A 48,118-nucleotide genomic window follows, 5' to 3' on the forward strand; every position below is an offset into this window, starting at 1 on the left:
CGCAGGTAGGGGTTTTGTCTTTGGGCGTCAAAATTTTTTCAAGCCTGCCTGTCGCTCAAGGAACCCCTCCCTGTTCGTCAGGAGCCCGCATTTTGATCGCCCGGCCATTCGAAGCCGTATCTCCAGCCTATGCCGCCCTCCATAAGATCACTAGAATAACCCCACGCACTTACTCAGAAGCGTCCTATGTCCAACCCCGTCGAGCCAGAAAAGCTGGCTGATCTGCCACTCGAAGACTTGGTCGCATGCCATGAATGCGATCTACTCTTGCGCAAACCTGTGATCCACCCCGGTGAAAAAGCGCTTTGCCCACGCTGCGGCTACGAGCTCTATGCGCACCGGCATAACGTGGTCAATCGCAGCCTGGCGTTGGTGCTGACGGCGCTCGCGCTGTTCATCCCAGCCAATTTCCTGCCAATCATGCAGTTGCATCTGCTAGGCCAGACATCGGACGACACCGTCTGGAGCGGCGTTCTGGGGTTGTACGATTCGGGCATGCAGGGGGTGGCCATCGTGGTTTTCCTGTGCAGCATGGCGATACCGCTGGCAAAACTGATGTGTCAGCTGGTCGTTTTGCTGGCGATTCGGCTTAACACCGGGCGCAGGCTAGGGTTGTTGCTGTACAGGACCTATCACCACTTGCGTGACTGGGGCATGCTCGAGGTCTACTTCATGGGCGTGCTCGTGGCTATCGTCAAATTGGTGGACCTGGCAGAACTTACCGTAGGGGTTGGGCTGTTCTGCTTCATCAGCCTGCTGTTGATTCAGGTCTGGCTGGAGGTCGTCATGTCACCGCACCAGGTCTGGAGTGCATTATCGGGGGAGGACCCGCATGCGGGCGATTGATGCAGGTATCGTTGTCTGCAACGAGTGTCATGAACTGAACAGGCAAGCCACAGGCGACGCATCCCAAACCTGCACGCGGTGCGGTGCCAGGGTGCATCCGCGTCGACCGAACAGCATCATGCGCACCTGGGCGCTGCTCATCGCTGCCTCCATTCTTTATATTCCGGCCAACGTGCTGCCGATCATGACCGTCAGCTCATTCGGTCAAGGCACGCCCGACACCATCATGTCGGGCGTCATTGCCCTGCTCAAGCACGGCATGGTACCGATTGCGGCCGTGGTATTTACGGCCAGTATCCTCGTGCCTACGTTCAAGCTGGTGGGGATCGGCCTGCTGTTGTATTCCGTGCAGCGCAGGCAGCCCCTGTCGGCGCGTCAACGGATCTGGATGTACCGTTTCATCGAATTCATAGGACGTTGGTCCATGCTCGACATATTCGTCATCGCCATTCTGGTGGCAGTGGTGAATTTCGGCAGGATAGCCAATGTCGAAGCCAATCTGGGCGCTGTCGCCTTCGCAACTGTGGTGATCCTGACAATGCTTGCTGCTTTGACTTTCGATCCCCGACTGATTTGGGATAACACGGAGTCGGATGACGACCATGAGTGACCTGCCAACGGCTAAAACCCGCCCTGCCTCCAATTGGTCGGCCATCTGGATCCTGCCCCTGATCGCGCTGATGATCGGAGGCTGGCTCGCATGGCAGGCCTACCGTGAGGCTGGCGTGCAGATCGAGGTGCGTTTCGAGTCGGGCGAAGGCATCGTCGCCAACAAGACCGAAGTCATCTACAAAGGCATGCCGGTCGGCAAGGTCAAGAGCCTGGTGCTGGATGCAGAGGGCGAGAATCAGGGTGTCATCGCTACCATCGAGATGAACCAGGCGGCCGAAGGGCATCTGAACAAGGGCACGCGTTTCTGGCTGGTCAAGCCGAGCGTCAGCCTGGCAGGCATATCCGGCCTCGAGACGTTGGTGTCTGGTAACTACATTGCCGTCAGCCCTGGAGAAGGGGAGCCCACCAAGCGGTTCACCGCGCTCAAGGTGGCACCGCCCCTGTCGGATTCCGAGCCTGGTTTGCACCTGACCCTCAAGGCCGAGCGCCTGGGGTCGCTCAATAAAGACAGCCCGATCTTCTACAAGCAAATCCAGGTCGGCCGCGTGAAGAGTTACCGGCTTTCCGAAGACCAGAGCACGGTCGAGGTGAAGATTTTCATTGAGCCGGCCTATGCGAGTCTGGTGCGCAAGCACACGCGCTTCTGGAACGCCAGCGGCGTCAGCATCGATGCCTCTCTGTCGGGGGTCAAGGTGCGCAGTGAGTCGCTGTCGAGTATCGTCGCCGGCGGCATCGCCTTTGCCACGCCAGAGCACCGCAAGGACAGCCCGCCCACTGACCCAAGCCTGCCATTTCGCCTGTACGAGGACTTCGATGCGGCCCAGGCCGGTATTCGGGTAAAGGTAAAGCTGAGCGACTACGAGGGCTTGCAGGCAGGCCGTACGCCCGTCATGTACAAAGGTATCCAGGTGGGCTCTCTCAAGACCCTGAAAATGGAAGACAACCTTTCCAGCGCCACCGCCGAGCTGACGCTGGACCCATTGACCGAAGACTACCTGGTTGATGGCACCCAGTTCTGGGTGGTCAAGCCTTCCATTTCCCTGGCGGGCATCACGGGCTTGGAAGCGCTGGTCAAGGGTAACTACATTGCCATCCGCCCTGGTGAGAAAGGCGCTCGCCCTGAGCGCGAGTTCGAAGCGCGCGCCAAGGCGCCGCCGTTGGACCTGAAGGCGCCGGGCCTGCACATGGTGCTGTTCGCAGATACCCTGGGCTCCCTGGAAGTAGGTAGCCCGGTAACCTTCAAGCAGGTGAAGGTAGGTAGCGTGCAAAGCTATCAGTTCGCCCGTGACAGCAACCGCATTCTGATCGGTGTGCACATCGAGAAAGAATACGAAAAACTGGTAAACGGCTCGACACGGTTCTGGAACGCCAGTGGTATCACCCTCACCGGTGGCCTGTCTGGCATCAAGATCAAGAGTGAGTCCCTGCAGACCTTGATGGCAGGCGGCATTGCCTTCGACACGCCACGGCCTAATGTGCCGCTAAAGCGCCATATCCCGCGTTTCCGCTTGCATGAGAGCCAGGAGGCAGCCAATCGTGCCGGTACCCTTATCACGATCCGCGTGGAGCGTGCCGATGGGCTCAAGCCAGGCACCGCCATCCGCTTCCGGGGGCTGGATGTGGGCAGTGTAGAAAGTGTGGACCTTACCAAGGACATGCAGGCAGTGCTGTTGAAGGCGCGTATTACCGAAGCGGCAGAGCGCATTGCCCGTGCCGGCACTCAGTTTTGGGTGGTCAAGCCATCCTTCGGCCTGGTGCGCACCGAAAACCTCGACACGCTGGTAGGCGGGCAGTACCTGGAGGTACAGCCTGCGGTCAAGGACAGGGGCCCTCAGCGTGACTTCATCGCACTGGCCGAAGCGCCCGAGGTTGCGGGGCCCGAAGTGGGTTTACCAGTGACCCTCAGCGCACCTCGGCTAGGCTCCATCAAGCCCGGTGTGCCCGTGACATTCCGCGAGGTGGCGGTGGGCAAGGTGACCGATGTCGAACTGGGGCAGAGTGCCGACAGGGTGTTGATCCACATTCTGATCGAGCCACGTTATGCCAGCCTGGTACGTAGCGGCAGCCGCTTCTGGAACAGCAGCGGCTTCGGCTTCGATTGGGGCTTGTTCAAGGGCGCCACTGTGCGCACGGAGTCGCTGGAAACACTGATCGATGGCGGTATCGCCTTCGCCACGCCCGAGGGTGAACGCATGGGCACCCCGGCTCGGCCAAGGCAAACCTTTCCGCTGTTCGAAAAAGCCGAAGACGAATGGCTGCAGTGGGCACCCAAGATCCAGATCGCCAAGTGATACAGGGCAGGGCCGCCATGCGGCCCTGCAACTTTTCAGAGCGTGCGTTGAGCCGCGAACCGGGAAACTCACAAAACGCAGGCATAAAAAAACCGACCCTGAGGTCGGTTTTTTGACTAGCGCGTCGCTTAGGCAGCTGCAGCTTCTTTCAGCGCCTTGATGTGGCCATTCAGACGGCCTTTGTGACGAGCAGCCTTGTTCTTGTGGATGATACCTTTGTCGGCCATACGGTCGATTACAGGTACAGCCAGAACGTAAGCGGCTTGCGCTTTTTCGGCGTCTTTTGCGTCAATGGCTTTAACTACATTCTTGATGTAGGTGCGGACCATGGAACGCAGGCTGGCGTTGTGGCTGCGACGCTTCTCAGCCTGTTTTGCACGTTTCTTGGCGGAAGGTGAGTTGGCCACCGTCGAGCTCCTCGAAAGACTTTAGGTAAATAGCAAACAAAATAGGCCGCGAATCATGCCGATCAGTCGGACGGATGTCAAGGCCACTTGCAAGGTTCCGCCGAGCGGTGCGCTAACAAGCGGGAAAGATTCCTTTCTGCTGCGCGACCTGTACACTCGGGAATTTTTGGCTCCCCTGCGAAGGCGCGGGAGTATCGCACATTCGGGCGCGCTCTGGCAGCGTCCTCTGTCATTGGCGTGAATCTTTTCGATGAACCTGCTCAAATCCCTGGCTGCGGTAAGCTCGATCACCATGATTTCGCGGGTGCTGGGCTTTGTCCGCGACACCATCCTGGCGCGTATTTTCGGCGCCGGCGTTGCCACCGATGCCTTCTTCATTGCATTCAAGCTACCCAACCTGCTGCGCCGCATCTTTGCCGAAGGGGCGTTCTCCCAGGCATTCGTGCCCATTCTTGCCGAATACAAAAGCCAGCAGGGCGAAGAGGCCACGCGTACTTTCGTGGCCTACGTCAGCGGCTTGCTGACGCTGGTACTGGCCGTTGTGACCGGCATCGGCATACTGGTCGCACCCTGGGTGGTGTGGGCCACGGCGCCTGGTTTCGTCGACAACGCCGAGAAATATCAGCTCACCACCGATCTGCTGCGGGTCACCTTTCCTTATATATTGCTGATCTCGCTGTCATCGCTGGTGGGCGCCATCCTCAACACCTGGAACCGCTTCAGCGTGCCGGCCTTCACGCCGACCTTGCTGAACGTGGCGATGATCGTGTTCGCCGTATTGCTCACGCCGTATTTCAATCCGCCGATCATGGCGCTGGCCTGGGGCGTGCTGGCCGGTGGCCTGGCGCAACTGCTCTACCAGCTTCCGGCCCTGAAAAGGATCGGCATGCTGGTGTTGCCGCGGCTTAACCTGAAAGATGCAGGCGTGTGGCGGGTGCTCAAGCAGATGCTCCCTGCCATCCTCGGCGTCTCGGTGAGCCAGATATCGCTGATCATCAATACTATTTTCGCCTCGTTCCTGGTGGCAGGTTCTGTCTCCTGGATGTATTACGCAGACCGGCTCATGGAACTGCCGTCCGGTGTCCTGGGCGTCGCTTTGGGCACCATCTTGCTACCGACCCTGGCCAAGACCTACGCCAACAAGGACCGGGAAGAGTACTCGCGCATCCTCGACTGGGGCCTGCGCTTGTGCTTTTTGCTGGTGCTGCCGTGTACGCTGGGGCTGGCGATCCTTGCCGAGCCGCTGACCGTGGCCCTGTTCCAGTACGGCAAATTCAGCGCGACCGATGCGGCCATGACCCAGCAGGCGCTGATCGCCTATTCCGTTGGTCTGCTGGCAATCATCATGGTCAAGGTGCTGGCGCCGGGCTTCTATGCGCAGCAGAATATTCGCACGCCAGTGAAGATTGCCGTCTTTACCCTGGTCTGCACACAACTGTTCAACCTTGTGCTCATCGGCCCGCTGGCGCATGCCGGACTGGCCCTGGCCATCAGCCTTGGCGCCTGCCTCAACGCCGGCTTGCTGTTCTGGAAACTGCGCACCCAGCAGCTGTTCCAGCCGCAACCGGGCTGGGCCGTGTTTCTGCTCAAGCTGGTATTGGCGGCAGGCCTGATGTCCGGTGTCCTGTTGGCCGGCATGCACTACCTGCCGGCCTGGGTCGAGGGAAACATGCTTGAACGACTGATGCGGTTGATGGCGCTGATCATGGCGGGCGTCGTCACCTACTTTGGTTGCCTGTACCTGTGCGGTTTCCGGCCTCGGCAGTTCGCCCGCAAAGCCTTGCACTGAGGCGGCGGGCGCGTCAGGCGTCGGTTTTTCGCAATCCACGCCGCCCTTGGGCGCTGCTGCCTGTCACCGGCGCCCGGGTGTGGTTATAATCGGCCACTTTATGAGCAAGAAGCGCGTTATGCAGCTGGTTCGAGGTCTTCACAACCTGCGCCCCGAACACCGGGGGTGTGTCGCCACCATTGGCAACTTCGACGGGGTACATCGTGGCCACCAGGCAATCCTGGCGCGCCTGCGCGAGCGCGGCCAGGCCCTGGGCCTGCCGACCTGCGTGGTAATCTTCGAACCGCAGCCGCGTGAGTACTTCACGCCCGACACCGCGCCGGCCCGCCTGGCCCGGCTGCGCGACAAGATCGCGTTGCTGGCCGGGGAGGGCATCGACCGCGTGTTGTGCCTGGCCTTCAACCAGCGCCTGGGTGAGCTCGACGCCGACGACTTCGTCAGGACCATCCTGGTCGATGGCTTGGGCGTGCAGCATCTTGAAGTGGGTGACGACTTCCGCTTTGGCTGTGACCGCAAAGGCGACTTCGCCTTCCTGGTCCAGGCAGGCGCGCAGTATGGTTTTACCGTAGAAGCCGCCAACACCGTGATCCAGGACGGCCTGCGGGTCAGCAGCACCGAGGTGCGCAAGGCGCTCGCGCAAGGCAACTTCGAGCTGGCCGAGCACCTGCTGGGCCGCCCGTACAGCATCACCGGCCGCGTGTTGCATGGCCAGAAGCTGGCCCGCCAGCTCGGCACACCCACCGCCAACATCCAACTCAAGCGCCGTCGTGTACCGCTGGCCGGGGTCTACCTGGCCAGTATCGAGATCGATGGCAAGGCCTGGGCGGGTGTCGGCAATATTGGCGTGCGTCCTACCGTTGCCGGTGACGGACGCCCGCACCTGGAAATCCATCTTCTGGACTATGCCGGTGACCTTTATGGCCGCCGCCTAACGGTGGTGTTCCACCACAAGCTGCGTGAAGAGCAGCGATTCGCCTCCCTGGAGGCGCTGAAGTCGGCGATCGATGCGGATATCGCCGCCGCACGTGCACATTGGCACGCTCAACCGCTAACCAAGAGCCTGAAATGACCGACTACAAAGCCACGCTAAACCTTCCGGACACCGCCTTCCCCATGAAGGCCGGCCTGCCTCAGCGCGAACCGCAGATTCTGCAGCGCTGGGACAGCATTGGCCTGTACCAGAAGCTGCGCGAGATTGGCAAGGATCGTCCCAAGTTCGTCCTGCACGACGGCCCGCCCTATGCCAACGGCAAGATCCACATCGGTCATGCGCTGAACAAGATCCTCAAGGACATGATCGTCCGTTCCAAGACCCTGGCCGGCTTCGATGCGCCGTACGTGCCGGGCTGGGACTGCCATGGGCTGCCGATCGAACACAAGGTCGAAGTCACCCATGGCAAGCACCTGACCGCCGACCGTACCCGCGAGCTGTGCCGCGAGTACGCTGCCGAGCAGATCGAAGGGCAGAAGACCGAGTTCATTCGCCTGGGCGTGCTGGGCGATTGGGACAACCCCTACAAGACCATGAACTTTGCCAACGAGGCCGGTGAAATCCGCGCCCTGGCCGAGATGGTCAAGCAGGGCTACGTGTTCAAGGGCCTCAAGCCGGTGAACTGGTGCTTCGATTGCGGCTCGGCACTGGCCGAGGCCGAAGTCGAGTACGCCGACAAGAAGTCGCAGACCATCGACGTGGCGTTCCCTGTCGCCGATGACGCCAAGCTGGCCGCAGCCTTCGGTTTGGCGGCACTCGAAAAGCCGGCCGCCATCGTGATCTGGACCACCACCCCGTGGACCATCCCTGCCAACCAGGCACTGAACGTTCACCCCGAATTCCAGTACGCTCTGGTCGATATCGGCGAGCGCCTGCTGGTCCTGGCCGAAGAGCTGGTCGAGTCCTGCCTCAAGCGCTTTGAGCTGGAAGGTTCGGTAATCGCCACTGCTCCAGGCTCGGCCCTTGAACTGGTCAACTTCCGTCACCCGTTCTACGACCGCCTCTCGCCGGTCTACCTGGCCGAATACGTCGAACTGGGCGCAGGCACTGGCGTGGTGCATTCCGCGCCGGCCTACGGTGAAGACGACTTCGTGACCTGCAAGCGCTACGGCATGGTCAACGATGACATCCTCACGCCCGTGCAGAGCAACGGGGTGTACGTCGAATCGCTGCCGTTCTTCGGCGGGCAGTTCATCTGGAAGGCCAACCCGGCCATCGTAGAGAAACTGGGCGAAGTCGGTGCGCTGATGCACACCGAGACCATCAGCCACAGCTACATGCACTGCTGGCGTCACAAGTCGCCGCTGATCTACCGTGCCACCGCACAGTGGTTCGTAGGCATGGACAAACAGCCACGCGACGGTGAACCGCTGCGCGAGCGTGCCCTCAAGGCCATCGAGGACACCAAGTTCGTCCCGGCGTGGGGCCAGGCACGCCTGCACTCGATGATCGCCAACCGGCCTGACTGGTGCATCTCGCGCCAGCGCAACTGGGGCGTGCCTATCCCGTTCTTCCTGAACAAGCAGACGGGTGAGCTGCACCCACGCACCGTCGAGTTGATGGAAGAGGTTGCCAAGCGCGTCGAGCAACAGGGCATCGAGGCCTGGTTCAAGCTCGACGCTGCCGAGTTGCTGGGCGCCGAAGCCGAGCAGTACGACAAGATCGCCGACACGCTGGACGTATGGTTCGACTCTGGCACCACGCACTGGCATGTACTGCGCGGCTCCCACGACATCGGCCATGCCACCGGCCCCCGCGCCGATTTGTACCTGGAAGGTTCCGACCAACACCGCGGCTGGTTCCACTCGTCGCTGTTGACCGGCTGCGCCATCGACGGCCACGCGCCGTACCGCGAGCTGCTGACCCACGGCTTCACCGTGGACGAGAACGGCCGCAAGATGTCCAAGTCGCTGGGCAACACCATCGAGCCCGAGAAGGTCAACAACACCCTGGGTGCCGATATCCTGCGCCTGTGGGTAGCTGCCACCGACTACTCCGGCGAAATGGCAGTGTCCGAGCAGATCCTGCAGCGCAGCGCCGATGCCTACCGGCGTATTCGCAACACCGCACGCTTCCTGCTCTCCAACCTGACCGGCTTCGACCCGGCCCGCGACCTGCTCGCGCCGCAGGACATGCTGGCCCTGGACCGTTGGGCGGTGGACCGCACCCTGTTGCTGCAACGCGAGCTGGAAGAGCACTACGGCGAGTACCGCTTCTGGAACGTCTACTCCAAGGTGCACAACTTCTGTGTGCAGGAGCTGGGTGGTTTCTACCTCGACATCATCAAGGATCGCCAGTACACCACCGGTGCCAACAGCGTCGCCCGTCGCTCCTGCCAGACCGCGCTGTACCACATCAGCGAGGCGCTGGTGCGCTGGATCGCGCCGATCCTGGCCTTCACCGCCGACGAAATCTGGCAGTACCTGCCGGGTGAGCGTAACGAGTCGGTCATGCTCAATGGCTGGTATGAGGGCCTGAGCGAGCTGCCGGAAGGCACCGAACTCGATCGCGCCTATTGGGATCGGGTCATGGCGGTCAAGGCTTCGGTCAACAAGGAACTGGAAAACCAGCGGACCGCCAAGGTCATCGGCGGCAACCTGCAGGCCGAAGTCACCTTGTATGCGGACGAGGGCCTGAGCGCCGACCTGAACAAGCTGGGCGACGAGCTGCGCTTCGTGCTCATCACCTCGGCTGCCAGCGTTGTGCCGTTCGCGCAGGCGCCTGCCGAGGCGGTGGCGACCGAAGTGGAAGGCCTCAAGCTGAAAGTGGTCAAGTCCGGCTACACCAAGTGCGGCCGTTGCTGGCACTTCCGTGCAGACGTCGGCAGCCATCCGGAGCACCCGGAAATCTGCGGTCGCTGTGTGGAAAACCTGACCGGCTCCGGCGAGGTGCGCCACTATGCCTAACCTTGCAGCGGGGCGCTTCGGGCGCCTGGCATGGCTGTGGCTGAGCTTGCTGGTCCTGGTCGTCGACCAGGCCACCAAGCTGTACTTCAACAACGCCCTGACCATGTACCAGCAGATTGTCGTCATCCCCGACTACTTCAGCTGGACCCTGGCCTACAACACTGGCGCTGCGTTCAGTTTCCTGGCCGATGGCGCCGGCTGGCAGCGTTGGTTGTTCGCCCTGATCGCCGTGGTGGTCAGCGCAGTGCTGGTGGTGTGGCTCAAGCGCCTCGGTCGTCATGAAACCTGGCTGGCCGTAGCGCTGGCCCTGGTACTGGGCGGTGCCATCGGCAACCTCTACGATCGCATCGTGCTGGGCCATGTGGTCGATTTCATCCTGGTGCACTGGCAGAACCGCCACTACTTCCCGGCCTTCAACGTGGCCGACAGCGCCATCACCGTCGGCGCAATCATGTTGGCGCTGGATATGTTCAAGAGCAAGAAATCCGAGGAGCCGGTCCATGACTGACATTCGTATCGGCCAGAACACCGAAGTCACCCTGCATTTCGCCCTGCACCTGGAAAACGGTGACACGGTCGACAGCACGTTCGACAAGGCACCTGCCACCTTCAAGGTGGGCGACGGCAACCTGCTGCCGGGCTTCGAGGCCGCGCTGTTCGGTTTCAAGGCTGGCGACAAGCGTACCGTGGAGGTTGCCCCGGAGAACGCCTTCGGCCAGCCCAACCCACAGAATGTGCAGGTTATGCCGAGGTCCCAGTTCGAAGGCATGGAGCTGTCCGATGGCTTGCTGATCATTTTCAAGGACGCCGCCAACGCCGAACTGCCGGGCGTGGTGAAGGCCTTCGACGACGATCAGGTGACCATCGACTTCAATCACCCACTGGCTGGCAAGACCCTGACCTTCGAGGTGGAGATCCTCGAGGTGAAGGCCCTGTAGGCCTGGAGCCGATCATGCAAATCAAACTCGCCAACCCGCGCGGCTTCTGCGCGGGGGTCGACCGGGCAATCGAAATCGTCAACCGCGCGCTGGAAGTGTTCGGCCCGCCCATCTATGTGCGTCACGAAGTGGTGCACAACAAGTTCGTCGTCGAAGACCTGCGCAGCCGTGGCGCCATTTTCGTCGAGGAACTCGATCAGGTACCGGACGATGTCATCGTCATCTTCAGCGCCCATGGGGTTTCCCAAGCCGTGCGTCATGAAGCCGGTGGGCGCGGCCTGAAGGTGTTCGATGCCACCTGCCCATTGGTTACCAAGGTGCACATCGAAGTGGCCAAGTACAGCCGCGATGGCCGTGAGTGCATCCTGATTGGCCATGCCGGGCACCCGGAAGTCGAAGGCACCATGGGGCAGTATGACGCCAGCAACGGCGGGGCCATCTACCTGGTAGAAGACGAGAACGATGTGGCCAATCTGCAGGTGAAAGACCCTGACCACTTGGCATTCGTGACGCAAACTACCCTGTCGATGGACGACACCAGCCGCGTGATCGACGCGCTGCGTGCGCGCTTTCCCAACATCGGCGGGCCGCGCAAGGACGACATCTGCTACGCCACGCAAAACCGCCAGGACGCCGTGAAACAACTGGCCGACGAGTGTGATGTGGTCCTGGTGGTCGGCAGCCCCAACAGTTCCAACTCCAACCGCCTGCGTGAACTTGCCGAGCGCATGGGCACCCCGGCCCATCTGATCGACGGTGCTGAAGACCTGCAGCGGGCCTGGTTCGACCAGGTTGGCCGCATCGGCATCACCGCGGGCGCGTCCGCGCCGGAAGTGCTGGTGCGCGGCGTCATCGAACAGCTCAAGGCATGGGGCGCTACGGGCGCCGAAGAGCTGGACGGGCGTGAAGAGAACGTCACCTTCTCGATGCCCAAAGAGCTGCGTGTGCGCTCATTGATCTGATCGCCTGCGCGGGCCTGAGCGTTTATCCATAAACGCTCAGGCCCCAGCACCTGTGCACCTTCGACTATCGCGGATTTCATTCGATACCCGGACCCTGCCGCTGGACGCCAGCACCACTTGATGCTGGCTGGTGCCGGCCGAGCGCGTGCACACCTCGAAAGTCGCCGCCAGCCAGTTGCCGGCAGGGTTGACTGGCAGGCCCATGGCCGTGAACGTCATCGTCGTACCCAGGTTCGCGGCGATCTGCAGAGGCCGGCGCAGGCGTTGCTCACGCAGCACCCGCGAATCCTGCACCAGCATCACTCGCCATCCGTTGCCCCACGCATCGTCGAGCGCCTGCACCCGCACATCCTCACCCAACAGCATGGCGTGCCCGCGTGCGCTACGCAGCGTTTGCGCCAAGTCCCGCGTGACGGCAGCACGGTGTAGGTCATCGCTGAGCTTGACGTAGGCAGGCGCCCCAAGCTGCGTCAGGACAGCGAGCACCGCCAGCGCCGACACCGTTTGTATCAGTGTTACTCCCTGTTGCTTCACCGTGCATTTCTCCTTGGACGTGCTTGGCTTTAGCTTCACGCACGCGGGGTCACCCTTCCAGTGGCAGGCGTACATCGACAACGCATGAAAAGTCGCAGGAGCTGCAGGGATGCAGGTAACGCAACGGGGCATGACGCTCTTGGAAACGCTGTTGGCCATGGTGGTGATTGCCGTGGGCATGTTTGCCGCAGCGGCGCTGCACATGCAGGCTTTGCAGGCCACGCATTACGCTCGGCAGCAGGTGCAGGCGGTGCTGGCATCTGCCAGTGCACATGAGCAGGCGCTGCCATGAGGCTTCGGCAAAACGGGGTCGGATTGCTCGAACTGCTGTTGGCGCTGGCACTCGGGTTGATGCTGTTGGCCGGCGCCAGCCAGTTGTTCACCTCTGCTTACCGGGCGTGGCAGTTGCAAGGGGCTGCGCTGCGCATGCAGGAAGATGCACGGCTGGCCCTATTGCGCATGGCCCAGGACGTCCGCATGGCTGGCATGTTCGGCTGCCTGCGCTTAGAGCCCGCTGACCTGCCGGACGGCGACACCCTTGCCGCCTTTAGCCGACCACTGGAGGTCGAGGAATCAAGCCTTACGGTGGTAGTGGCCGACCTTCCGGGCCATTCGCTCAAGCCCCAATGGACCCTGCTCACTGACTGCGTCGGATACGCCAAAGTACATCGTGGACATGTCCGCGCCGCCGCGCCGCTGATGGCCATCCCCATCACCCGGCATCGTTACGCCGTCAGGGACGATACCCTGTACTTCACCCGTGGCAGCAGCACCCAGCCCCTGCTTGAGCATGTGCGCCGTCTGCACGTGGTGGCTGCGGACGATGGCCAGCGCATCGACCTGCACTTGAATCTGTTCGACCCTTTGTGGGCGCTGGAGCAGCAGTACGTTGTCAGTGTGGCCCGCCGCAACGGGGGCGAGCCATGACACGTGAGCGGGGGGTGGTGCTGCTGTTGGCGTTGGTGCTGAGCCTTTTGTTGGGGGTGCTGAGCACTTCGGCGCTACGTGCAGCCGCCGTTGAAACGCAAATGGTAGGCCTGTTCAAAGAAGGTCAGCTGGCCTTCGAGCAGGCCGAAGCCACATTGGCGGTTGGCAAGCAATCGATCGTGCAGGCGCCGCCACCGCCGTGTGAAGTGTGTCTGCCGCCTGAGCAGCCTCATCGCCTGGCCGGGGCCTGGCAGGCCGGGCCGGAAGGCTTTTTTCAGGTGCAGAACCTGGGCACTACGCAACGCGCCGTGGCTATCCCGATGGGGCAGCCGGTGACCGTGTTCCGGGTCACCGCGGTCAGCCAGCGAAGTCATCCGCGGCAGGCAGTGGAAGCGGTGTATGCCAACGATGGCGGTGAGCTTGTCCGCATGGCGTGGCGACAAAGATTCAGAGGAGACTGACATGCAGCAAGGCATTAGCCTGATCGAGCTGTTGATTGTGCTGGCCGTCACCGGCATTCTGGCAGCCATTGCCTACCCCCGTTACAACGACCACCTGCGGCAGGCAGCGCGCCACGAGGTGGTCGCCCTGTTGCAAGATGCCGCATTGCGCCTGGAACGCCATCGCTTGCTTACTGGCCGGTATGCCGAAGGCGACCCGAGTCTGCCTGCGGGCAACCGCTACTACAGCCTGCAAGCGCTGCGCGAGGACCAGACCTTCACCCTGCGTGCCCGACGCTTGCCCACAGGGCTCATGGCCGAAGACCGCTGTGGCGATTTCGAGCTTGATCAAGCTGGGGTAGGGCGCAACCACGGCGCCAGCGACAGCGCGCGCTGCTGGGGAGGCTGAACGGTCACAGGTGCCCGGTGCATCGCGGTTTTTTACTTCAGGTGTTGAATCGACAGATGAGCAAGCAAGTAGTGGTGGTCGGTGGCGGGGTCATTGGCCTGCTGACGGCATTCAACCTGGCGGCGAGCGTTGACCAGGTGGTGATATGCGACCAGGGCGAGGTAGGTCGCGAGTCATCCTGGGCCGGGGGCGGTATCGTCTCACCCCTGTATCCGTGGCGCTACAGCCCGGCAGTGACCGCCCTGGCACATTGGTCGCAGGACTTCTATCCACAGCTGGGCGAGCGCTTGTTCGCCAGCACGGGCCTGGACCCTGAAGTGCATATCACCGGGCTTTACTGGCTCGACCTGGATGATCAAGCCCAGGCCTTGGCTTGGGCGGGCCGTGAGCAGCGCCCGCTGAGCGCCGTGGACATTTCGGCGGTGTACGACGCAGTCCCTGTGCTGGGGCCAGGCTTTGAGCGGGCCCTCTACATGGAAGGCGTGGCCAATGTGCGCAACCCACGCCTGGTCAAATCGCTGAAGGCAGCGTTGCTGGCATTACCCAATGTGAGTGTGCGTGAGCACTGCCAGATCACGGGTTTTGTGCAGCAGGACGGTCGTATCGTTGGGGTGAGCACCGCTGAAGGCGAGCTGGCCGCCGACGAAGTCGTACTCAGTGCCGGCGCCTGGAGCGGCGAACTGCTACGCCACCTGGGCCTTGAGCTTCCGGTCGAGCCGGTGAAAGGGCAGATGATCCTGTTCAAATGCGCTGAAGATTTTCTGCCAAGCATGGTGCTTGCCAAAGGCCGTTATGCCATTCCGCGCCGGGATGGGCACATTCTGGTAGGCAGCACGCTGGAGCATGCCGGCTACGACAAGACCCCCACCGATCAGGCGCTGGCAAGCCTCAAGGCATCGGCGGTGGATCTGCTGCCCGGCCTGGATGGCGCGCCCGTGGTGGCCCACTGGGCCGGGCTACGGCCAGGTTCGCCTGAAGGCGTTCCGTTTATCGGGCCGGTGCCAGGTTTTGATGGGTTATGGCTGAACTGCGGCCATTATCGAAACGGGCTGGTGCTGGCGCCAGCCTCGTGCCAACTGCTGGCCGATTTGCTCAATGGCGCCGAGCCCATCATCGACCCGGCACCCTACGCCCCCCATGGGCGTCTGGGCTAACCGCCCGATCAACCCTGACGGCCAGGCCCCTGCTGCAAGTGCGCCTGGCTGCAATACCAGGTGTTGCCCTGCGCCAGTGCCTGGTCGGTGGGCAGGTGCACGCCGCAATGCGCGCAGCGAACCATTTTCAGAGGCGCGTCGAGCTTGGCCTCTTGACGCGGTTGCTGGCTGAGTTTGAATTTGCGCCACAGCCAGAACGCGGCGGCGATCAGGACGATCCAGAAAAGTAGGCGAACCATGGTGTTCAGCTTGTCGAATGAAAGAGGATAACAGTCTAGGGTGCAGGCAATAAAAAAGGGAGGTCCAAGACCTCCCTTTCATGCAACGCCCGAATCAGTCGAACAGACCGAAGGTCATGTAGCTGAACCAGGAGCGGTTGCTATCGGCTTCCTTGGGCCCTGGTGGCTCGATCGGGTCGCCGTTTTCGTCCTTGGGCAGCAGCTCCTTGGGCATTTCGTCACGCGCATCCTGGAACTGCTTGATCACGTCCTGGTTGGCGCGGGTCTGGCCCGGTGGCAGCGGGGTGTCTGTTTCGATCAGGCCCAGCGTAGCCTTGGACAGCCAGCCGCGACCGTCAGACTCGGTCTGCTTGGGCTGGAACTCGCCATCGGCCAGGCTCGGGTGGTCCGGGTAGTTGAGCTTCAGGGTCTCAAGGCTAGTGGCAGCCAGGTCGTCCAGGTGCATCTTCTGGTACGCCTCGACCATCACCGCCAGGCCGTCGCCAACCGAAGGCGTTTCCTGGAAGTTCTCCACCACGTAGCGGCCACGGTTGGCGGCAGCCACGTATGCCTGACGGCTGAGGTAGTAGTCGGCCACGTGGATTTCATAGGAGGCCAGCAGGTTGCGCAGGTAGATCATGCGCTGCTTGGCGTCCGGGGCGTAACGGCTGTTGGGGAAACGGCTGGTGAGCTGCGCGAACTCGTTGTACGAGTCGCGTGCCGCGCCCGGGTCGCGTTTGGTCATGTCCAGCGGCAGGAAGCGCGCCAGCAGGCCACGGTCCTGGTCGAAGGAGGTCAGGCCCTTGAGGTAGTAGGCGTAGTCGACGTTCGGGTGCTGCGGGTGCAGGCGGATGAAGCGCTCGGCAGCCGACTTGGCAGCCTCCGGCTCCGAGTTCTTGTAGTTGGCGTAGATCAGCTCCAGCTGCGCCTGGTCGGCATAGCGGCCGAACGGGTAACGCGATTCCAGGGCCTTGAGCTTGTTCACGGCGCTGGTGTAGCTGGAATTGTCCAGGTCAGCCTGGGCCTGCTGATACAGCTCGGCCTCGCTGAGGTTCTCGTCGATGACTTCCTTATTAGAGGAACAGGCCGCGGTGAGCCCGAGGATGGCGATCAGCAGCAGGTGTTTCACTTGCATGGCAGCTTGCGTCCCTTTGACGGCCGCTGTCTTGGGCGGGGCCGTCCTGTTATGATGAGCGCCCCGGCCAACCCCGGGACAAAAGAAGCCGTATTTAACCACAAGCTCGCAGCTGAAACCAAAGGCTGTGCGCCCACTGAATCGAGCATGTCCGAGATCATTCAACTTAGCGCAGAGGTCCCGTCCGAACTGGGCGGTCAACGCCTCGACCAGGTCGCCGCCCAATTGTTCGACGAGTATTCGCGCTCGCGGCTGACGGCATGGATCAAAGATGGCCGTCTGACGGTCGACGGTGCTGTCCTGCGCCCGCGTGACACCGTGCATGGCGGTGCCGTGCTAGCCCTGGAAGCCGAGCAGGAAGCCCAGGGCGAATGGGAGGCCGAGGACATTGCGCTGGACATCGTCTATGAAGACGACCAGATCCTGGTCATCAACAAGCCTGCGGGCCTGGTGGTGCACCCGGCTGCCGGCCATGCCAGCGGTACCTTGCTCAACGCCTTGCTGCATCACGTGCCCGACATCATCAACGTGCCACGTGCCGGCATCGTCCACCGCCTGGACAAGGACACCACCGGCCTGATGGTCGTGGCCAAGACCTTGCAGGCGCAAACCCACCTGGTGGACCAGTTGCAGAAGCGCTCGGTCAGCCGTATCTACGAATGCATCGTGGTGGGCGTGGTCACCGCCGGCGGCAAGATCGACGCCCCCATCGGTCGCCACGGCGGCATGCGCCAGCGCATGGCTGTCACAGACGGTGGCAAGCCAGCGGTCAGCCACTACCGTGTGCTCAAGCGTTTCCGGTCGCACACTCACGTGCGGGTCAAGCTCGAGACCGGCCGTACCCACCAGATTCGCGTGCACATGGCCCATGTCGGCTTCCCCCTGGTCGGTGACCAGACCTACGGCGGGCGCTTCCGTATCCCGCCTGCGGCAAGCCCGACCATGGTCGAAGCGGTCAAGACCTTCCCGCGTCAGGCCCTGCACGCACGCTTCCTGGCACTGGTGCACCCGGCGACGGGCGAGCGCATGGAATGGGAATCGCCACTGCCCGATGATTTCGTCTGGCTGCTGTCGCTGCTCAACCAGGACCGCGAGAGTTTCATCGGATGAGTGGCTTGACGCAGTCGCTGCTGACACCGGACTGGCCTGCGCCAGCCTCGGTTCGCGCCTGCGTCACCACCCGCCAGGGCGGCGTCAGCCTGCCGCCTTTCGATACCTTCAACCTGGGTGACCATGTGGGGGACGACCCTGCGGCCGTTGCCCAGAACCGTCTGCGCCTGAGCGGCGAGTTCGACATCCAGCCCGCCTGGCTCAAGCAGGTGCACGGCTTGGCCGTCGCCGATGCCGACCCCTCCCGCGTGGTCGAAGCCGATGCCAGCTGGACCGACCGGGCAGGCATCGCCTGCACGGTGATGACCGCCGATTGCCTGCCTGTACTGTTCTGTGACCAGGCCGGTACGCAGGTGGCGGCGGCCCATGCAGGCTGGCGCGGGCTTGCCGGGGGCGTGCTGGAAGCCACCCTGGATCGCTTGGACGTACCACCGGCTCAGGTGCTGGTATGGCTGGGCCCGGCGATTGGGCCCCAAGCATTCGAAGTGGGCCTGGAAGTGCGTGATGCCTTCACTGCGGTGCACCCGGAGGCCGCGCAGGCATTCGTCGACGGTGAGCGACCCGGCAAGCTGATGGCCGATATCTACGCCCTGGCCCGTATTCGCCTGGCAGCCCGTGGGGTCACGGCTGTTTACGGTGGCGGCTTATGCACGGTGAGCGACGAGCGGTTCTTCTCCTATCGGCGTACCCCGCAAGGTGGGCGTTTCGCTTCCTTGGTGTGGCTGGCGCCGCGTTAGCGAGCAATGGGCTGCACCTGCCCTTACACCGGTGCAAATCCAACAGCTTGACCTCCGTCCACCCCGCTACGCTTGAATCTTCCAGAATCAGCCTTATCTATAAGACATCTCAGGCAGGTTTCTTCATAAACAGGCGCTGTCCATCGCTCCGACCTGCCCTTTACAGGAAGGTACATCATGCGAATAGACCGTTTGACCAGCAAGCTGCAGCTTGCAATATCCGATGCGCAATCCCTGGCCGTTGGCATGGATCACCCCGCCATCGAGCCTGTCCACTTGCTCCAGGCCTTGCTCGAACAGCAGGGTGGCTCTATCAAGCCACTGCTGATGCAGGTCGGCTTCGACATCAATAGCCTGCGTAAGGCGATGGTCAAGGAACTTGACCAACTGCCGAAAATCCAGAACCCAACGGGCGATGTGAACATGTCGCAGGATCTGGCACGCCTGCTCAACCAGGCAGACCGCCTGGCCCAGCAAAAGGGTGACCAGTTCATTTCCAGCGAGCTGGTCGTGCTGGCGGCCATGGACGAGAACAGCAAGCTGGGCAAGTTGCTGCTCAGCCAGGGCGTGAGCAAGAAAGCCTTGGAGAACGCCATCAACAACCTGCGCGGTGGTGCGGCCGTGAACGATGCCAACGCCGAGGAATCGCGTCAGGCACTGGACAAGTACACCGTCGACCTGACCAAGCGTGCCGAAGAAGGCAAGCTTGACCCTGTGATCGGCCGTGACGACGAAATCCGCCGCACCGTCCAGGTGCTGCAACGCCGTACCAAGAACAACCCCGTGCTGATCGGTGAGCCCGGCGTGGGCAAGACCGCCATTGCCGAAGGCCTCGCCCAGCGCATCATCAACGGTGAAGTGCCAGATGGCCTGAAAGGCAAGCGTTTGCTCGCCCTGGACATGGGGGCCCTGATTGCCGGCGCCAAGTACCGGGGTGAATTCGAAGAGCGCCTCAAAGGCCTGCTCAACGAACTGTCGAAGCAGGAAGGGCAGGTGATCCTGTTCATCGACGAACTGCACACCATGGTCGGCGCCGGTAAAGGCGAGGGTGCCATGGATGCGGGCAACATGCTCAAGCCGGCCCTGGCCCGTGGTGAACTGCATTGCGTAGGCGCCACCACCTTGAACGAGTACCGCCAGTTCATCGAGAAGGATGCGGCCCTGGAGCGTCGCTTCCAGAAGGTGCTGGTGGAGGAGCCTAGCGAAGAGGACACCATCGCTATTCTGCGTGGCCTGAAAGAACGCTATGAAGTGCACCACAAGGTGGCCATCACCGACGGCGCCATCATCGCGGCGGCCAAGCTCAGCCACCGCTACATCACCGATCGCCAGTTGCCTGACAAGGCCATCGACCTGATCGACGAGGCAGCCAGCCGTATTCGGATGGAGATCGACTCCAAGCCTGAGGTGCTCGACCGTCTCGACCGTCGTCTGATCCAGCTTAAGGTCGAGTCCCAGGCGCTCAAGAAAGAAGAGGATGAGGCTGCCAAGAAGCGCTTGGAGAAGCTGACCGAGGAAATCGAGCGCCTTGAGCGTGAATATTCCGACCTCGAGGAGATCTGGGCGTCGGAAAAAGCCGAGGTGCAGGGTTCGGCCCAGATTCAGCAAAAGATCGAGCAAGCGCGTCAGGAGCTCGAGGCCGCCCGCCGCAAAGGCGACCTGAGCCGCATGGCTGAGCTGCAGTACGGGGTAATCCCGGACCTGGAGCGCAGCCTGCAGATGGTCGACCAGCACGGCAAGACCGATAACCAATTGCTGCGCAACAAGGTGACCGAGGAAGAAATCGCCGAAGTGGTTTCCAAGTGGACGGGCATCCCTGTGTCCAAGATGCTGGAAGGCGAGCGCGAGAAGCTGCTGAAAATGGAAGCGCTGCTGCACCAGCGTGTGATTGGCCAGAGCGAGGCCGTTACCGCCGTGGCCAACGCGGTGCGCCGGTCCCGGGCAGGCTTGTCCGATCCTAACCGGCCCAGCGGCTCGTTCATGTTCCTCGGCCCGACTGGCGTGGGCAAGACCGAGCTGTGCAAGGCGCTGGCCGAATTCCTGTTCGATACCGAGGAGGCCATGGTGCGTATCGACATGTCCGAGTTCATGGAGAAACACTCCGTGGCGCGGCTGATCGGTGCACCACCAGGCTATGTGGGGTACGAGGAGGGCGGTTACCTGACCGAGGCCGTGCGCCGCAAGCCGTACTCGGTGGTGCTGCTCGACGAGGTAGAGAAGGCTCACCCCGACGTGTTCAACGTGTTGTTGCAGGTACTGGAAGACGGACGCCTGACCGATAGCCACGGCCGCACCGTGGACTTCCGCAATACGGTCATCGTGATGACGTCCAACCTCGGCTCGGCACAGATCCAGGAGTTGGTGGGCGACCGCGAGGCACAGCGTGCTGCCGTGATGGATGCGGTGGGGGCGCACTTCCGTCCCGAATTCATCAACCGGATCGACGAAGTGGTGGTGTTCGAACCGCTGGGCCGCGAGCAGATCGCCGGCATTACCGAGATCCAGCTGGGACGGCTGCGCAGCCGCCTGATGGAGCGCGAGCTTTCGCTGAGCTTGAGCCCGCAAGCCCTGGACAAGCTGATCGCCGTGGGTTATGACCCGGTGTATGGCGCGCGGCCGCTCAAGCGTGCGATTCAGCGCTGGATCGAAAACCCGCTGGCGCAGTTGATCCTGTCGGGCAAGTTCGTGCCAGGTACGGCGATCACTGCCACGGTGGAAGGCGACGAGATCGTCTTTGCGTGACGTTAAGTTGTTAGGGCCGTCTCGCGGCCCATCGCGGCTGGTCCGGCGCCCCGGCAGTGTCGCTCCAAATCCTAATGTGCGGTCAGGGTAGGAGCGGCCTCGTGCCGCGATGGGCCGCAAAGCGGCCCCGACAACCCTTATGCTGTCATCGACGAGCCCAGCCAACCCCCGTAAATCCGGGCCTTTGCGCTAATCCAAGATAACTTGCTGAAATTTTTGAAATTTATGCTTGCATGATCAATCGAGTGGCCCTAATATACGCCGCGTTGTCAGGCACTAAGCGAATCACCAGCAACATCGGTGACCGCAAAACAACTTAGAAATCAGTAAGTTGAATGAAAAAAAGTGGTTGACAAGCAAAACGAAGAATGTAGAATAGCCGGCCTCAGCAGCGATAACGCGAAAGCGGATAGCCAAAGAGACCGAAGTTAACACAAGCTTCGAAGATGTAAGGTTGTACCGAAGTTCAGTTCCGCGATAGCTCAGTCGGTAGAGCAAATGACTGTTAATCATTGGGTCCCTGGTTCGAGTCCAGGTCGCGGAGCCAATCTCGGGGTGTAGCGCAGTCCGGTAGCGCGCCTGCTTTGGGAGCAGGATGTCAGGAGTTCGAATCCCCTCACCCCGACCATTTTCCGGGTCGTTAGCTCAGTTGGTAGAGCAGTTGGCTTTTAACCAATTGGTCGTAGGTTCGAATCCTACACGACCCACCATGTAAGAAGGGCATCTCGAATGAGATGCCCTTTTTCTTTTGCCTCGGTTTTTCTAAGCCTGTGTTTTCCCGCAAATCCGCTATTCTGGCCCGTGTCTTTCGCAGTCTGGGGACCTATTGGCATGGGAGCCAACACATCAAGTGTCGTGGTCGTGGGTGGAGGCATCATGGGTGCTTCCATTGCGTGGCACCTTGCAAGGCTCGGTGCTCGGGTCACTGTTCTGGAGCAAGGGTCTCGAGCCGCCAGTGGCGTTACCCGTTGGTCATATGGCTGGGTAGGCACTGCCAGCGCCAGTGCATCGGACAACCCGGCGGCATTTTCCTCCACATTGCAGGCCATCGCCGACTTCAATCGGCTGGCGCTTGACCTCGGGCCTTTGCCGATTGCCGCCCGTGGCGCCATGGTGTGGTTGGACAATAATGCGCAAACGGCCGCTCTCATCGACCAGCAACGTTCTGCCGGCGTAAACCTTCAACCACTGGACGCCCAGCAGATAAGCGCCCTTGAGCCGTGCATGATCACGCCACCCGCACTGGCCGCTTGGGCGCCGGACGATTTTGCCGTGGAACCTGTTGCCTTGGCGAAAATGCTGTTGAGCGGCGCCGAGCAAGCCGGGGCAGAGGTTCTATACGGCCGGCGGGTCGATGCCATAGAGACGCACAACGGACGCGTGACGGCCGCCAGGTGCGCAACGCAAACCTACGCCGCCGATACCGTGGTGCTGGCCAATGCCGGTGCCGCAATCGGCCTTGCAGCAGGTGTCGGTCTGCCCTTGCCCTTGCTTACCCGGCCAGCTGTACTGATGCGCTTCGCGGCGCCAGCCGGTGTAGTGCGGCACCTGGTCTACGGTAATGGCTTGGAGTTACGCCCGGCATTGGAAGGGGGCGTGGCCTGCGCCGAAGAAGCGCCTGCCGAGGGTGAGGCAGGGTTGCCAGCCTTGGTCGAGCGCACCACAAAAGCCATCCGGCAGATGTTCATCGGCGCCACGGCGCTTTCGCTGCGCGCGGTCAGTATCGGGCACCGACCGATGACCCCGGAAGGCAAGCCTGTGATGGGTTACCTTCCTGGCGTCGAGGGGGTGTACGCCTTGGTGGCACATCCTGGAATCGTGCTAGCGCCCCACCTCGGCCGTCTGGCAGCCGAGGAAATCGTTCGAACGCGACGCTAGCCGGGCGCCTGCGAGAGCACCCGGCCAGCAGCCAGGTCAGTGCAACTTCAGCCGTGGTTCAGTGCCGCGACCAATCTTGCTGCCCAGCATCATCAGGGCCGTGCGGAAAAAACCGTACAACGCCATCTGGTGCATACGATACAGCGACACGTAGAACATCCTTGCCAGCCAGCCTTCGAGCTTCACACTGCCCATCAAGTTACCCATCAGGTTACCCACGGCCGAGAAGCGCGAGAGCGACACCAGCGAGCCATAATCCTTGTACTGGTAGGTCGGCAGCGGCTTGTTCTCAAGGCGCGCCTTGATGCTCTGCGCCAGCATCGACGCCTGCTGGTGGGCCGCCTGCGCCCGGGGCGGTACGTTGCGATCGCTGTCGGGCTGCGGGCAGGCGGCGCAGTCACCGAAGGCGAAAATAGCGTCATCACGGGTGGTTTGCAGGGTGGGCCGTACGACCAGTTGGTTGATGCGGTTGGTCTCCAGGCCATCGATCTCCTTCAGGAAACCCGGCGCCCGGATGCCCGCTGCCCAGACCTTCAGGCTGGCCTGGATCACTTCGCCGTCCTTGGTCTTGAGACCTTCGGCGGTCACTTCGCTGACGGCCGCGTTGGTCATTACCTTCACCCCCAGCTTCTCAAGGGTCTGATGCACGGGCACGCTGATGCGCTCCGGCAGTGCCGGCAGCACGCGCGGGCCTGCCTCGATCAAGGTGATGTGCATATCTTTCGGTTGGATGCGGTCCAGGCCGTAGGCCGCCAGTTCATGGGCCGCGTGATGCAGCTCGGCAGCCAGCTCCACGCCCGTGGCACCTGCACCGACGATGGCTACGCTGATCTTTTCACTGGCCACATCGCCTGCGTGGGCGCGCAGGTAATGGTTGAGCAGTTGCTGGTGGAAGCGCTCTGCCTGCTTGCGCGTGTCCAGGAACAGGCAATGCTGCGCCGCACCCAAGGTGCCGAAGTCGTTGGTATTCGAGCCCACGGCGATGACCAGGGTGTCGTAGGCAAGGGTACGCGCGGGCAGCAGCTCGCGGCCGTCTTCATCCAGCGTCGCAGCCAACTGGATCCGCTTGCTCTCACGCTCCAGGCCGCTCATGCGCCCCAGTTGGAAATTGAAGTGATTCCACTTGGCTTGCGCCACGTAGTTCAGTTCGTCTTCGGAGGAGTTCAAGGAGCCGGCGGCCACCTCGTGCAGCAGCGGTTTCCAGATATGGGTAAGGTTGGTGTCCACCAGGGTGATGTCAGCCTGCTTGCGCTTGCCCAGGGTCTTGCCCAGGCGGGTCGCCAGTTCCAGGCCGCCGGCGCCGCCGCCGACAATCACGATGCGATGAGTCATGGGGATATCTCATAAGGTTTACGGAATTCTTGGCCCAACGGGCCGGCCGCACGGGGTATGAGGGGAGGGCGAGCGCAAGGCAGCTCATAGCTCCGGTCCACTCAACGGGTGCCAGACCCAAGACAGCGGGGTGGCGAGATGCTCGACCCCAGTGTATGCAGGGCTTGCAGGTCATCATCGACACTGGCTGACACGCAGGGTTCAGGCAGTAGGTCATGCTGGGCCTCTACGGATAGACGTTCGTGCAGGGGCAAACGCTACAGTGGTCGCTCATGCGGCTGTGACAAATGATAATGCTTTCTATCCGCGCCGCCGAGTGTACGTCATCGCAAACGATCGCTGCACTGGATCAAAGACTGATCCCCACATCGAAGACGATGCTGCGCCCCAGGTTGCCGCGAAGAAAGTCCGGGGCATCCGGGTGAGCGAACAACACCCGGGCAAAGGTTGGCCCGACCAACGACAGCGAGCGCCAGCCCTGGCGCAAATACTCGGTGGGCGGTGGGAAGTGGGTGTTGAGGTCCAGCACCTCGCGCTTGAGGCTGGCGAAGGCAATGATGTCCAACTCGTTCAGGTCTAGCCCGCGTTCACGGTAATTGTGCGCTTTCTTGCGCAGGGTAGGTGCCAGCCTGCCCAGCAACTCGGTGGCACTGATGCGGCGAGGGCGCGCTTCGCGTCGCACCAGTTGCGCCAGTGAAAAGGCGCTGCGCCTGCGTTGCAGCTCTTCTCGCCATTCATCGTTAAGCCGGCGACCCTCGTCCAGCACGAAGAACACCTCGAAGGCCGCATCGCGGAACAATACGTCAGGCGGCTCCTGGCCGGCGGGCGTGAAGTCGTCGTTGCGATACGCGATGTTCAGGCCTTGCAGCAGGCGCTGGCAGACCCAACGCTCACGCTCCCATTTGCGGGCATTGGACAGAAACGCATTGGCTTGTTCGGCCTGGATGGTCAGCAGGCGCAGGTAATCGGAATCATCCATGAAGCAAGCTTAGCTGTAATTTGATGACGATCCGGTGTTGATCGCGCCTTGAATCAATGAATTGCATGCTTGTGGTGTAGGGACACGCTGACACTTGGGGCAATACGTGTAGACTCGCCTTTGTCCATGCATTGATTGAGGTTATTCCTACATGATCAGCGCGCAGGTGCTGTCGGGAACAACGCTGACCGTTGGCTGGCTCGGCTACGTGCCGCTGCTCGCCTGGGCCGCCAGTCAGGCCCGCTGGGTCGAGCTGGTCACCGACCGACGGCGCCAGCACTTGCTGTTCGGCACCGTGGTCGGGTTGTTCGTGCTGTGGTTGGTTCGGCGCGATTTTGACACGGGCGTGTCCTACCACTTCATCGGCATGACCGCCGTCACCCTGCTGCTGGACTGGCCGCTGGCAGTTCTGGGTGGCTTCATGGCGCAAGTGGGCCTGCTGCTGCTCGGGCGTCAGGAGTTGACTGCGTTAGGGGTCAACGGCCTGCTGTTGGTCGGCCTGCCGGTCCTGGTCACCGAAGTCTGTGCCATCGCGGTGGAACGCGCGCAGCCGCGAAACCTTTTCGTGTACATCTCCTGCTCAGGGTTTTTCCCGGCGGCACTGACGGTGGTCGTCTGCCTTAGTGCCGCGCTGGGATTGCTCTGGCTCGATGGGTTATTCGCCATGCCGGAGTGGCTGAGTGATTTCGTGGGCTACCTGTGGCTGATGATGTTTCCCGAAGCGTTCATCAACGGAACCGTCATCAGCGCACTGGTGGTCTTCTGCCCCGAATGGCTGGAGACGTTCAACCGTACTCGATACCTGCAGGCTCCCTGGAAGGAAGGCGGTGGCTGACAGCTATGCCTCGCTGAACAGCGTCTACCTGGTGGGTTTCTGAAATGTTCAGTGACGAGGCTCCAGGTCCCCCGAATACAATTCGTCTTCCGAGTCCTCGGCCCCGGGAATCTTGTGCTCCTCGGACGCCCAGGCGCCCAGGTCGATCAGTTTGCAGCGGTCGGAGCAGAACGGCCGAAAGGTGTTTTTCTCGTTCCATTCCACAGGTGCGCCACAGGTCGGGCAATCGACGGTCAATGGCTGGCTCATGGCTGGCCTCCTCGTAAAGTCAGATAAAAGTGGTGCAGTCGGTCGATCTGCGCATGCAAGTGGCCTAGGTCGCCGTCATTGACCACCACGTCATCGGCATGGCGCAGGCGTTCTTCACGCGGCAGCTGGGCCTGAAGAATGGCCTGCACCTGCTCGGCGCTGGTGTGGTCGCGGGCTAGGGTGCGTGCTACCTGCAGTGTTTGCGGGGCGTCGATGACCAGTACGCGCTGGGTTTTCTTAGACTGCCCCGACTCGATCAGCAGGGGCGAGACATACACCGCATAGGGCGATTGCCCTTTGGCCAGGTAACTGAAAATTTCCTGGCCGATCAGCGGGTGCAGCAATTGCTCCAGCCATTTGCGCTGCGCCGGGTCGGTGAAGATCAACTGGCGCAGCGCGGCACGGTCAAGCTGCCCATCCGCCTGCAGCACGGCAGGGCCGAAGTGCTCGACGATGCTCGCCAAGGCTGGGCGGCCGGGCTCGACCACCCATCGCGCTGCCTGATCGGCATCGACCAGGTGCACGCCAAGCTCGACGAATCGCTCGGCTGCGGCGCTCTTGCCGCTGCCGAGGCCGCCGGTAAGGCCGAGAATCCAGGGTGTTGTGGCCGCTGTGGTCATTGGAATCCAAGCAGTTGCATGTAGGAGGTGGGTATTTCATCACCCCAGAGCACGGCAATCCACCCCGCAATAGCCAGATAAGGCCCAAAGGGCATTGCCGCCCCCATGGCATGCCGGCGCAGCCCGATCAGGCACAACCCTATGAATGCGCCCGCCACCGAGGACAGCAAGAGGGTCAGGGGCAGCACCTGCCAGCCACCCCAGGCACCGATGAGCGCCATCAATTTGAAGTCACCATACCCAAGGCCTTCCTTGCCGGTCAGCAACTTGAATGCCCAGTAGACGGTCCAGAGGCTCAGATAACCCAGCACAGCGCCCCACAGCGCATCGCCAAGTGGCGCGAACACATTGCCGGCATTGACGATCAGCCCCAGCCACACTGCCGGCAACACCAGTACGTCGGGCAACAGCTGGTGATCCGCATCGATCAGGCTCAGCGTCAGCAGGCACCAGGTCAGCAGCAGCGCAAAAAGCGCTTGCTCCGACGGGCCGAAGCGCCAGGCAATGGCCATCGACAACAGGGTACTGGCCACCTCGACCAAGGGATAGCGCATGCTGATCCGGCCCTTGCACCCCTGACAACGGCCATTGAGTGCCAGGTAACTGAGCACAGGGATGTTCTCCCACGCCCGGATGACGTGCTTGCACAGAGGGCAATGGGAGCCGGGTAACCATAAATCGAACCGCGCAGATGAGGTTGGGGGTAGCTCCAGTATCTCTTGCGCAGTGCGTCGCCATTGCCGCTTGAGCATGATTGGCAAACGATGCGCTACAACATTGATGAAGCTGCCTGCCAGCAAACCGAGCAGCGCGGCCCAGGCGATGAAGTGCGCAGGCTCCATGCCCTGCAGTGTCCATACCGTCATATCAGATCAGGCTACCCAGTTGGAAAATCGGCAGGTACATCGCCACCACCAGCCCACCGACCAGCACTCCCAGCACCAGCACGATGGCCGGTTCCAGCAGACTGGCCAGCTGGTCCAGGGCCTGGCTGACCTGGTCCTCATAATGGATCGCAGCCTTGTCCAGCATCTGGTCCAAGGTACCGCTGGCCTCGCCGATTGCCGTCATTTGCACCAGCAGGGGCGGGAACAAGTGCTCCTCAGCCATCGCCTGATTGAGGGCCCGACCGTTCGCCAGTGCCTGACGCAAACGCATCACCGCCTGCTCGTGAAGCTCACTCCCACACCCCCTGGCCACCGTGCCCAGCGCGTCCAGCAACGGCACCCCAGCCGCATAACTGGTCGCCAGGCTGCGGGCGAACCGCGCCAGCGCAGCCTGCCCCAACAACGCTCCGAACACCGGCATGCTTAGCAGTTGCTGCGCGCACCACAGGCGCGCCGGTGCATGCTGGCGATACAGCTGGCGCCCACCGACGCCCAGCAGTACCCCCGCCAGCGCCACCCAGGGCGCCACCTGCCCGAACCCCGCCGACAGGTCTATCACCCACTGGGTGAGGGCTGGCAATGCCGTACCCATGCCGACGAACATCGATTCGAACTGCGGAATCACTTCCAGCAACAAGATGGTCGAAACCCCCAACCCCGTGAGCAACAGCAGGATGGGATAGGCCATCGCCTTTCGCACCTTCTTCTCAAGCGTGCGCCGCTGCTCCAGCATGCACGCCAACTGTTCGAGCTGCCGATCCAGCGTCCCCGACTGCTCACCCACCCGTACCAGGTTGCAGTACAGCCCATCGAACCAGCGAGGATGGCGTTGCAAGGCATCCGCCAATCCCAACCCCGCGCCCAGATCTTTTTTCAACGCTAGCAATACCGCCGCCTGCCCCTCAGAGCAGCCGCTACGGCTCATCACTTCGAACGCCTGCAACAACGGCACACCCGCTCGCAGCAAGGTCGCCAGCTGCCGACTGAAACCCGCCGTGTCCGGCCTGACCTGCCAACGCGGCCAGGTCAGTGCCAGCCCACCCGCTGGCCGCACCCGCGCCACCGTGATGCCTTGGCGAATCAGCGCAGCCTGTACATAGGCCGGGCTGCGCCCCGTGGTCTGGCCGCTGACGGGGGCGCCGCTGGCGTCCGTGCCCTGCCAGGTATAGAGATGCGTAGATGACGTCATGCACATGTCCTTTTTCGTCCCTGTGACAAGCCTGGAAACAGCTTGCCCCATCCATGGAAAGGCGCGCCTTTCCGATGGTCACTAGAGTAGTGCAGCGAAGGCAAAGCCCAAGCGGGTAGGGGTGACAAAAGGTGTCTGTTCAGGCCTACTGCGCCGCTGCCGGTCGAGGCAAGCCTGACCTCACTGAGTCTGCGTATCGAAAAGGAAATTGTTCATGAAAGGGCAACGCGGCATCACCCTGATCGAACTGATGATCGTCGTCGCGATCATCGGCATTCTGGCGACCATCGCCTTACCGATGTACACCAACCATCAAGCCCGCTCCAAGGCCGCCGCCGGCCTGCTGGAGATCAGCGCCCTGAAAACAGCGATGGACCTGCGCTTGAACGAAGGCCGCGACGTCACCGACGTCGCCAGCCTCGGCGGCCAGCCCAGCACCGCCCATTGCGCGATCACCGCCACCGGCAAGGCCAGCGACGCCAGTGGCCGCATCGTCTGCACCCTGGTCGACGCCCCCGCGACCGTGCTGGGCAAGGCCCTGACCCTGACCCGCTCAGCCACCGGTTGGGCCTGCACCACCGACATCGAAACCGACCTCGCCCCCAACGGCTGCGCCACGCCGTAAGGATGACGCAATAAACGAATGGAAACAGAGGTTTGCGTAACGGGTGCAGCAGTGGTACGTTGCGCTACACGCCGGTGTAGCTCAGTCGGTAGAGCAGCGCACTCGTAACGCGAAGGTCGCAGGTTCGATTCCTGTCTCCGGCACCACATCCAGCTCCACTGCATTCCGCTGAATGCTTTGGAAGCCCTCTAAACCGGCCTTCTGGCCGGTTTTTCGTTTCCACGACCCTCCGTCGGGAACCAACTAAGTCCCCAATAACCGGGGGTATTTTTGGGGTACAGCGTCTTTCCTGAATGGAGAACGTACCCCTATGCCACGCCTAGCCACTCCGCTCAGCGACCTCAAATGCCGCACGGCCAAACCGCGTGATCGTGCTTACAAACTGTTCGACGGCCGGGGTATGTACCTGTACGCCGCGCCCAGTAGCTCGAAGACTTGGCGGCTGCGGTATTTCAAATCCAGCGGCAAGGAAGGCACGCTGATCGCTGTAAGAAGCCAGCCCGGCGAAAACTGGACGCTCACGTCCAACAACCGTTCGTCTGTTTCCGCACCAGCATCACTTGGCCTATAGCGATGTCTCGCTAGCTGGCATCAATAGGAGCCCGCCTTGTGCGGGTTTTTTTGTTGTGCGTAGTTCCAAAATCGCCAGGTCGTGCCTAGTACTAAATCCGCGTTACTTGTAGGAATCGTCTCGTTAGCTGCTCGGGCCGCATTTGCCCCCTTCTTAGCTGTTAGGTTCTCTCGATCCTACAATTCGCAAGGGACTCTAAATGCGCGTCAGTCTGGATGGGCTTGGCCAAGCAGTAGATGGTGATATGACCACCACAGGTGCGATTTGCATCGCCACCGGGGAAGATTACCTCGACGGGGGGCGAATGGTCCTCAGGCTGGGGGATCCCACCACACCTTGTCCACTGTGCGGGCTGGAAGGAAAGGTCGTCGAAGGGGTATGGCACTTCATCTCGGATGGCCAGCCAGTCGCGATGGATGGTGCGTTAGTTGATTGCGGTTGCCCAGAAGGTAGCAACCGGGTGGTGGCGCCTTTAGGGGAGATGCCCTCGCCGCGGCTACCGGTTGCCGTCCGCACTAGCGTCAAGCCCGCTGGCCCTGGGAGCTCTAGCGCTTTAGCAGGGGCCTCGCCCGCCATGGTTGGCGGGTTGCCTGGGCAAATGCAGCCGGGATTCTATGTGGTGCCCCGGAGCATGTCGTTCCCGCAGATTCTGTTGGAGCTGGCTAGACATGATTCGACCTTGCCCATTTCGTACCTTCAACGCCTGAACCCGACTTTCGAGCAGGGGTTCAAGGCAGGGGAAATCTTCGTCATCGGCGATCCGGATAACGGTTATGCCTGCACCCAGGAGGAGGGCCAACTCATGGCAGCCGCTGAGCACGCGCGACGTTCCTTGGCTGTACTCGATTTTGCCGAGTCAGATTTCATGATGGAGTATCAGGCTGAAATTGCCGGACTGCTTAGTGACGCCAGTCTCGCCATGGGGGTGGGCAAGGACATGATGGATCACGGCCTCCGGCAGCTTCGCAGCACACTTGGCAATATCGAGCGTTTGCATCAGCAAGAATTTCTGCGCCATGGCCATCTGAATAGCCCATCGTTTTTCGCCGAGCGACGACTGTTATTGGAGCAGCTAAATGGTCAGCTGAAGGCGACTTTTCTTAATAAACATCTGAATCTAGGGGCTTACGAGAAGCTGAAGAAAAGCTTGAATATTTCCACCAAGAGCCTTGTGCATCATTGGTCGAAAGCCGGTGGGCCAGGGCATATTCCTGGGTACGCCACATACTTGGACAAAGTGGCAAAACTTAGTAAGTACCTCAGGTATGGCGGGTATGTCGGAATTGGCTTAGGTGGGACATCGTCCTATCTGAAAGTCCAGGAGGCCTGCCGTGCAGGGGAAACAGAAGCCTGCAAAAAAATTCGTTTGTCTGAGGCAGGAGTTTTCACTGGGGGTTTAGCGGGAGGAATCCTGGGTGGATACATTGCTGGGATCACTGCGCTCGCTGTATGTGGGGTGTTCTCTGCGGGTACCGCAGGTCTCGGGGCACCGATCTGTGGCATTGCGCTGGTCGGGAGCGGATCTTTTGCTGGGAGCACCGCCGGTGCGCAGGGCGGTGAGCACATGGGCGAGCTGATCTACGAATCACATTATGACTGAGTTCGAGAATTGGCCCGTGTGGCTGAAGTGGATAATGCTGGCGTGTCCGTTCGTGATCGGGTTGGCCGGTTGTGCAATCAGTGCATTCATCGCGTGTACAAGAAATTTCACTGTTGCAATCTCGGCTATCCAAAGTCATCCCGGCCTGGAACAGATGAAACTGTTTTTGGGCACGCGGTGCTTTCGCGCTCGGTGGCTGCTGATAACGTTTCTTTGTGGAATACTCATTTGGCCTGGCATACACATGCGCAGGGGGCATCTGGACATTGAAGAATTCGAAAACTTTCCTGCAAAAATTAAGTTGGCTCTACAAATATCCTCGTGGCTGACGGCCTTCGGCTTCGCTTGGATGTGGGTGACCTACGCATTCACCAAGGCATGAACGTTGATGCCACGGCGATCGTCGCTCTCACTGGACCCTTCGCAATTTCAGATTCGATTCCACTGTAGGCCATAAATAGCTGACTTGTTGATAGATACCCTGATGAGGTCCGTCTATAAATCCACCAAATGCCAGTTCCGTGAAAGCCGGCCCTGATTCATCTGCACCCGCGCTTTGCAAAGAAGCGCCAGCGGTTCCGCATAGCTTCGATCCAAAGCGGTCATCGGCAAGACCATCGGTTTACTCAATTTTCGAAGACAGCCGTGACCTTGAGAAGACCCGCTACGGGGCGACCGGTCCCACCACGTCGCCCGCTGTGCGGCTAAAACCGGTTCTCCAGTGCTCACTCGATATGGAGGAATCGCACAGTGGCGGTGTGGGACATAAATAATGTCCTGTTTTGACAAGAGCCTGTCTTACCTGAAGGGTTGATCACGCCCTCCACCATGAATAATTCACATAACGGCTCGCTTCGCGCCACAGGCCAGTCGTTGCGGTTTCGCGAGTAAGCAGCCTCGTCTTACAACTCCAATGCTGCGGCGCCCCTTGCACCGGCAATCCGGTAGCACTCCTATAAAACGCAAGCGCATTACACCCAGAGGCTGGCAGTTGCTGCCAATGTTCCGAGAGCACCTGCGTTGGTTTCCTGGCCGCGTGCTACAGAAGTCGTTGAGATTTCGCAGGAAGCACCGGGCGTTCGCTCAGTCTGGCTCCGAGATCCCCTGCCCGTGCTTGGCTCGCTGGATAGCTTTGTAGCTGGGCAGTATGTGGCTGTTCATCCCCTGACAGGGGATGCAACATGGCGCCGCTACACCGTTTCAGGCATTGAGGGTGATCGATTACGGATCACGGTGAAACAGGGGAGTGGTGCCGGCTCCCAGGCTATACATGCTTTAGAAGTAGGGCAGCATCTACATCTGACAGGCCCCTCAGGCTCAGATACCTTACAGCGGGAATAGGTGTAACCCCGACGATCACCAAGCTGAAAGCGCTCGCGGACGCGAACTACCCGCATCCTGTACGTGTTGTGCACACCGTGAGAAACAGCGATGACCTGGCCCTGTGGAATGAGGTCAGTACGCTGGTGGGGCGGTTGAGCAAAGGTACTGTCGCTTTGCATGTGACTCAGGGGAAGAATGAAATAGAATGCGCGATCCAACGCCGGCCGGACATCACCGCGTTGGTCACCGATGCTGCCAACACTGGGGCTGCAATCCATGTGTGCGGGCCTGAAGGTTTTCAAAGCCAGATACAGAACAGTGTGATTCAAGGCAGACGCTGTCGATCGGCTGCACATGGACACCTTCGCAACCCCCGATACGCCGGTTGAGATGCGCAAAATTCCTGAATGCGGTCCATTCACCGTCACTTTTAGCAGAACAGGCCTCTCGGCAGTCTGGCATCCTTCGGACGGCTTCCTCCTCAGCTTCGCAGAAGCCAAAGGGCTCGTACTACCGGCCCATTGCCGTGCCGGGTTATGTCAAACCTGCGGGTGCGCGGTGTTGGAAGGGAAAATTCAGAGTCTCTCTGACTCCCTAATAGTCAATGACTGCTATGCCTACTTATGCGCAGCCATACCTGGAAGTGACATCCTATTGGGCTGTTGAAGGCTAAAACTGTCGGATCGATTCGGTAGGTTGAACAAGGGCCTGGATTTCGTATTTCTGTGCGGATTCTGGGTTGGTTGAACGGCTAAGTCTTTTCGAATTTCACGTAGGCGCGCACCCCTGGATAGGCTGGTTGAGGAATCACACTGCCTGGGTCGATATCTCCCAATCCAGAGAAAAAGCTTGAGATGGGCTTTGGCGGATGTGTGGCAGATTGCGGCGCCTTCCATCCTCAAGCATTCAACCCAGGTGCCGGCTCACACAGCTTAGGGTTGGGCCGCACTTTCAAGGGGCAGTTCAGTCCGGTCGACCACGGCAGATTTGATCAAATCAACCACTTCCAGCACCTCTGTTACCAACGGCCCGGCATCAGACAAAAATGCCATGCTGCTGGCAACATTGTCCTGATACAGGCAGGAGTACCATTGGAACGCGTTCCAATTCCTCCACGTCAACGATGGGAGTGAAATGCCTTGCGCGGATAATTCACCCCCGCTCGTCAGCTTCCCGCCCCTGATCAGCACCACGCCGTAATGCAGCGCCTCGGACGCAACCTCAACTCTAAGCAGCACGCCATCGACGCCAATGTCGAAAAACTCCCCCACGTGCTTCAATCTCGAAGCCTTGGGATAGAACCATTTGCGGCAATGCTTCTCGCTGCAGTCATGCCCAGAAAAGCCAGGCGGCGCTGACGCCGGTTTGCACTGGGCCGACAACCCATCTCGCACTGCATTGAAGAAATTAAATAATACCGTTCCCTTCGCATGGGGCAGTGCCTGGGCAATGGCTTCGGCAGCCTGCAAGTTGTCGCCGGCAATAAGCAGTTCGATCAGTGCATTTCGTGTGGTATGCGTCATAGTTTGCCCGGTGATTTTCTGGACCAGATGCTTGTACTGGATCAGTGCGTGCTGAAGCGTCGGCGTTGCGGTCGAGATGCTGATGCACTGCTCAAGCCAGCCGAGGATATGCTCCTGGTAGGACAGCTGGCGGTAGCTCACGCCGCAATGACTGTTTGCGTGCGCTTGCGTGCCTTTCTTCGTCAGGTACCACAACTGCCACGGTTTTCGGGAGATCTTGCCAATCTCGTCATAGCGCTTGAGTTGCTGGTTACCGTCGGGAGCGTCGATCTTGTTTTCTATCAGGATGAGGTGGTCCCGCAAGTGGATAACCACGTCGACACGACCGTACCCTGCAAAAAACTGCTCCTTGCTCACCTTGGCGTCGCTGATGCTGCCTTCGTATTCGAAACCCATTGTCGCCAGGAAGCGTTCGAGAAAGCATTCACCTTGGCCGTGGCGGCCCTTGGGGTTCAAGAGCTCTGCAATCATCGCAGAATGGGTATTGACCTCGGCCCGCTCGATTCGGGTGATGGAGAAGATATTGAAAAGCTCACCGCTTGCTGCGAGCTTGGCTTCTGTCTCCCTCACCAGGCTGCCTGCCTGATTCAACAACAGTTGCGCGTTGTCCATGCTCATTATTTGTCCAGAATCAGATTCAGTATTGTCCCGTGGTTCGGGGTCGAGTGAGAGGTAAACGGCGTTCTGTAGCGATCAGGTATTTACACATCACCCGGCAAATCGGGTCTTGCTAGCGCAATGCACTTTTCAACCCCCGCCTAAGCAGGCCTCACCGTGCCAATCACGTAAAAGTCCAATCTCGCCCCAACACCACCTCACAAAACGCCCCCTCAAGCGTCGCATTGTGATGCGCCACAATCTGCTCAGCCCGCATCTGCGCGGTATCCGTACAACTATGCCCATCCGCAACCAGCACCGCCTCGAACCCAAGATCCCGAGCGGCCCTGCAGGTGCTATCCACACAGTACTGGGTCTTCATCCCGGTAATCACCACCCCGGTCGCCCCTAGCGCCCGCAAATCGTCAGCCAGGCCTGTCCGCGTAAACGCATTGGGCCGGTGCTTCTCGAACACCACCTCGCCACCCGCAAGCCGCAGCTCCGGCGCAAGTTGCGTCAATGCACTGTCCGGCGCAATCGGCGAGTCAGCGGGCCCTACATGGCGGGCGAGAAAGATCGGCGCACCAGCACTGCGCGCCTTGTCCATCAGTTCATTGATGTTTTCCAACAGGGCTTCGCAACGCCATGGCGTTTCCTGGCCATGCACCAAGCCAACTTGAACATCCAGAATCATTAGTGCGTACATTCGTGCGTTTCCTTGCATGAGGCCAGCGAAGCAAGGGCACAAAAAAGGCCCTGTCCATCACTGGCGGGCCTTTGAAGTCTGTTCGCTATGTGCTCACGACACCTCGCACGCTCCACCAGAGGCGGTCGTGGTGGTGGTTGTCGGGGTCGAGCGGTAGGTGATCATTGCCCGACACTAGCAATACTGAACTGTGCTTACAAGCGTAGTGCTGCCACGCACCTTATCTTTCCATGGCTCCTAATTTAGCGATCTGGATCTAAAGCTTACTCAGCACCATGAATCAGCGTTTCAATCTGGCCAGATGCCATAATCTCTTGCGAGTAATTCTCAACACCGTTAGCATCGCCGCTTCTTCTGTGCCCGGCATACGCCAATGTCTGACGAGCAGCAAGCCCGCAGCCTGTCGCTGCTCTATCAGCGCCACCGCAACGAGTTGCTGGCGTTCCTCACCCGCAAGGTGCGTTGCCGTGAAACCGCTCGCGACCTCACGCAGGACACGTTTGTACGTCTGCTACACAGTGAACACGGCCATGTAGGCAATTTACGGGCCTTTCTATACCGTATCGCTACCAACCTGAGTATCGACCATGCTCGCCGCACCCAAGTACGCGGCGTCAACGACGAGCAGGCGTTGGAGCAGTTGCTGACGGATGCCACGCCTGAGCGCAGCGCGGTCGCAGGCAATACACTGGCCCACTTGGAGCGCCTGATTGATGGCCTGCCGTCGCCAACACGGGAGGTCTTTCTGCTGGCTCGTGTCGAGCAATTGGGGTACAAGCAAATTGCCCGGCGGCTGGGGCTCAATGAGCGGGCAGTTGAACGGCACCTCAATAAAGCCCTCCAGCAGTGCGCAGCGGCCGCCCTGGACGCGCGTATGCAGATCGAATCGTCATGACTGGCTCCCAAAAACACGATGCCACCACCCAGCAGCAGGCGCTGGACTGGTTTACTCGTCTGCGCGCTGCAGACGTCACGGTCCAGGAGCGCGCCACCTTCGAAACATGGCTTCAACTACCGCGGAACGCGCATGCCTACGCCCAGGTGGAGCACATGTGGCAGTGCCTTGAGCTGCCAGCACGGCGCGTACGCAAGGCACGGCGAACCGTAATGGCAAAGGGGTTGCGCCTGGGCGCAGCGGCCTGCCTGTTGCTCGCACTGGGTACGCTCATCCTGGCACGGCCCGGGCTGGTGAATCTTGGCGCTGACATTGCCACCGCCACAGGTGAGCGACGCGAAATCCAGCTTGGCGACGGCTCCCGTCTCATGCTCGACAGCGCCAGCGACGTGGATGTGGATATGGCTGGGGCTACACGCAGCGTCCGCTTGCGCCATGGGCGCATGTTCGCCGATGTAGTCCACGATGGCCGACCCTTCGTGGTTCATGTGGGTAAAGCCAGGATCCAGGTGCTGGGAACACGGTTCTCCGTCAGCCGCGCGGGAGACGAAGATGAGGTGATATTGCTGAGCGGCCACGTACAGGTGTCCACGCCGACCCAGCAGCGACACCTGACGCCCGGTCAGCGCGTGACGCTGCGCGGGGCTGAGGTCACTGGCCCGGAGACGGTAGACGCCGAACGTCTGCTGGCCTGGCGCACTGGGCAACTCAGGGTTCGTGATGTGTCGTTGCAACAGGTTCTGCAGCAACTGGCGGCCTACCAGGGGAAACAGCTTGTGCTGGTGAACGAAAAAGCTGGGCAGCGTCGGGTGAGCGGAAGCTTCAACCTGGATGAGCCTGGCACGGCACTCGATGCCTTGATCGCCAGCCAGCATCTGCAGATCAGTGAGCTATTGGGCCACTGGTTGATTATTCGATAGGTTCCCTCGTGCGGGGAATGCGAGGCGTGCTGCGTCACACCCATACATAAGAAAAATTTGCATTCGCATTTCTTGGGGAAGACACATGCACCGCTTACGCACAATGCTGTTCAAACGCAGTACGCTGGCCACGGCGCTCCTGGCGCCAAGCCTGTTGCCATCGATGTTCTCGCTGCCCGTACAAGCGCAGGAGCACCCAATGGAACGGGCCCAGGTGCAGCAGCATACTTTCGATATTCCTGCCCAGCAGCTGGCTGACGCCCTAGACGCGTTCAGCGCGCAGAGTGGCTATCAAGTGATCTACACCGCCGAGCAGGTAAACGGCCAAACATCGGCTGGCGTGCGGGGCAGTTTCGGTGTTCGTGAAGCCCTGAACGTGTTGCTGAGCAGCAGCAAAGCGCAGGTCAGCCAGCCCAATGGCAACAGCTTTGTGATCACTGTGCCGATGCAGGTCGGTGGTAGCATACAGCTCGATACGCTTAGCATCTCTGGCAAGGCGCCTGGCTCGACTACAGAGGGGTCGGGGTTGTACACCACCTATTCTTCGAGTAGCTCCACACGCCTGAACCTCACCCCGAAGCAGACGCCGCAGTCGCTGACGGTGATGACGCGCCAACGGCTCGATGACCAGAAGCTCACCACGCTCAACGAGGTGTTGGAGCAGACCCCAGGCATCACTGCCTCGCACACCAGCATCGGGGCTGAAAACAACACCTACTGGTCACGCGGATTCCAGATCAACAACTTCGAGATCGATGGCGTACCGACGTCGTCGCGCATCGACAATTCGACGCACTACACGGCCATGTACGACCGGGTCGAGATCGTGCGCGGCGCCACAGGGCTGATCAGTGGCTCCGGTACCCCCTCGGCGACCATCAACCTCATTCGCAAGCGGCCTACTTTCGAGCCTCAGACCAGCGTCCGCGCCGAGGCTGGCAGTTGGGACCGTTACGGTGTCGGCCTTGATGTTTCCGGGCCATTGACCGAGTCGGGTAATGTGCGCGGCCGCCTGGTACTGGACTACAAAGACCAGAAGTACTGGGTTGACCGCATGTCGTCTGACGCCGCGCTGATATATGGCATCGCCGAAGTTGACCTGGCGCCTTCGACCCTGCTCACGCTGGGGTTCAGTCATGCCAATACGCATACCAACTCACCGCTTCGTGCGGGCTTTCCCGCTTATTTCAGCAACGGCAACAAGACTGACTTCCCTCGCTCGACGAACAGCTCGCCCGACTGGGCGTATTACGATCGCAAAGTGACCAACCTGTTCGGCTCGGTAGAACATACCTTCGATAACGGCTGGAGCGCCAAGATGGAGCTCAGCCATACGCAGAATACCTTCGACCAGCTCACCAACTACCTTAACGGCGCGATCGATCAGCAGACCGGAGAGGGCGCCTACCTCTACCCCAATCGCTGGACCGGCACACCTCGACAAGACACCGTGGACGCCTATGTCACTGGGCCGTTCAGCCTGCTGGGGCGCGAGCATGAACTGATCGTGGGCACGACGCTGTCGCGTTATCGAGAGCACACCCCCGAGCGTGGCGGCTGGTACGGGCCGTGGACTGGCTACGACGGTACCCTGGGCAGTTTCTTCACCTGGGACGGCAGCGGGCCTCGTCCCGACACCACCCCGGTGGGCAAAAGCCTGATCGACGAAGACCAATACGCCGCCTACCTCACCACGCGTCTGCACGTAACGGACAATACCCATATCATTCTGGGTAGCCGCGTCACCGACTGGAAACGGTCCAACGACAGAGTCGACGAAGACGGCCTCAGGACCAGTGACAGCCAGAATCGGCATGGCGTGTTCCTGCCATATGCAGGGCTGGTTTATGACCTGAACGATACCTGGTCCCTGTACGGCAGTTACACCAAGATTTTTAACCCTCAGCAGTACGGCATGAAAGGCGATAACGACAAGGCGCTAGACCCTCAGGAAGGGGTTGGCTACGAGGTGGGGATCAAAGGTAGCTTCAACGACGATCGGCTCAACGCCAGCCTGGCGTTGTTCAAGATCGAGCAGGACAACCTGGCGGTCTATGTGCGCGATCCGGATATCTATCGGCTCGAGCAGGGCACCACGACCAAGGGCGTCGAGTTGGCGCTTGATGGCGAGCTTGCTGATGGTTGGCAAGTCATGGCCGGCTATGCCTATAGCATCAGTACCAACCAGGACGATCAGCGCATCGTCACCAACATTCCCCGCCACAGTCTCAAGACATTCACCACCTATCGCCTCCCTGGGGCCCTGGACCACGTGGCGGTAGGGGGGGGCATCAATTGGCAGAGTAAATACGGTCAGGACTTGCGCACCTTCACTCAAGGCAGTTTTGCCGTAGTCAACCTCATGGCTCGGTACGATGTAAGCAAGGACCTTAGCCTCAAGCTGAACCTCAACAACGTCTTCGACCGGTCCTACTATGGATATGCCGACAGCTGGGTGGTGTATGGCGAGCCACGTAATTTCGTGACCAGTGTTGAATACCGTTTTTGATCAGCGCTCAGCGGGCTGCGCGCAATTGGCACGCAGCTTCGAGACTTCTTTACAACCCCGGCCTCCTGTACAAAATGGCGGGTTGAAAAGGAGTCCCCATGAAACGCGTCATGATCGTTGGTCAGCCGGGCGCCGGCAAGAGCACGCTGGCTCGCCAGCTGGGCGAGCGAACCGGCTTGCCGGTCGTGCATATCGATACCATTCACTGGCTACCCGGCTGGGTCGAACGCAGCCGGGACGAAAAGACCCGCCTGTGCCATGAAGTGGAGGCGCGCGAACGGTGGATTTTCGAGGGCGGGCATTCGGCGACCTGGGACAACCGTCTTGCCAGGGCCGAAATGCTTATCTGGATTGACCGTTCCCTGACGGTCCGATTGTGGCGTGTGCTGGTCAGGACCCTGACCCAGTTGGGCCGCACACGCCCGGACCTGCCAGGCGACTGCCCCGAATCGCTGCGCAATTTGCCTGGCTTCATCCGGTTCATCTGGTCCACGCGGCATTCTTCACAGGACAAGATCAAGCACCTGATGGCGACGGCGCCTTCGGGGTGCCGGGTCGTGCACCTGCGCTCCAACCGGCAGACGCGTCAGTTTCTGGCGTCGATCGATTCGCAGCCCTGAGGTATGTGACGCTTGTCGGCCACGGCGTTAGCGGCGTTTGGCCTGGTCCAGCAGCAGGGGTGCATCCTGGTCACCGAACATCCCTTCGACGCACGCCTTGAACTGGCCGAGCGTGAAGGGCTTGGGCAGCAAGCGCGAATGAGGCTGCTGCTCGGCAAGGCTGGCCGGCGCCTCGATCAACCCTGAAATGAACAGCACCCGCACTGCCGGCACAAGCGCCCGCACCCCTTGGGCGATGTTGTCTCCCGTCAGGCCGCCGGGCAGGACCAGGTCGGTCACCACAAGCTTCAGGTCTTGGGACTGTTCGATCAGGTGCAGCGCGTCGGCAGGATGGGTGACTTCGATCACCTCGAAACCGAGCTCCTGCAACGCTTCGCCGACCAGCTCCCGGATCGCGCCCTCGTCCTCGATCACCAGTGCACTGCCGCGGTTGTCGGTACGGGCTGCCAGGGTGGCGTGCGTGATTGCTGTGACGCTGGACGGGGCCGGCTCAAGGTGGACGGGCAACAGCAGACTGACCGTGGTGCCGCTGCCCATGACCGATTCGATCACTGCCGTGCCGCCCGCCTGGCGAGCGAAGTCCCTGACCATCGAAAGCCCCAGACCCGTGCCCGACCCCAGCGGCTTGGTGGTGAAGAACGGTTCGAAGGCCCGCTCGGCAATGCTGGCCGGCATCCCCAGGCCTGTATCGGTGACGCTTACCTGAATGTATTCGCCAGCGCGTAGCCCAAGCTGCTCCAACTCAGCCAGGCTGCGGGTGACTTTGCTGATCCGCACCTGCAAACGGCCTCCTTGGGGCATGGCGTCACGTGCGTTGATGCACAGATTGAGCAGCGCATTTTCCAGCTGATGGGCGTCGCAGTAGCACAAGGCTGGCGCCGGATATGGGCTGAGCTGAAATTCGATCTTGGGTGTAAGGGTTCTGGCCAGCAGCTCTTTCATGTCGTCCACCAGCAGCACCACATCGACCGTGGTGCTGGCCAGTGGTTGCCGCCTGGCGAAGGTCAGCAGGCGGTGGGTGAGGGTGCTGGCCTTGCGAGTGGCAGTTCTGGCCAACGCCAGGTAACGGCCCAGTTCGTCATGCCGGCCTTGCGCCAGGCGTTGCTCGATCATGTCCTGTGTGCCGGTGATCACGGTCAGCAGGTTGTTGAAGTCATGGGCCAGGCCGCCGGTGAGTTGCCCGAGCGCTTCCATCTTCTGGCTTTGCTGCAATTGCTGGCTGACCTGCTCGAACGCCTGCTGCCGCTCGCGGTACTGGGTGACGTCACGTGCCACGGCGAAGTAACGGCCCTCGAACCCGGCAATACGCCAGTTGAGCAGCAAGGGTTGGCCATCGCTGCGCACGCTCTGGGTGTCGAGCTCGACGATAGGCTTGTGGTTGAGCTCGCGCAACGCGTTCGCCAATTGTGCGGGAGAGATGAAACTGTAGAACGTCCCAGTCTTGAGCTGTTCTTCAGTGAAGCCCGTCTCTACCTGCCACGCCGGGTTCACCGACAGCACCTGGCCGTTTTCGGACAACGTGCAGATCAGGTCGGGGGACACCTTCCACAGGCTGTCGCGCTCCCCCGTTCGGTGTTGCACTTGCTGCTCGAGCGTATCGTTGAGCCGTTCCACGGCGCTCAGGTTACGCCTGAGCGAAGCACACACCACCGCCATGGCGAAGGTCACCACGCCAAAACTCAGGCTGTTGGCCCACGTGGCCCAGTCAGCATCGAAACCCAGCGGCCCGATGAAAAAATACTGGGCGATCAGCACCGCCATGATGCAGGCCAGCAGGGAGGGACCTGCGCCGAACCAGAACCCGATCAGCATCAGCCCAGGAATGAAAAACAGGTAGGGGAGCGCGACAGGCGACATCTGCGCGCGCGCCAGGGAGCACGCAGCGATGATCAACGCGGCGCCCACGTAGCGGCTGGCCGTGCTCGGTTCGGCACGTCGCAGGCGTTGCAGGATGGCGGTAATCCTTTCTTTGAACCAGGCCAAGGCTGACTCCGTAACAGGCTGAGCATCATCTGAGCGATCTGCCGTGCCAAGCGCGGCTGACAGCCTTTTAGGCTAGCTGACCGCAGGCGTCCAATAGATTTTTTGGCCGACCGCCGGTGGGGGTGCTCAATTGTCGAGAGAAACCGATCACAGCTAAGCTGGCAATGTGCCTTCTGGGCTAGAATTTGCTGTTACCGCGACCGGAGCTTTCATGGACAACTTGACGACCCTTCGAGACGAGCGCTTGCGCCTGGTTGAAGTGGACCGCCTTACATCGGACCTGGCAAATGGAGAGGATCCGGTGCTCAATGGCGTCGTCAACATGCTCTGTGCGCACTTCGACGTCCCCACCGCGCTGGTCAGCATCGTCGACCGCGATTACCAGGTATTCAAAGCCAAGATCGGCATGGCCGACGACCGCACGCCGCGCGAAATGTCCATCTGCGCCCACGGCCTGCGCCAGGAAACGGTGCTCGAGATCTGCGACACGCTGCAGGACCCGCGCACGGTGGATAATCCGCTTGTGCAATCGGCCCCCCACATTCGCTACTACGCTGGCGCACCGCTGATCGTTCGGCCAGGCATCAGCCTGGGTGGGCTGTGCATCATCGACCATGCCTCGCGCGAAGCCTTGTCGGAGCGCGACCGTAAACTGCTGACCAACGCCGCCAAAGTGGTGGTGGCTCGTCTGCAATCGATCCACCGGCAGAACTTCTACGATCCGATGACCGGGCTGCCCAATCGGCGGCGGTTCGAGACGGACTTCAAGGAAGGTGCCGTGACGGCCGGTCAGGTGGCTGTTTTCATCGAGCCGGTGTCGGCCGCGGGTATGGACCGACTGTTCAAGGCGCTGGGTATCGAGTTTTTCACCGATTTCATGCTGGCAGTCAAAGAAGTGCTGCTCACAACACTTCCGCCCGGCTGCCGCCTTTATCGGGCCAGTACCCTGGGCTTCATGACGGTCATTGAGGCGTGCGATACCAGCTTTCTCGCTGGTTGGCTTCAGACGCTGGTGGCTTCGCTCGGTGGGCCACTGCGCAGCGGTCACGTGCCGGTCACGCCGGATGTCGGCATCAGCGTCCTGACACTGGGCGTGGACGCCAGCGCCTCGCCAGACATCCTGCGCCTGATGGCCAGCATGACCGACACCGCTCGCAAGAGCGAGCAGCGCTGGTTGGCGTACGACCCGGTGGTGGACGCGAAACTGCGTCGTAACACCGCCATACTCAATGCCTTGGAAGCCGCACTGCTGGCACCTGACCAGTTGAGCCTGGCCTACCAGCCCAGGATCGACCTTGGCAGCAACCGCTGCGTGGCGGTCGAGGCGCTCTTGCGCTGGACGCATCCGCAGCTGGGCGTGATCAGCCCGGCCGAGTTTATTCCGCTGGCGGAAACCACCGCGTCCATCCGCGGCATTACTCGCTGGGTGGTGGAACAGGTGTGCCGTCAAATTGCCCAGTGGCAGGCTAGCGACCTGATGTTGCAGGTCTCGTTGAACATCTCGGCCCTCGATCTGGGTGATGGTCAGCTGTACGAAGATGTCACGCGAGCGCTAGCCCGACACCAGGTGCACCCGAGCTTGGTGGAGCTCGAGTTCACCGAAAGCGCCCTGGTAGCCGACTTCGATGCCGTGCAGGAGCAGCTCCAGCGCTTCCGCGCCCTGGGCATTTCGATCGGCATCGACGATTTTGGCAGCGGCTACAGCAACTGGATCTACCTGCGCAAAATCCCCGCCACCAGCGTGAAGCTCGACCGTTCCCTGCTGGCCGAACTGCAGCCTGGCGGCAATGACTGGCACATCGTGCGCGGGCTGGTCAGCCTGCTGCGCGACCTGCGCCTGACGGTGGTGGCCGAGGGTGTGGAGACGGACCTGCACCATCATGTGCTACGGGGGTGGGGCTGTGATCAAGGGCAAGGCTATTATTACGCAAGGCCCCTCCCCGCAGATGACCTGGCTGCATGGTTGCGTCAGCCGCGGCAAGCCTGACGTTAGGTGAAGCAGCACTCGGTGTGCGCTGCCTGTCAGCGCCTGTTCAATCCCAACAGTTGTCATCCGCAATGACGAGGATCGCCATGTTCAACAAAGCGCTTAGGGATGAGGTCGAGGCACTCAAACGGGAGCTGCATGGGCTCAGGGCTGCGCAACAGAGCAGGTCCACAGAGATGCTTGAAATCACCGTGGACCGCGACCTGCTGATCACGGCCGTCAACCCGCGGTTTTCCAGCTTCGTGGGGATCGACGCTTCAAAGCTTGTCGGCACATCGATGGGCGCGCTCACGCCTGACTATGTGAAGGACTTGCCGTGCTACAAGGATTTCCAGACCGCGATGAGCCAGGGCACTGGGGTGAGCGACGACTACCGCTACATCGCGGCCGATGGGCGTCTGGTCTGGATGCGCGCGGCGTGGTGCCCGGTCAAGGCCCCCAGCGGTGAGGTGACCCACATGACGGCCTACGGCACCGAGGTCACCGCCGCCATCGACAAGGCCCGTGAAAACGACGAGCTGATCAAGGCGCTTTCACGGTCCACGGCGGTGATCGAGTTCGCACTGGACGGCACCATACTCACCGCCAACCAGAACTTCCTCAATACGGTGAACTACACGCTCCCGGAAATCGTCGGCAAGCATCACAGCATCTTCTGCGATCCGGCCTACACCCGGTCGGCGGATTATCAGCGACTGTGGGCCAGCCTCAACGACGGTCGCTTCGTCGCCGAGCGCTTTTTGCGGTTCGACAAGGGCGGCCGCGAGCTGTGGCTCGAAGCCTCCTACAATCCGGTGCGCGACACCCGCGGGCGGCTGTACAAGGTCGTGAAGTTCGCGGTGGATATCACCGCTCAGGTCGAAAGCGAGAAGCAGGTCAGCTCGGCAGCGGACGTTGCCTATGAGATCTCCATGAAGACCGACAGCTCCGCCCAGCGCGGCGCGGAGGCGGTCAGGGACACGGTGGAGACCATGAACCGCATCGTCGAGCAGGTCTCGAACGTGTCCACGGGTGTCGAGGCGCTGGGGCATCAGTCGCACCTGATCACGTCCATTGTGTCGACCATCGGCGGCATCGCCCAACAGACCAACTTGTTGGCCCTGAACGCGGCCATCGAAGCTGCGCGCGCCGGTGACCAAGGGCGGGGCTTTGCCGTGGTGGCGGACGAGGTTCGCAAGTTGGCCGGGCGAACCAGTGCCGCGACCCAGGAAATCGTCGAGGTGGTACAGAAGAACAACGCGCTGGTGGAGGAGGCGGTACACAGCATGGGCGAGAGCAGGAAACAGGCTGAATTGGGCCTGAGCCTGGCTCAGCAGGCGGGTACCGTGATCACGGAAATCCAGTCAGGTGCGCAGGAAGTGGTCACCGCCGTGGGCCAGTTCTCTTCGAAACTGGTGGCGGAGGCGGGGCGTTAGTCCGATCCGGCAGCACGGCTGCCGATGAACGCAGCGCCTGCCCCTGGCCAAGGGCAGGCGCTAGGCACCGTCAGCGCTGATAGGCCCTGCCGTAATGCCGCTCAAGGCGCGCCTGTACCAGCTCCAGCGCGATCGACAACACCCAGTAGATCACGGCAGCGGTGGTCAGCATTTCCAGGTAGCGGTAGCTCGACCGTCCGTAGGACTGGGCCAGGAACATGATCTCCCACACCCCCATCACCGAGATCAACGACGAATCCTTGAGCATGGAGATGAACTGGTTGGCGGTTGGCGGGATGATCACCCGCATGGCCTGCGGCAGAACGATGTGGCAGAAAATCTGCGGCGGGCGCATGCCCAGCGCCAGCGCAGCTTCGCGTTGGCCTCGGGCAACACCCAGGATGCCCGCGCGGAAGATTTCACTGAGGTAAGCGCCGTAGTTCAGCGACAGGGCGATGATACCGGCGCTGATCGCGCCGGGCACCAGGCCTATCTGGGGCAAGCCCAGGTAGATGAGCAGAATCTGGATCAGCAGCGGTGTACCGCGGAAAAACGACGTGTAGAAACTGGCAACACCCACCAGCACCGCGCTGCCGGACAAGCGTGCCAGCGCAGCGGCAAAGCCCAGCGCCACCGACACCACCATCGAGCATATGCACAAGAACAGCGTCAGCGCTGCGCCCTGCAGAAAACCATTGGGCCCCAGTTTGAAACCGGCCAAGTTGGGAAACTTCTCCAGGATGATCGAGAACTTGAGGTCGAAGCTCAGGAAGAACCCGACGAACAGGGCGAACATCACCAGCCAGGTGAGCATCAACCGTGTGCGAAAACCCAGCAGGCGTGTGCCCGTGGTACTGGTCACGGGCTTGGGGGAGGGCGGAAACGTGCTCATTTGCTGATATCGGCGCCGATCCACTTCTGCGACAGCTTGCTCAGGGTGCCGTCTGCCTTGAGCTCGGCGAACACCTGGCGAACCTTCGCATCCCACTCTGGGTCGCCCTTCTCGATGGCGACCGAGTTGGGTTCTTCATACAACGGCGCACCGGCGAGCTTGAAACGTTTGTCCTGGTCCAGGCGCGGCTTGGCCGTGACCAGGTTGGTCAGGATTGCATCCAGGCGCACGCCCGCGCCCAGCCCTAGGTCCTGGAACGCCACATTGTCGGTGTCATACGGGGCGATCTGCACGAAGTCGAAGGGGTAGTCGAGGGTTCGGCCCTCGTCACCCTCGATGACCAGATTCTTGTTCAGGTAGCTTTCATAGCTCGACGCGCTGGTCAGGCCGACCTTGCGCCCGTCCAGGTCCTTTGCACCGTGGATGCGGTCATCCTTGGCATTGACCACGATGACAGCCGGGGAGGCGTAGTACTCCACAGGGAAGTCGAACACCTGGGCGCGGGCCTTGCTGGGGGTCATCGAGCAAATGCAGATGTCGTAGCGCCCACTCCAGCGACCGGCGGCGATCACATCCCAGGAAGGCGTCTCCAGGCGCAGCTTCACGCCCAGCTTGTCCGCCACTGCCTTGGCGACATCCACGTCGAAGCCGTCGAGCTGGTTCTGGTCATTGAGAAACGAGAAGGGGGGATAGCTCTCCATCAGTACATTGACCAGTTCCTTGCGTGATTCGACCCGCTCCAGCGTGGCGCCGGCAAAGGCCTGGGTGGCGGTCGCAAGCAACGCAAGGCTTGCACCGAGCAATGTGGAAAAACGCATGTTCATACCTGAAGTGT

The 48,118-nt window shown here is 61.1% G+C and carries 45 protein-coding genes, 4 tRNA genes and 3 pseudogenes; 37 read left to right on the forward strand and 15 right to left on the reverse strand.

What is annotated here, in order from left to right:
• The first annotated feature begins 186 nt into the window (after positions 1 to 186).
• The 3 genes from ACK59L_RS12725 to ACK59L_RS12735 are packed head-to-tail and all read left to right on the forward strand — an operon-like array spanning position 187 to position 3,749.
• On the forward strand, positions 187 to 846 hold the full coding sequence (locus ACK59L_RS12725; RefSeq protein WP_409273964.1) for a paraquat-inducible protein A: 660 nt from the start codon (positions 187 to 189) through the stop codon (positions 844 to 846).
• Entirely contained in the window at positions 833 to 1,456 is a 624-nt protein-coding gene (locus tag ACK59L_RS12730) for a paraquat-inducible protein A (protein WP_058603173.1), read from the forward strand. The genes ACK59L_RS12725 and ACK59L_RS12730 overlap by 14 nt, the downstream gene beginning before the upstream one ends.
• Positions 1,449 to 3,749: a PqiB family protein gene (locus tag ACK59L_RS12735; protein WP_058638658.1), complete on the forward strand. Its 2,301-nt coding sequence runs from the start codon at positions 1,449 to 1,451 to the stop codon at positions 3,747 to 3,749. Before ACK59L_RS12730 ends, ACK59L_RS12735 begins: the two co-directional genes overlap by 8 nt.
• Positions 3,750 to 3,877: 128 nt before the next feature.
• Here the strand turns inward: ACK59L_RS12735 and rpsT are convergent, their stop codons facing one another.
• On the reverse strand, positions 3,878 to 4,156 hold the full coding sequence (gene rpsT / locus ACK59L_RS12740; protein WP_023533220.1) for a 30S ribosomal protein S20: 279 nt from the start codon (positions 4,154 to 4,156) through the stop codon (positions 3,878 to 3,880).
• 250 nt (positions 4,157 to 4,406) lie between these two features.
• Here rpsT and murJ point away from each other — a divergent pair, with 250 nt between their 5' ends.
• The 6 genes from murJ to ispH all read left to right on the forward strand — a co-directional run bounded on the left by murJ (position 4,407) and on the right by ispH (position 11,742).
• The gene (gene murJ / locus ACK59L_RS12745) at positions 4,407 to 5,945 is read left to right on the forward strand and encodes a murein biosynthesis integral membrane protein MurJ (protein ID WP_409273967.1); all 1,539 of its coding nucleotides are present in this window, start codon (positions 4,407 to 4,409) and stop codon (positions 5,943 to 5,945) included.
• Positions 5,946 to 6,063: 118 nt separating this feature from the next.
• Positions 6,064 to 7,014: a bifunctional riboflavin kinase/FAD synthetase gene (gene ribF / locus ACK59L_RS12750; RefSeq protein ID WP_027915689.1), complete on the forward strand. Its 951-nt coding sequence runs from the start codon at positions 6,064 to 6,066 to the stop codon at positions 7,012 to 7,014.
• On the forward strand, positions 7,011 to 9,842 hold the full coding sequence (ileS, locus tag ACK59L_RS12755) for an isoleucine--tRNA ligase (protein WP_058603170.1): 2,832 nt from the start codon (positions 7,011 to 7,013) through the stop codon (positions 9,840 to 9,842). The genes ribF and ileS overlap by 4 nt, the downstream gene beginning before the upstream one ends.
• Positions 9,835 to 10,350, forward strand: a complete 516-nt coding sequence (gene lspA, locus ACK59L_RS12760) for a signal peptidase II (RefSeq protein WP_023533261.1) — start codon at positions 9,835 to 9,837, stop codon at positions 10,348 to 10,350. The genes ileS and lspA overlap by 8 nt, the downstream gene beginning before the upstream one ends.
• Positions 10,343 to 10,780: an FKBP-type peptidyl-prolyl cis-trans isomerase gene (gene fkpB / locus ACK59L_RS12765; protein ID WP_058603168.1), complete on the forward strand. Its 438-nt coding sequence runs from the start codon at positions 10,343 to 10,345 to the stop codon at positions 10,778 to 10,780. The genes lspA and fkpB overlap by 8 nt, the downstream gene beginning before the upstream one ends.
• Before the next feature lie 14 nt (positions 10,781 to 10,794).
• Complete coding sequence (ispH, locus tag ACK59L_RS12770) at positions 10,795 to 11,742, forward strand: 4-hydroxy-3-methylbut-2-enyl diphosphate reductase (protein WP_409273970.1); 948 nt, start codon at positions 10,795 to 10,797, stop codon at positions 11,740 to 11,742.
• Positions 11,743 to 11,778: 36 nt separating this feature from the next.
• On the opposite strand, the gene ACK59L_RS12775 is transcribed toward ispH, so the two are convergent.
• The gene (locus tag ACK59L_RS12775) at positions 11,779 to 12,276 is read right to left on the reverse strand and encodes a GspH/FimT family pseudopilin (protein WP_196135634.1); all 498 of its coding nucleotides are present in this window, start codon (positions 12,274 to 12,276) and stop codon (positions 11,779 to 11,781) included.
• 109 nt (positions 12,277 to 12,385) lie between these two features.
• Between ACK59L_RS12775 and ACK59L_RS12780 the strand changes: the two genes are divergently transcribed.
• The 5 genes from ACK59L_RS12780 to thiO are packed head-to-tail and all read left to right on the forward strand — an operon-like array spanning position 12,386 to position 15,206.
• The gene (locus ACK59L_RS12780; protein WP_409273973.1) at positions 12,386 to 12,568 is read left to right on the forward strand and encodes a prepilin-type N-terminal cleavage/methylation domain-containing protein; all 183 of its coding nucleotides are present in this window, start codon (positions 12,386 to 12,388) and stop codon (positions 12,566 to 12,568) included.
• Entirely contained in the window at positions 12,565 to 13,203 is a 639-nt protein-coding gene (locus ACK59L_RS12785; RefSeq protein ID WP_409273975.1) for a PilW family protein, read from the forward strand. The genes ACK59L_RS12780 and ACK59L_RS12785 overlap by 4 nt, the downstream gene beginning before the upstream one ends.
• Positions 13,200 to 13,664, forward strand: coding sequence for a hypothetical protein (locus ACK59L_RS12790; RefSeq protein ID WP_196135632.1), 465 nt, complete (start codon positions 13,200 to 13,202; stop codon positions 13,662 to 13,664). Before ACK59L_RS12785 ends, ACK59L_RS12790 begins: the two co-directional genes overlap by 4 nt.
• A 1-nt stretch (position 13,665) precedes the next feature.
• Positions 13,666 to 14,052: a type IV pilin protein gene (locus tag ACK59L_RS12795; protein WP_409273977.1), complete on the forward strand. Its 387-nt coding sequence runs from the start codon at positions 13,666 to 13,668 to the stop codon at positions 14,050 to 14,052.
• A gap of 56 nt (positions 14,053 to 14,108) precedes the next feature.
• Positions 14,109 to 15,206, forward strand: coding sequence for a glycine oxidase ThiO (thiO, locus tag ACK59L_RS12800; RefSeq protein WP_409273979.1), 1,098 nt, complete (start codon positions 14,109 to 14,111; stop codon positions 15,204 to 15,206).
• 8 nt (positions 15,207 to 15,214) lie between these two features.
• Here the strand turns inward: thiO and ACK59L_RS12805 are convergent, their stop codons facing one another.
• Both ACK59L_RS12805 and ACK59L_RS12810 read right to left on the reverse strand, forming a co-directional pair.
• A complete protein-coding gene (locus tag ACK59L_RS12805) occupies positions 15,215 to 15,445 on the reverse strand; it encodes a PP0621 family protein (protein ID WP_023533255.1) in 231 nt (76 codons plus the stop codon).
• Between the two features lie 94 nt (positions 15,446 to 15,539).
• Positions 15,540 to 16,559 carry an outer membrane protein assembly factor BamD gene (locus ACK59L_RS12810; RefSeq protein ID WP_058603159.1) on the reverse strand — a complete coding sequence of 340 codons (1,020 nt, stop codon included), beginning with the start codon at positions 16,557 to 16,559 and terminating at the stop codon, positions 15,540 to 15,542.
• Positions 16,560 to 16,706: 147 nt separating this feature from the next.
• On the opposite strand from ACK59L_RS12810, the gene rluD reads away from it, so the two are divergent.
• The 7 genes from rluD (at position 16,707) to ACK59L_RS12845 (ending at position 23,026) form a co-directional block, all read left to right on the forward strand.
• The gene (rluD, locus tag ACK59L_RS12815) at positions 16,707 to 17,669 is read left to right on the forward strand and encodes a 23S rRNA pseudouridine(1911/1915/1917) synthase RluD (protein WP_023533229.1); all 963 of its coding nucleotides are present in this window, start codon (positions 16,707 to 16,709) and stop codon (positions 17,667 to 17,669) included.
• Positions 17,666 to 18,406, forward strand: a complete 741-nt coding sequence (gene pgeF / locus ACK59L_RS12820) for a peptidoglycan editing factor PgeF (protein ID WP_409273982.1) — start codon at positions 17,666 to 17,668, stop codon at positions 18,404 to 18,406. The genes rluD and pgeF overlap by 4 nt, the downstream gene beginning before the upstream one ends.
• Before the next feature lie 177 nt (positions 18,407 to 18,583).
• Positions 18,584 to 21,148 carry an ATP-dependent chaperone ClpB gene (gene clpB, locus ACK59L_RS12825; RefSeq protein WP_409273983.1) on the forward strand — a complete coding sequence of 855 codons (2,565 nt, stop codon included), beginning with the start codon at positions 18,584 to 18,586 and terminating at the stop codon, positions 21,146 to 21,148.
• 471 nt (positions 21,149 to 21,619) lie between these two features.
• Positions 21,620 to 21,695: transfer RNA gene (locus tag ACK59L_RS12830), tRNA-Asn, on the forward strand.
• 4 nt (positions 21,696 to 21,699) lie between these two features.
• Positions 21,700 to 21,776: transfer RNA gene (locus ACK59L_RS12835), tRNA-Pro, on the forward strand.
• A gap of 6 nt (positions 21,777 to 21,782) precedes the next feature.
• Positions 21,783 to 21,858: transfer RNA gene (locus ACK59L_RS12840), tRNA-Lys, on the forward strand.
• A 121-nt stretch (positions 21,859 to 21,979) separates the two neighbouring features.
• Entirely contained in the window at positions 21,980 to 23,026 is a 1,047-nt protein-coding gene (locus ACK59L_RS12845; protein ID WP_409273985.1) for an NAD(P)/FAD-dependent oxidoreductase, read from the forward strand.
• A gap of 36 nt (positions 23,027 to 23,062) precedes the next feature.
• Here ACK59L_RS12845 and ACK59L_RS12850 read toward each other — a convergent pair whose 3' ends face one another.
• The gene (locus tag ACK59L_RS12850) at positions 23,063 to 24,358 is read right to left on the reverse strand and encodes an NAD(P)/FAD-dependent oxidoreductase (protein ID WP_058603156.1); all 1,296 of its coding nucleotides are present in this window, start codon (positions 24,356 to 24,358) and stop codon (positions 23,063 to 23,065) included.
• A gap of 349 nt (positions 24,359 to 24,707) precedes the next feature.
• On the reverse strand, positions 24,708 to 25,337 hold the full coding sequence (locus ACK59L_RS12855) for a DUF1780 domain-containing protein (protein WP_023533234.1): 630 nt from the start codon (positions 25,335 to 25,337) through the stop codon (positions 24,708 to 24,710).
• Between the two features lie 151 nt (positions 25,338 to 25,488).
• Here ACK59L_RS12855 and ACK59L_RS12860 point away from each other — a divergent pair, with 151 nt between their 5' ends.
• Positions 25,489 to 26,172 (forward strand): energy-coupling factor ABC transporter permease, encoded by a 684-nt coding sequence (locus tag ACK59L_RS12860; protein ID WP_409273988.1) that lies wholly within the window; start codon positions 25,489 to 25,491, stop codon positions 26,170 to 26,172.
• Positions 26,173 to 26,220: 48 nt separating this feature from the next.
• Here ACK59L_RS12860 and yacG read toward each other — a convergent pair whose 3' ends face one another.
• From yacG to ACK59L_RS12880, 4 genes are read right to left on the reverse strand one after another with little or no spacing between them, the layout of a single operon-like run.
• The gene (yacG, locus tag ACK59L_RS12865) at positions 26,221 to 26,421 is read right to left on the reverse strand and encodes a DNA gyrase inhibitor YacG (RefSeq protein WP_023533231.1); all 201 of its coding nucleotides are present in this window, start codon (positions 26,419 to 26,421) and stop codon (positions 26,221 to 26,223) included.
• Positions 26,418 to 27,041 (reverse strand): dephospho-CoA kinase, encoded by a 624-nt coding sequence (gene coaE / locus ACK59L_RS12870; RefSeq protein WP_409273990.1) that lies wholly within the window; start codon positions 27,039 to 27,041, stop codon positions 26,418 to 26,420. Before coaE ends, yacG begins: the two co-directional genes overlap by 4 nt.
• Entirely contained in the window at positions 27,038 to 27,907 is an 870-nt protein-coding gene (locus ACK59L_RS12875) for a prepilin peptidase (protein ID WP_409273992.1), read from the reverse strand. The genes coaE and ACK59L_RS12875 overlap by 4 nt, the downstream gene beginning before the upstream one ends.
• A 1-nt stretch (position 27,908) precedes the next feature.
• The gene (locus tag ACK59L_RS12880) at positions 27,909 to 29,117 is read right to left on the reverse strand and encodes a type II secretion system F family protein (protein WP_409273994.1); all 1,209 of its coding nucleotides are present in this window, start codon (positions 29,115 to 29,117) and stop codon (positions 27,909 to 27,911) included.
• 214 nt (positions 29,118 to 29,331) lie between these two features.
• On the opposite strand from ACK59L_RS12880, the gene ACK59L_RS12885 reads away from it, so the two are divergent.
• The 8 genes and pseudogenes from ACK59L_RS12885 to ACK59L_RS12920 all read left to right on the forward strand — a co-directional run bounded on the left by ACK59L_RS12885 (position 29,332) and on the right by ACK59L_RS12920 (position 33,902).
• Entirely contained in the window at positions 29,332 to 29,742 is a 411-nt protein-coding gene (locus ACK59L_RS12885) for a pilin (protein WP_409273996.1), read from the forward strand.
• 70 nt (positions 29,743 to 29,812) lie between these two features.
• Positions 29,813 to 29,888, forward strand: a tRNA-Thr gene (locus ACK59L_RS12890).
• Between the two features lie 164 nt (positions 29,889 to 30,052).
• A pseudogene (locus ACK59L_RS12895) lies at positions 30,053 to 30,226 on the forward strand (integrase arm-type DNA-binding domain-containing protein); the annotation flags it as partial.
• A gap of 286 nt (positions 30,227 to 30,512) precedes the next feature.
• Entirely contained in the window at positions 30,513 to 31,913 is a 1,401-nt protein-coding gene (locus tag ACK59L_RS12900) for a PAAR domain-containing protein (protein ID WP_409273998.1), read from the forward strand.
• Positions 31,906 to 32,295 (forward strand): hypothetical protein, encoded by a 390-nt coding sequence (locus ACK59L_RS12905; protein WP_373336884.1) that lies wholly within the window; start codon positions 31,906 to 31,908, stop codon positions 32,293 to 32,295. Before ACK59L_RS12900 ends, ACK59L_RS12905 begins: the two co-directional genes overlap by 8 nt.
• Positions 32,296 to 33,023: 728 nt before the next feature.
• Entirely contained in the window at positions 33,024 to 33,254 is a 231-nt protein-coding gene (locus ACK59L_RS12910) for an FAD-binding oxidoreductase (RefSeq protein WP_409274000.1), read from the forward strand.
• Positions 33,251 to 33,625: a hypothetical protein gene (locus ACK59L_RS12915; protein ID WP_409274020.1), complete on the forward strand. Its 375-nt coding sequence runs from the start codon at positions 33,251 to 33,253 to the stop codon at positions 33,623 to 33,625. Before ACK59L_RS12910 ends, ACK59L_RS12915 begins: the two co-directional genes overlap by 4 nt.
• Before the next feature lies 1 nt (position 33,626).
• On the forward strand, positions 33,627 to 33,902 hold the full coding sequence (locus ACK59L_RS12920; protein ID WP_409274022.1) for a 2Fe-2S iron-sulfur cluster-binding protein: 276 nt from the start codon (positions 33,627 to 33,629) through the stop codon (positions 33,900 to 33,902).
• Positions 33,903 to 34,168: 266 nt separating this feature from the next.
• Here the strand turns inward: ACK59L_RS12920 and ACK59L_RS12925 are convergent, their stop codons facing one another.
• Both ACK59L_RS12925 and ACK59L_RS12930 read right to left on the reverse strand, forming a co-directional pair.
• The gene (locus ACK59L_RS12925; RefSeq protein WP_409274002.1) at positions 34,169 to 35,377 is read right to left on the reverse strand and encodes a PD-(D/E)XK nuclease family protein; all 1,209 of its coding nucleotides are present in this window, start codon (positions 35,375 to 35,377) and stop codon (positions 34,169 to 34,171) included.
• 163 nt (positions 35,378 to 35,540) lie between these two features.
• On the reverse strand, positions 35,541 to 36,062 hold the full coding sequence (locus tag ACK59L_RS12930; protein ID WP_409274004.1) for a cysteine hydrolase family protein: 522 nt from the start codon (positions 36,060 to 36,062) through the stop codon (positions 35,541 to 35,543).
• Between the two features lie 373 nt (positions 36,063 to 36,435).
• On the opposite strand from ACK59L_RS12930, the gene ACK59L_RS12935 reads away from it, so the two are divergent.
• The 4 genes from ACK59L_RS12935 (at position 36,436) to ACK59L_RS12950 (ending at position 41,006) form a co-directional block, all read left to right on the forward strand.
• Positions 36,436 to 36,957 (forward strand): RNA polymerase sigma factor, encoded by a 522-nt coding sequence (locus ACK59L_RS12935; protein ID WP_409274006.1) that lies wholly within the window; start codon positions 36,436 to 36,438, stop codon positions 36,955 to 36,957.
• A complete protein-coding gene (locus tag ACK59L_RS12940) occupies positions 36,954 to 37,877 on the forward strand; it encodes a FecR family protein (RefSeq protein WP_409274008.1) in 924 nt (307 codons plus the stop codon). The genes ACK59L_RS12935 and ACK59L_RS12940 overlap by 4 nt, the downstream gene beginning before the upstream one ends.
• Before the next feature lie 85 nt (positions 37,878 to 37,962).
• Positions 37,963 to 40,386, forward strand: a complete 2,424-nt coding sequence (locus tag ACK59L_RS12945) for a TonB-dependent siderophore receptor (RefSeq protein ID WP_409274010.1) — start codon at positions 37,963 to 37,965, stop codon at positions 40,384 to 40,386.
• Positions 40,387 to 40,484: 98 nt separating this feature from the next.
• A complete protein-coding gene (locus tag ACK59L_RS12950) occupies positions 40,485 to 41,006 on the forward strand; it encodes an AAA family ATPase (RefSeq protein WP_409274012.1) in 522 nt (173 codons plus the stop codon).
• 27 nt (positions 41,007 to 41,033) lie between these two features.
• Here the strand turns inward: ACK59L_RS12950 and ACK59L_RS12955 are convergent, their stop codons facing one another.
• Positions 41,034 to 42,989 (reverse strand): ATP-binding protein, encoded by a 1,956-nt coding sequence (locus tag ACK59L_RS12955; RefSeq protein ID WP_409274014.1) that lies wholly within the window; start codon positions 42,987 to 42,989, stop codon positions 41,034 to 41,036.
• A gap of 211 nt (positions 42,990 to 43,200) precedes the next feature.
• On the opposite strand from ACK59L_RS12955, the gene ACK59L_RS12960 reads away from it, so the two are divergent.
• The 3 genes and pseudogenes from ACK59L_RS12960 to ACK59L_RS12970 form a co-directional block, all read left to right on the forward strand.
• Positions 43,201 to 44,976, forward strand: coding sequence for an EAL domain-containing protein (locus tag ACK59L_RS12960; RefSeq protein ID WP_409274016.1), 1,776 nt, complete (start codon positions 43,201 to 43,203; stop codon positions 44,974 to 44,976).
• 176 nt (positions 44,977 to 45,152) lie between these two features.
• Positions 45,153 to 45,839 (forward strand): annotated as a pseudogene (locus tag ACK59L_RS12965) (PAS domain-containing protein); the annotation flags it as partial.
• A 102-nt stretch (positions 45,840 to 45,941) separates the two neighbouring features.
• Positions 45,942 to 46,391, forward strand: a pseudogene (locus ACK59L_RS12970) (methyl-accepting chemotaxis protein); the annotation flags it as partial.
• A 70-nt stretch (positions 46,392 to 46,461) separates the two neighbouring features.
• On the opposite strand, the gene ACK59L_RS12975 reads toward ACK59L_RS12970, so the two are convergent.
• Both ACK59L_RS12975 and ACK59L_RS12980 read right to left on the reverse strand, forming a co-directional pair.
• The gene (locus ACK59L_RS12975; protein WP_409274018.1) at positions 46,462 to 47,283 is read right to left on the reverse strand and encodes an amino acid ABC transporter permease; all 822 of its coding nucleotides are present in this window, start codon (positions 47,281 to 47,283) and stop codon (positions 46,462 to 46,464) included.
• The gene (locus ACK59L_RS12980; protein WP_100852257.1) at positions 47,280 to 48,101 is read right to left on the reverse strand and encodes an ABC transporter substrate-binding protein; all 822 of its coding nucleotides are present in this window, start codon (positions 48,099 to 48,101) and stop codon (positions 47,280 to 47,282) included. Before ACK59L_RS12980 ends, ACK59L_RS12975 begins: the two co-directional genes overlap by 4 nt.
• Positions 48,102 to 48,118 lie beyond the last annotated feature (17 nt).

The sequence above is a fragment of the Pseudomonas sp. KCJK9111 genome (assembly GCF_046231935.1).
Classification (GTDB): Bacteria; Pseudomonadota; Gammaproteobacteria; order Pseudomonadales; family Pseudomonadaceae; genus Aquipseudomonas; species Aquipseudomonas parafulva_B.

What these genes read in the sequence shown, in the direction of transcription:
- ribF (WP_027915689.1), top strand. Translation starts at nt 6,064, where the DNA reads ATGCAGCTGGTTCGAGGTCTTCACAACCTGCGCCCCGAACACCGGGGG.
- ACK59L_RS12725 (WP_409273964.1), top strand. Translation starts at nt 187, where the DNA reads ATGTCCAACCCCGTCGAGCCAGAAAAGCTGGCTGATCTGCCACTCGAA.
- ACK59L_RS12735 (WP_058638658.1), top strand. Translation starts at nt 1,449, where the DNA reads ATGAGTGACCTGCCAACGGCTAAAACCCGCCCTGCCTCCAATTGGTCG.
- fkpB (WP_058603168.1), top strand. Translation starts at nt 10,343, where the DNA reads ATGACTGACATTCGTATCGGCCAGAACACCGAAGTCACCCTGCATTTC.
- ACK59L_RS12935 (WP_409274006.1), top strand. Translation starts at nt 36,436, where the DNA reads ATGTCTGACGAGCAGCAAGCCCGCAGCCTGTCGCTGCTCTATCAGCGC.
- ACK59L_RS12875 (WP_409273992.1), bottom strand. Translation starts at nt 27,907, where the DNA reads ATGACGGTATGGACACTGCAGGGCATGGAGCCTGCGCACTTCATCGCC.
- ACK59L_RS12810 (WP_058603159.1), bottom strand. Translation starts at nt 16,559, where the DNA reads ATGCAAGTGAAACACCTGCTGCTGATCGCCATCCTCGGGCTCACCGCG.
- ACK59L_RS12905 (WP_373336884.1), top strand. Translation starts at nt 31,906, where the DNA reads ATGACTGAGTTCGAGAATTGGCCCGTGTGGCTGAAGTGGATAATGCTG.
- ACK59L_RS12975 (WP_409274018.1), bottom strand. Translation starts at nt 47,283, where the DNA reads ATGAGCACGTTTCCGCCCTCCCCCAAGCCCGTGACCAGTACCACGGGC.
- ACK59L_RS12950 (WP_409274012.1), top strand. Translation starts at nt 40,485, where the DNA reads ATGAAACGCGTCATGATCGTTGGTCAGCCGGGCGCCGGCAAGAGCACG.
- ACK59L_RS12980 (WP_100852257.1), bottom strand. Translation starts at nt 48,101, where the DNA reads ATGCGTTTTTCCACATTGCTCGGTGCAAGCCTTGCGTTGCTTGCGACC.
- ACK59L_RS12930 (WP_409274004.1), bottom strand. Translation starts at nt 36,062, where the DNA reads ATGTACGCACTAATGATTCTGGATGTTCAAGTTGGCTTGGTGCATGGC.
- ACK59L_RS12845 (WP_409273985.1), top strand. Translation starts at nt 21,980, where the DNA reads ATGGGAGCCAACACATCAAGTGTCGTGGTCGTGGGTGGAGGCATCATG.
- rluD (WP_023533229.1), top strand. Translation starts at nt 16,707, where the DNA reads ATGTCCGAGATCATTCAACTTAGCGCAGAGGTCCCGTCCGAACTGGGC.
- ACK59L_RS12960 (WP_409274016.1), top strand. Translation starts at nt 43,201, where the DNA reads ATGGACAACTTGACGACCCTTCGAGACGAGCGCTTGCGCCTGGTTGAA.
- pgeF (WP_409273982.1), top strand. Translation starts at nt 17,666, where the DNA reads ATGAGTGGCTTGACGCAGTCGCTGCTGACACCGGACTGGCCTGCGCCA.
- yacG (WP_023533231.1), bottom strand. Translation starts at nt 26,421, where the DNA reads ATGAGCCAGCCATTGACCGTCGATTGCCCGACCTGTGGCGCACCTGTG.
- ACK59L_RS12925 (WP_409274002.1), bottom strand. Translation starts at nt 35,377, where the DNA reads ATGAGCATGGACAACGCGCAACTGTTGTTGAATCAGGCAGGCAGCCTG.
- ACK59L_RS12780 (WP_409273973.1), top strand. Translation starts at nt 12,386, where the DNA reads ATGCAGGTAACGCAACGGGGCATGACGCTCTTGGAAACGCTGTTGGCC.
- clpB (WP_409273983.1), top strand. Translation starts at nt 18,584, where the DNA reads ATGCGAATAGACCGTTTGACCAGCAAGCTGCAGCTTGCAATATCCGAT.
- ACK59L_RS12860 (WP_409273988.1), top strand. Translation starts at nt 25,489, where the DNA reads ATGATCAGCGCGCAGGTGCTGTCGGGAACAACGCTGACCGTTGGCTGG.
- ACK59L_RS12730 (WP_058603173.1), top strand. Translation starts at nt 833, where the DNA reads ATGCGGGCGATTGATGCAGGTATCGTTGTCTGCAACGAGTGTCATGAA.
- ACK59L_RS12805 (WP_023533255.1), bottom strand. Translation starts at nt 15,445, where the DNA reads ATGGTTCGCCTACTTTTCTGGATCGTCCTGATCGCCGCCGCGTTCTGG.
- ACK59L_RS12795 (WP_409273977.1), top strand. Translation starts at nt 13,666, where the DNA reads ATGCAGCAAGGCATTAGCCTGATCGAGCTGTTGATTGTGCTGGCCGTC.
- ileS (WP_058603170.1), top strand. Translation starts at nt 7,011, where the DNA reads ATGACCGACTACAAAGCCACGCTAAACCTTCCGGACACCGCCTTCCCC.
- ACK59L_RS12855 (WP_023533234.1), bottom strand. Translation starts at nt 25,337, where the DNA reads ATGGATGATTCCGATTACCTGCGCCTGCTGACCATCCAGGCCGAACAA.
- ispH (WP_409273970.1), top strand. Translation starts at nt 10,795, where the DNA reads ATGCAAATCAAACTCGCCAACCCGCGCGGCTTCTGCGCGGGGGTCGAC.
- ACK59L_RS12790 (WP_196135632.1), top strand. Translation starts at nt 13,200, where the DNA reads ATGACACGTGAGCGGGGGGTGGTGCTGCTGTTGGCGTTGGTGCTGAGC.
- ACK59L_RS12885 (WP_409273996.1), top strand. Translation starts at nt 29,332, where the DNA reads ATGAAAGGGCAACGCGGCATCACCCTGATCGAACTGATGATCGTCGTC.
- ACK59L_RS12945 (WP_409274010.1), top strand. Translation starts at nt 37,963, where the DNA reads ATGCACCGCTTACGCACAATGCTGTTCAAACGCAGTACGCTGGCCACG.
- ACK59L_RS12850 (WP_058603156.1), bottom strand. Translation starts at nt 24,358, where the DNA reads ATGACTCATCGCATCGTGATTGTCGGCGGCGGCGCCGGCGGCCTGGAA.
- ACK59L_RS12785 (WP_409273975.1), top strand. Translation starts at nt 12,565, where the DNA reads ATGAGGCTTCGGCAAAACGGGGTCGGATTGCTCGAACTGCTGTTGGCG.
- ACK59L_RS12900 (WP_409273998.1), top strand. Translation starts at nt 30,513, where the DNA reads ATGCGCGTCAGTCTGGATGGGCTTGGCCAAGCAGTAGATGGTGATATG.
- coaE (WP_409273990.1), bottom strand. Translation starts at nt 27,041, where the DNA reads ATGACCACAGCGGCCACAACACCCTGGATTCTCGGCCTTACCGGCGGC.
- murJ (WP_409273967.1), top strand. Translation starts at nt 4,407, where the DNA reads ATGAACCTGCTCAAATCCCTGGCTGCGGTAAGCTCGATCACCATGATT.
- thiO (WP_409273979.1), top strand. Translation starts at nt 14,109, where the DNA reads ATGAGCAAGCAAGTAGTGGTGGTCGGTGGCGGGGTCATTGGCCTGCTG.
- ACK59L_RS12920 (WP_409274022.1), top strand. Translation starts at nt 33,627, where the DNA reads ATGCGCAAAATTCCTGAATGCGGTCCATTCACCGTCACTTTTAGCAGA.
- lspA (WP_023533261.1), top strand. Translation starts at nt 9,835, where the DNA reads ATGCCTAACCTTGCAGCGGGGCGCTTCGGGCGCCTGGCATGGCTGTGG.
- ACK59L_RS12880 (WP_409273994.1), bottom strand. Translation starts at nt 29,117, where the DNA reads ATGACGTCATCTACGCATCTCTATACCTGGCAGGGCACGGACGCCAGC.
- ACK59L_RS12940 (WP_409274008.1), top strand. Translation starts at nt 36,954, where the DNA reads ATGACTGGCTCCCAAAAACACGATGCCACCACCCAGCAGCAGGCGCTG.